Source organism: Polymorphospora sp. NPDC051019 (assembly GCF_040683055.1).
Lineage (GTDB): Bacteria > Actinomycetota > Actinomycetes > Mycobacteriales > Micromonosporaceae > Polymorphospora > Polymorphospora lycopeni.
The window spans coordinates 115,343-172,771 of record NZ_JBFBCH010000011.1 but is presented as its reverse complement, the minus strand read 5'-3'; the positions used below and the strand labels follow the sequence as shown (position 1 = coordinate 172,771).

Here is a 57,429-nt window from a genome sequence, read left to right as displayed (position 1 = left end):
GCGGCGAGTACGGCCTCACGGCGCGGCCGGGGACGGCCACGGGACGGCCCGGCAGCCCGGTCGGGCGCCACCCGCGCGCAACGTAGTTGCAACGTCGGCGAAACTAGCGTGACCGGCATCACCGCCGCCCCGCACCCGGGCGGCTGACGCCGGGAGGGCACACCATGACCCTTTACGCAGCGCCGGGCACCGAAGGTGCGCTCGCGTCGTATCAGACCCGCTACGACCACTGGATCGGCGGCGAGTACGTCAAGCCGGCCCGCGGCCAGTACTTCGAGAACGTCACCCCGGTCACCGGCCGCCCCTTCACCGAGATCGCCCGCGGCACCGCCGAGGACGTCGAGTTGGCGCTGGACGCGGCGCACGGCGCCGCCGACGCGTGGGGTCGTACCCCGGTCGCCGAACGCGCCAACATCCTCAACCGGATCGCCGACCGGATGGAGGCCAACCTCGAACTGCTCGCCGTCGCCGAGACCTGGGAGAACGGCAAGCCGGTACGGGAGTGCCTGGCGGCCGACATCCCGCTCGCGATCGACCACTTCCGGTATTTCGCGGGGGCGATCCGCGCCCAGGAGGGTTCGCTCGGCGAACTCGACGACGACACCGTGGCGTACCACTTCCACGAGCCGCTCGGCGTGGTCGGCCAGATCATCCCGTGGAACTTCCCGCTGCTGATGGCGACCTGGAAGCTGGCCCCGGCACTGGCCGCCGGCAACGCGGTCGTACTCAAGCCGGCCGAGCAGACCCCGGCCTCGATCCACCTGTGGCTGAGCCTGGTCGCCGACCTGCTGCCGCCGGGCGTGGTCAACATCGTCAACGGTTTCGGCGTCGAGGCCGGCAAGCCGCTGGCGAGCAGCCCGCGGGTGGCCAAGGTCGCGTTCACCGGCGAGACCACCACCGGGCGGCTGATCATGCAGTACGCCAGCGAGAACATCAAGCCGGTCACGCTGGAACTCGGCGGCAAGAGCCCGAACATCTTCTTCGACGACGTCAGCTCCGCCAACGACGCCTTCCTCGACAAGGCGCTCGAGGGGTTCACCATGTTCGCCCTCAACCAGGGCGAGGTCTGCACCTGCCCGTCACGCGCCCTGATCCAGCAGGGCCACTACGCCGACTTCCTGGCCGCCGCCGTCGAGCGGACCAGGGCGGTGAAGCAGGGCAACCCGCTGGACACCGACACCATGATTGGGGCGCAGGCGTCCAACGACCAACTGGAGAAGATCCTGTCCTACCTGGACATCGGACGGCAGGAGGGGGCCAAGGTGCTGACCGGCGGCGCCCGCGCCGATCTCGGCGGCGACCTCGCCGGCGGCTACTACGTGCAGCCGACCATCTTCGAGGGCGACAACGCGATGCGGATCTTCCAGGAGGAGATCTTCGGGCCGGTCGTCTCGGTGACCTCGTTCAGCGACTTCGCCGACGCCATCAAGATCGCCAACGACACCCTGTACGGCCTCGGCGCCGGCGTGTGGACCCGGGACATGAACACCGCGTACCGGGCCGGGCGCGCCATCCAGGCCGGCCGGGTGTGGACCAACTGCTACCACGCGTACCCGGCGCACGCCGCGTTCGGCGGATACAAGCAGTCCGGCATCGGCCGGGAGAACCACAAGATGATGCTGGAGCACTACCAGCAGACCAAGAACCTGCTGGTCAGCTACTCCCCCGACAAGCTCGGCTTCTTCTGATGGACAGCGCCCCGGACGCCCGCCCCGACACCGGGGCGGACATCGAGCGGGTCGCGGTGACCCCCGCGGCGGCCGACCTCATCCGGTCGCTGCGGGCGGCACACGGGCCGCTGATGTTCCACCAGTCCGGCGGGTGCTGCGACGGCAGCGCGCCGATGTGCTACCCGGCCGGCGAGTTCCGGACCGGCGGGTCGGACGTGCTGCTCCAGTCGCTGGAGATCGACGGGGTGCCCGAACCGGTGCCGTTCTGGATGTCGGTGTCGCAGTACGAACGCTGGCGGCACACCCACCTGACCGTCGACGTCGTGCCGGGAAGGGGCAGCGGCTTCTCCCTGGAGGCGCCGGAGGGGGTGCGTTTCCTGATCCGCTCCCGCCTGCTGACCTGAGCCGTACGGCCCGGTCCGTGGTCCACGACCGCGGGCCGGGCCGGTGCGTCAGCGCGCTGCCCGGCCGCCGAGCAGGACCCGGGCGGCGAGGTCGGGGCGCATCAGCAACCGGGGCGGCGCGATCAGGTTGAGCACCCGGGCGAACGCCTCGGTCAGGGTCGCGTCGCGGCGGGCGGCCGCCTGGAGCCGGCGCAGGTAGGCGTTCACGAACCGGATCGTGCGGGTGCGCTCCCCCGGTACGCCCGGATGCGCCAGGTCCGAGCCGGTCACGATCTCCCACGGTACGTCGATGATCGGCGCGACGGCCCGGAAGAACGCCGGGGCCGTGACGCCGTCCGCCGCCATCCGCAGCAGGGTGGCGGCCTCCATCGCGGAGACGCTCATCCCCTGCGCGTACTGGGGATTGAAGCTGCAGATCGCGTCGCCGATCACGAGCAGGCCGGCCGGGAAGCGGTCCAGGCGCTCGTAGCGGCGACGGACGCTGGCCGGGAACCGGAAGGTCGCCGGGTCGTCGAGCGGCTCGGCCGCCCCGAGGATCCCGTCGAACTCCGGTGCCCGCAGGGTCCGCGCGAAGGCGAGGAACCCGTCGAGGTCGGCGGGTGCGGCGTCGCCGAGGATGCCGAAGACGGTGGCGACGGCCCGGCCCTGCTCGACGACCTGGAGGACGCCGCCGCGCGGGTTCGTCACCGACGGCGCCACGATGACGGTGTGGTTGCCGCCGAGGCCGTCCGGCGCCATCTTGAACCTGCGGGTCGTGTAGCTGAGGTTGATCTCGAGCCGCTCCTCCGGCGGTGCCGCGTAGCCCATTTCGGTGAGCCAGCGCGGGGTGCGCGAGCCGCGTCCGGTCGCGTCGACCACCAGGTCGGCGGGAACGATTTCCTCGCCGGACCCGCCGGACCGCCGGTGGATGCGCGCCCCGGTGACCGCCCCGTCCGCCGAGTCGAGTCCGGCGACGTCACAGCCGTCGAGCACCTTCAGGTTCGCGGTGTCGAGCACCCGGGTCCGGACGTAGCTCTCCAGGTAGGGCCGGCTCACCGCCAGGCCGAGTTCGCCGATGGTGCCCTGCCGCAGTGGATGCCCGTCGGCGTAGAGCCGGATGCCGCCGCACATGTCGCCGGCCGGCACGCCCGCCTCGACGAGGTCGGCGGTGGCACCGGGCAGCAGTGCCTCGATCGCCCGCAGCCCGCCGACGAGCAGACCGTGCGCGTGCCGCCCGTGCGGTACGCCGGTCCGCGGTGTGGTCGAGGTGCCGGCCGGCAGCGGGTCCCGCTCGACGAGCACCACCTCGCGGTAGCTGCCGGCGAGTGCGCGGGCGGCGAGCAGGCCGGCCACGCTCCCGCCGAGTACGACGGCACGGTCCTTTGTGGCCATCCCACCCTCCCCAAGGTCAAGTGGACCGTAGGGCGGGCTCCCGGCACGGTCAACGAGCCCTGTGCGCCGATGCGGCATTCGGCGTGCTGTGTGCGTTGTGGCGCCCGTCGTGGGAATGGGCGCCGCCCGGCGGCTCGCCGGGCGGCGCGGTATCCGGGCTAGGCCCAGGGTGCGGTCGGGTACCAGGGGATGATCTCGCGCCGGGCGAGCAGGCGGACGTCCCAGTAGAGGAAGGTGAAGGCGCCGGCGACGATGAACGCGACGGCGGTGATGACGGTGAGGCGGCGCGGGTTGGCGGCCAGCCACCGCTGGAGCCGGTTGCCGGTGAAGTTGGCGATGATCAGGAAGAGGATCGCCATCACCAGGATGTTGCCGATCGACTGGAGGCTGAACGCGGCGGCGCCGTAGAGCGGATTTCCGCTTTCGGCGGCGTCGCGGAACATCTGCCGGAAGAGCGGGAACGGCCGGCCGATCAGGAACGCGCCGATCAGGATGCCCATGAAGACCATCGGGGCGTTCGGGAATCGCTTGGAGATCTTGGCGAACGGGTCGCGGACCAGCCCCAGCGACGCCAATCCGAGATACAACATGACCAGGCCGATGATGCCGTAGACGACCATCGACTGGATGCTGCGCGGGGAAAGGCTGCCGGGCTGGTTGGCCGCCTGCGAGAACTGTGGCATCGAGGTGCCGACGAGCCCGACGATCACGCCGTACACCGATGACACGGCGAGCATTCCGACCGACACCCAGCCGAGCGGCTTGAGGGTGTGCACGATGCGGCTCCACCGACTGCCGCCACTGCCCAACAACGGGGCCATCGCACCGAAGGTGGCGATGTTACAGGCGGTGAACGTGCCGGCCAGCCCGGAAACAAAGGCGAAAAGAATCCCGGCGGCGATGCCGGCGATCGGGGTTTCCTTGGCGTCGTGGCCGAGCAGGCTGTTGGCGACGTTGTCACCGATGGTGGAGTCGACGAAGTGGGCCGACCAGACCACCGTCAGCAGGAAGCCGGCCAGCACACTGAGGCCGATGATCAATCCGCGTCGGCGCGGGAAATGACCGTTGACGAATGGTGACGTCGCTTTCGGCTCGGACGCGGCGTCGACGGATGGCGCGGAGATCGTTTCCGGTGCGGCGCGCAGCAGTTCACCAGGGGGCGGTTTGACCACGGATTTCTCCTGACCTGGATCGCAGGAAGAGGGATTGGTGGCCAGATGATAGGCAGAGAAAGGCAGGCAAAAGCCGACCGTTGATTGATTTCTGTCAACCTAAGATGCCGCGTTGATCAATTCAATTGATCTCGCCGCGGTCACCCGCTGGATGACGGCGGCGACCTACCGCACGTCGAGGGCGGCCCGCTCCGGCTGGTGGGGCACCGACCCGGCCGGCCCGGACAGCTTGCGCCACAGGAACTCGTACGTCAGCGCCGACATGAACGCCGCCTGCTCGTTGTCGGCCGCGCCGCCGTGCCCGCCCTCGATGTTCTCGTAGTACGACACGTCGTAGCCGAACTCGGCCAGCCGGGCCGCCATCTTGCGGGCGTGACCGGGGTGCACCCGGTCGTCGCGGGTCGAGGTGGTCAGCAGCACCGGCGGGTACGGCTGCCCGGGGCGCACGTTCTGGTAGGGCGAGTATTCGCGCAGGAACGCCCAGTCGTCGGGGTTTTCGGGGTCGCCGTACTCGGCCACCCAGGACGCGCCCGCCAGCAGCAGGTGGTAGCGGCGCATGTCGAGCAGCGGCACCTGCACGACGATCGCGCCGAACAGTTCCGGGTAACGGGTCAGCATGACGCCCATGAGCAGGCCGCCGTTGCTGCCGCCCTTGGTGCCGAGCCGGGCCGGCTCGGTGATGCCACGGGTCACGAGGTCGGTGGCGACGGCGGCGAAGTCCTCGTACGCCCGCGGCCGGCGCTCACGCAGCGCGGCGTGGTGCCACCGCGGACCGTACTCGCCGCCGCCGCGGATGTTGGCGACCACGTACGTGCCGCCCCGGGCCAGCCAGCCCCGGCCGGCGACCGCGTCGTATGCGGGCGTACGGGCGATCTCGAATCCGCCGTACCCGGTCAGCAGGGTGGGTCCGGGCGACGCGTCCGGGTCGCCGACCACGAAGTAGGGGACCCGGGTGCCGTCGGCGGAGGTGGCGAAGAACTGCCGGACGGTCAGCCCGTCGGTGTCGAAGTACGCCGGTTCCCGCTTGACCGGTTCGACGGCGCCGCCGACCGTGCCGACGCGCAGCGTGTCGGGTTGCAGGAACCCCTCCGACGTCGTCACGTAGTAGTCGTCGTGGTCGGGCTCGGTGTCCAGGATTCCACTGTGGTCCATCGCCGGGCCGCCGGGCAGCGGCTCCCGCCGCCAGCCGTCCGGGCCGGGCGTCAGCACCAGCAGTTCGGTCCGTACGTCGCGCAGCACCACCAGGAGCAGGTGGTTGCGGGTCCACGCGTATTCGCTGACCGACGTTCGCGCGTCCGGCACGAAGAGCACCGTAAGGTCCCGCCCACCGGCAAGGAACTCGTCGAACGTGGTGACCAGCAGCGCACCCGCCGGATGCGTCACGTCGCCGACGGTCCAGTCCGAGCGCGGCCGGACCAGCAGCCATTCCCGGTGCACGTCCCAGTCGGCGTCGTCGGGCACGTCGACCCGGCGCAGCGTCCCGTCGGCGGCCAGGAGATGGCTCTCGCTGCGGAAGAAGTCGATACGGCGGCTGACGAAGTCGCGTACGAACCCCGGCGTCGGGTCGTGACTGGCGTGCACCGCCACGTCCTCGACCCTTCCCTCGAAGACGGTCAGCGCCTGCGCCAGCGGGGTGCCCCGGCGCCACCGCCGGACGACCCGGGGATAGCCGGACGCGGTGAGTGAGCCGGGCCCGAGGTCGGTGCCGACGTAGATGTGGTCGACGTCGATCCAGCCGACGTCCGTCTTCGCCTCGGGCAGGGTGAACCCGTCGGCGACGAAGGCCAGGTCGACCAGGTCGAATTCGCGTACGACGGTGGCGTCCGCGCCGCCCCGGGACAGGCTGACCAGGCAGCGGCGGTGGTCGGGGCGCAGCACGGCCGCCCCGGCCCAGACCCAGTTCTCGCCCTCGTCGGCGGCGAGCGTGTCGATGTCGAGCAGGACCTGCCAGTCCGGTTCGGGCCGGCGGTAGTCGTCGAGGGTGGTCCGCCGCCACAGGCCGCGGGGGTGGGCGGCGTCCCGCCAGAAGTTGTAGACGTGGTCGCCGCGGCGGGTGACGTAGGGGATGCGGTCGTCGGCGTCGAGCACCTGCCGGATCTCGGCCTTCAGGTCGTCGAACGTGCCGCCGGTGGCGAGCCGCGCGACGGCCTCGGCGTTGCGCTCACGCACCCAGGTGCCGGCGTCGGCGCCGTCGACGTCTTCGAGCCACAGGTATTCGTCACCCATCCGGGCAATGATTCCCGACGCCCGCGCCGGACGGAAGCCGGGATACCCGGATCAACGACGGCGGCCGACCGCCATGAACCAAGATCACGCATTCTTGACAAACCTCGCAGGACGATCGGAGGAGCCGCACATGTCCAGAACGATCCTCGATGTCGATGACGAACTGTTGGCAGTGGCTGCCAGGATCTTCGGCACCACGACCAAGACGGCCACCGTCAACGCTGCCCTCCGGGCCGCGGTCGACCGAGAGAAGCGTCGGCGGTTCGCCGACTGGCTGAAGGACGGTGGCCTACCCGATCTGACCGGCTGTCTCTCCTCCACTACGACGGCGACTTCGACATGATCGCCGCGCTGACCGGACGCTCCTATGGTGCGTCAACCGGCCGCCGCCCCGTGCCCTTCGTGACGTGGCGGTGCGTGGTGATCGTTAGTTGTTCCGCCGTTGTCCGAACGGCGTGTCGAACTGCTGGGCAGCAGATGATCACAGGTGCCCCGACGGTTTGCCGACCGCATGGGTGGCCCCCGGCACGGCCGACCGACCGGCGGCTGCGGACTGACCGACGGGTCAGGAGTCGAAGCCCAGGCCCAGGCGGTCGAGGGTGCGCAGCCAGGCGTCGCGGCGGCCCTCGTTCGCGTCGGCGCGGGCCATCGAGCGGCGGGTCAACTGGATCACGGCGGAACGCAGCGGCTCGGGCGGGAACGGGACCGGCCGGTCGCGGACGAGGGCGAGCCGGGTCAGTTCGGTGTCGGCGCCGGCGAGCAGGTCGAGCATGACCTGGGCACCGAAGCGGGTGGCACCGACGCCGAGGCCGGTGAATCCGGCGCTGTAGGCGAGGCGGCCGTCGTACGCGGTGCCGTGGAAGGCACAGAACCGGGTGCAGGTGTCGATGACGCCGCCCCAGGTGTGGCTGAACCGTACGCCGTCGAGCTGCGCGAAGGTGGCCCGGAAGTGTTCGGCCAGCCGGACGAAGGTGGCGGCCCGGTGTTCCAGCGCGGGCGTCATCCGGCCACCGGCGTGGTAGACGGCGTCGTATCCGCCGAACAGGATGCGGTCGTCGGCGGTGCGCCGGTAGTAGTGGAACTGGTTGGCGGCGTCGGAGATGCCCTGCCGGTTGTGCCAGCCGACGGCGGCGAGTTGGGCCGGGGTCAACGGCTCGGTCATCAGCGCGTAGTCGTAGACCGGCACGAGGTAGTGCCGTAGCCGGCGCAGCAGCGGCGGGAAGGCGTTGGTGGCCAGCGCCACCCGGTCGGCGCGCAGCCGCCCGTGCGGCGTACGCAGGCAGAGCGCGGCCCGGTCGCGGTGCAGGCCGGTGACCCGGGTGTGTTCGTGGACGCGTACGCCGAGGTCGAGGCAGACCCGGCGCAGTCCCCAGGCGAGCCGGGCCGGGTCGAGCATCGCGACCCCGTCGGTGTCCCAGAACCCGCCGAGGTAGGTGGGCGAGTCGACCTCGGCGCGCAGCGCGTCGCGGTCGAGCAAAATGCCGGGGTGACCGAGCCGGGCGGCGAGGGCGGCGTCGTCGGCGATCCCGGCGAGCTGGTACGGCTCGACGGCGACGGTGAGTTCGCCGGTGCGCCGGAAGTCGCAGTCGATGCCGTACCGGTCGACGGTCGCCCCGATGTCGTCGAGGTTGGCGCGGCCGAGCCGTTCGAGGGTGACGATCTCGTCGGGGAAGAGGGCGGCGCCGTTCGCGGAGCCGTGGGTCAGCGAGGCGGCGCAGAATCCGCCGTTGCGTCCGGAGGCGGCCCAGCCGCAGGTGCCGGCCTCCAGGACGACGACGTCGCGGCCGGGGTCGGCCTGTTTGGCGAGCAGGGCGGTCCACAGGCCGCTGTAGCCGCCGCCGACGACGGCCAGGTCGGCGCTGTCGGTGCCGGTCAGGGGTGGCAGCGGGTCGGGGCGTTCCGGCCGGTCGAGCCAGTAGGGCCGGTGGACGGCGTCGGCGAGGGCGCGCCGGGCGGCGGCCGTCACCGGGCACCGCCGGGCCGGGGTCGCCGGCGCGGTACGGCGGTGCCGAGCACGAAGAGCACGGCGATCGCGAACATGGCGGTGCCGACGACGTTGACCTGGGGCGGGATGCCGCGCTGGGCGGCGCCCCAGACGTACATCGGAAAGGTGACGGTGCTGCCGGAGTTGAAGTTGGTGATGATGAAGTCGTCGAACGACAGCGAGAAGGCCAGCAGCGCGGCGGCCACGATGCCGGGCGCGGCGAGCGGCAGCGTGATCCGGCGGAAGGTCTGCCACGGGCCGGCGTAGAGGTCCATCGCCGCCTCCTCCAGTCGGCTGTCCATTCCGGACAGTCGGGCTTTGACGGTGACCACGACGAACGATACGCAGAACATCACGTGGGCGACGACGACGGTCCAGAAGCCGAGCGGCACCCGGCCGGCGACGAAGAGCGTCAGCAGCGACGAGCCGAGGACCACCTCTGGGGTCGCCATCGGCAGCAGCACCAGCAGGCTGACCGCCGGCCGGGCGCGGAACCGGTGCCGGGCCAGGGCGAACGCCATCAGGGTGCCGAGCACGGTCGCGCCCAGCGTGGCGACCAGCCCGATCTGGGCGCTGCGCCACACGGCCGCGCACAGTTCGGCGTTGGCACACGGGTTCGCCCAGTTGTCGACGGTGAACTCGTGGAAGTCGTACGACAGCCGCGACGAGGGCCGGTTGAACGACAGCGCGGCGACGACGCCGACCGGCAGCAGCAGGTAGCCGAGCACCATCAGCCCGACGGCGGTCACCCAGTGGGCGGCGAGCCACCGCGCCGGCCGGTTCACCACACCTCCCCGGCCCGGCCCCGGCGCAGGCCGGCGACGACGAGCGCGAGCACCATCGCCATCAGCAGGAACGACAGCGCGGCGGCCTGCGGATAGTCGAGCCGGACCAGGAACGCCGAGTCGATCGCGTTGCCGACCAGGTATTCGTTGGGGCTGCCGAGCAGCCGGGCGTTGACGTAGTCGCCGCTGGCCGGGATGAAGAAGAGCAGGATGCCGGCGGTCAGGCCGGGTGCCGACAGCGGCAGGGTGACGGTGACGAAGGTCCGCAGCCGGCCGGCGTAGAGGTCGCGGGCCGCCTCCAGCAGCCGCCCGTCGAGCCGTTCGAGGCTGGCGTACAGCGGCAGCACCAGGAACGGCAGGAAGTTGTACGTCAGGCCGAGCACGACCGCGACCGGGGTGGCCAGCAGCCGGCCGTCCGGCTCCAGCAGGTGCAGGTCGCGCAGCACGCCGACCAGCCAGCCGTTGTCCGACAGGATCGTCTTCCAGGCCAGGGTGCGGACCAGGAAGCTGGTGAACATCGGGGCGACCACGCAGACCAGGAGCAGGTTCTTCCAGCGGCCGGCCCGGCGGGCCATCGCGTACGCCAGCGGATAGCCGAGCAGCAGGGCGATCGCGGTGGCGATGCCGGCGTAGAGCAGCGACCGGCCGAAGTGGCCGCCGTACGCCCGCAGGGCCGCCGGGTAGTTGCCGAACGACCAGGTCATGTCGTAGCCGTCGGCGACCGAGCCGGCCGGGTCGTAGAGGCTGGTCGCGGCGAGTTGGCCGGCGGGCGCGACGAAGAACAGCGCCAGCCACAGCCCGCCGGGCAGGACCAGCAGGTACGGCAGCAGCCGCCGGCTCGTCTTCACGGGTGGGTGCCGGCCGGCCCGGGTCCGGTGTCGCCGGGCACCAGGAAGGCGTGGGCGGGGTTCCAGTGCGCCACCACGGCGGCCCCGGTTCCGGCCCCGACGGCCGGGTCACCGGTCCCGTACGCGGCGAACGCCGTCAGTTCGGCGCCCCACGGGGTGCGTACCAGGTGGCGGGTGCCGAGCCCGACGTACGACGAGTCGGTGACCACGCCGGTGACGTGCTGGTGGCCGGCCGGGACGTCGGCGCCGGCGGGGGCCAGGTGCAGCCGTTCGGGGCGTACGCCGAGCAGGACCGGGCCGGCGGTGGACCGGGACCGGCCGGCGGGCACCGAGAACCGCGAGCCGTACGCCTCGACCAGCACCTCGCCGCCGGCCCGGCCGGTCACGCGGCCGGCGAGGAGGTTGGCCTGGCCGAGGAAGTTGGCCACGAACGCGGTGGCCGGCAGTTCGTAGAGGTCGGCCGGGGCACCGAGCTGCTCGACCCGGCCGGCGTTGAGCACCGCGACCGTGTCGGCCAACGTCATCGCCTCCTCCTGGTCGTGGGTGACGTGCACGAAGGTGGCGCCGACGCCGGTCTGGATGCGTTTGAGCTCGATCTGCATCTGCCGGCGCAGCTTCAGGTCGAGTGCGCTGAGCGGCTCGTCGAGCAGCAGCACGCGGGGTTCGTTGACCAGCGCCCGGGCGAGCGCGACCCGCTGCTGCTGCCCGCCGGAGAGTTCGGCGGGCCGGCGCCGCTCGAACCCGTCGAGCCGGACCATCGCGAGCATCCGCGCGACCCGGCCGGCCACGTCGGCCATCCCCCGGCGACGCGGGCCGAACGCGATGTTGTCGAAGACGTCCAGGTGCGGAAAGAGCGCGTAGCTCTGGAACACGGTGTTGACCGGCCGCTGGTACGGCCGCAGGTCGGTGACATCGCGGCCGGCGAGGAACACCCGGCCGGCGGTGGGCTGTTCGAGACCGGCGACGATGCGCAGTGTGGTGCTCTTGCCGCAGCCGGACGGCCCGAGCAGCGCGAAGAACGATCCCTGCGCGACGGTCAGGTCGAGGGCGTCGACGGCGGCGACGGCGCCGAACCGCTTGGTGACGCCGACCAGTCGCAGCTCGCCGGCAGGCTCCTTTTCGGCCATCCGGTCACGCCCCGATGACCTGCTGGAACTTCGTTTCGTACGCCCGCTCCTGCTCGTCGGTGAGGGCCATGAACACCTTCGTACCGGCCAGCGTCGCGTCGTCGGGGAAGATCAGCGGGTGGTCGGCGAGCGTCGGGTCGATCCGCTCCATCTCGGCCCGCGCGCCCTCGACGGGGCAGATGTAGTTGACGTACGCGGCGAGCTGGGCGGCGACGGCGGGCTCGTAGTAGTGGTTGATCAGCTCTTCGGCGTTGGCCTTGTGGGTGGCCCGGTTGGGCACCTGGAGGTTGTCGGAGTAGAGCATCGCGCCGGATTCGGGGGCGACGAAGCGGATCCGGTCGTCGGTGGCCGCGAGCTGGATGATGTCACCGGACCAGCCGATGCAGGCGGCGATGTCGCCGCGGGCCAGTTCGGGTGCGTAGTCGTTGCCGGTGAACCGGCGGATCTGGCCGTCGGCGACCGCCCGGCGCAGCCGCTCCAGCGCGTCGTCGAACTGCGCGTCGGTGAAGTCGGCCGGGTCGTGTCCGGCCGACTGGAGCAGCAGTCCCATCGTGTCGCGCATCTCGGTCAGCGCGGTCACCCGGCCCTTCAGGTCGGGCCGGGTGAGCAGTTCGTCGACGGTCCGCACCTCGCCGGTCACGGCGCCGTTGTAGGCGAGCCCGGCGAGTCCGGACTGCCACGGTACGGCGAGTTCGCCGGTGGGGTCGAAGGGCCGGTCACGCAGCGAGGCGAGCAGGTTGCGCTCGACGTTGGGCAGCCGGGAGCGGTCGAGTTTCTGCACCCAGCCGAGCCGGATCAGGCGGGCCGACATCCAGTCGGTGAGCACGATGAGGTCGCGGTCGATGGGCTGGCAGGCGGCGAGCTGGGCCTGCACCTTGCCGAAGAACTCGTTGTTGTCGTTGATGTCCTCGGTGTAGGTGACCCGGATGCCGGTCCGGTCGACGAACGCGTCGAGGGTGGGCCGCCGGCCGGGGTCGGTGTCGTCGACGTCGAGGTACTGGATCCAGTTGGAGAAGTGCAGCCACCGTTCGGTGTCCGACAGGTCGTCGCTGGCGCAGCTCTCCCCGGTCTGCCGCGCTCCCTCGGTGCCGCAGCCGGCGACCCCGCCCGCGACGGCCAGCACGCCGGCGCCGAACGCACCGCGCATGATGGAGCGGCGGGACAGGCGGTGCGCGGACAGCAGTGCGGCGACCGCGGGCGCCGGCGGGGAGGGGAAGCTGTTGTGCATGGTGACGGCTCCTGCGGCGGTCGGATCCGGTGGTGGATCCAGGCGGTCGTCGATGGGGTGTCGCCGACTACTGATCTTGGCATGCAATAGGGTATGACACAAGGGATTTCGTTGCATATCTTGGTTTTTGCCACGAAATACACCTTCGACACTTGACACCGGGTGGGCACGCACTCGCGCCCCACGGCAGACAGGGGGAACGGATGGTCGCGCGACAACTTGACGACCGCCGCACCACCGGGAACGGACGACGGGTCGCGGCCCGCGAAAGTACCGACAACGCGCCCGTCGACGAGGTGGCGAGACAGATCATCGAACAACTACAGGAGGACGGCCGGCGGGCGTACGCCACGATCGGCAGGGCGGTCGGGCTCTCCGAGGCGGCCGTACGCCAGCGGGTGCAGCGGCTGCTCGACGCCGGGGTGATCCAGATCGTGGCGGTGACCGACCCGCTACGCCTCGGCTTCCCCCGCCAGGCGATGGTCGGCCTGCGCACCTCAGGCGACCTGGAACGGGTGGCCGACCGGCTGGCCGAACTCGACGAGATCAGTCACGTGGCCATCACGGCCGGCTCGTTCGACCTGCTGGCCGAGGTGGTCTGCCGTGACGACGACCACCTGCTGGAGATCCTGCGACGGCTCCGGACGGCCGACGGCGTCGTGTCGACCGAGGCGTTCGTCTACCTGAAGCCACCCCATCCGCCGCGCTGACCGGGCAGCGGTCGCGCCGTCGGTGGGCTCAGTGGGTGGGCGGGATGACCCGCAGATGGCCGCGCCGGCCGACCTGCGGCCCCTGCCCGTCGTCGGGCTCTTCGGTGCGCTGCACCGGACGGGCCGCCTCGCGCACCGCCTCGGCCAGTGCGACCAGGTCGTCGGTGGTCGGCGGCGGCGGCTCGAACTCGCCCTCGTGCCGGACGACGTCCCAGCCCCGCGGGGCGGTCAGACTGCGGGCGTGCTGCTCGCACAGGTCGTAGGTGTGCGGCTCGGCGAAGGCGGCGAGCGGCCCGACCACCGCCGTCGACTCGGTGTAGACATAGGTCAGCGTGGCGACGGCCTGTCGGGGGCAGCCGTTGCGGGAGCAACGCCGTGGTGACCTCACGGCGGGCACGTTATCTCTCTTACCGGGTTTCCCGCTCCTGTTACCGCCGCGACACGCCGATGATCCGTAGATCACGATCTGACGACGCGCCACGGCCGGCGCCGTCCGCCGTTCGGCCGGGCGGTCGCGGGACTACCCTGGCGACGTGAACATGGGGATGGGGGGCGGTCCGGCGTGCCGGCCGGACCAGGACAGGACCGACCGCCGGAGGGTGGGCCGGCACGACCGGGCGGCACCACACCGGGTACGGGTCGCCGGCGCCGGACCCGCGTACGGCGGGGGGCCGAGGTGACCGTCCCGCAGCACCGGCGCCCCGGTCCGGGCCGCCGTTCCCGGCGCGACCGGCACGGGCGCGGCCTGCGCGGGCGACTCGTGCCCGCGACCGTGCCGCTGTCGCGGACCAAGGCCGAGATCTTCGACGACCTGGTGCTCGACACGGTGGAGACCCTGGAGCGCCGCTTCGCCAAGGAACTGGCCGGCGTCGAGTTCGCCGTCGAGGACGTGCCGCCGGACCTCAACGTCTACGACTCCGACGTGCTGGAGGACGGCGAGGTGCCGCTCGCCCGGCTGCTTCCGGGCCGGCCCGGCCGGCAGGAGGTGCCGCCGCGGATCGTGCTCTACCGGCGGCCGCTGGAGTTCCGCGCGATGGACCGGGAGGACCTCGCCGACCTGGTGCACGACGTGATCATCGAGCAGGTCGCCAACCTGCTCGGCGTCGATCCGGACGAGTTGGCCTGAGCGGCCCCGGCGGGGCGCTCCGTCGTGCCGGGGCCGCCGGATCGGGCCGGCGGCGGGTGGCCGGACCGGGCGGCCCCCACCGCCCGGCCGTCAGCCGGTGTTTCGTGGTCCGCTGGGCGGACCGGAACGGATCAGGCGACCCGACGCTTGAGCTTGCGCCGTTCGCGCTCGGACAGGCCGCCCCAGATGCCGAACCGTTCGTCGTGGCCCAGCGCGAACTCCAGGCATTCGGTCTGGACCTCGCAGCGCGAGCAGATGCGCTTCGCCTCGCGGGTGGATCCGCCCTTCTCAGGGAAGAACGCCTCGGGGTCGGTCTGCGAGCACAGCGCCCGCTCCTGCCACTCCGGCGCATCTCCGAGCAGGTCGGCTACTTCTAGCCGGCCGTCCATGCATGCCTCCTTATCGCGCGCCAGCAGCGGTGCCGGCGCAACCCCCCACGCGGAAGGCGTGTCTATTGCCCCGAACGGTGGCTTTTCATGCCCTCCGTTCGGACAACCCCAACCGAAATTACACGCGTGTAATGCGTGCGTCGTCAAGCCGAACCTGATAAATGGGGTCGCTTTTTCGCCGTGTCCTGACGGCCCCTCCGAGCCGCCTCGCTGCCCTATCGATCCAGCCCCCGGACGGGTAACGCCCGTATCGGCGAGTCGCCCGGAGAAATCGGCGTGCCGCGTTGATTGTGGCCGTAACCAGGCGGTTCCGCACGACGAATGGCAATATCGACGACGGGCAGCCCGTCACGCCGCCCGGCTTCGCGGCCGGGCCGCTCTGAGCTGCCCGATCGACCCGCCACCCGGTGGCGCCGGCGGCCGGCGACCGAGCCGCGCGGCCCGCCGGCCGGGCCGGCTCAGCGGGTCCGGCCGTACGCCGTGGTGCGCTCGCGCGCCGGCCGGCCGGCCGCCTCGGCCATCGCGTGCAGTTGTGCGACCGTACGAGCCGAACCGTTGTCGGATCCCGCCATGCGGGAAATTGTCTCCTCCATCAGGGTGCCGCCGAGATCGTTGCAACCGCCCCGGAGCATCGCGACCGTGCCCTCGTCGCCGAGTTTCACCCACGAACACTGGATGTTGTCGATCCGGCCGTGCAACAGCAGTCGGGCCATCGCGTGGACGATCCGGTTCTCCCGCCAGGTCGGGCCGGGCCGGGCGATTCCGGCCAGATAGATCGGCGCGTTGGTGTGCACGAACGGCAACGCCACGAATTCGGTGAACCCGCCGGTGCGGTCCTGGACCCCGGCCAGCACCCGGAAGTGCCCGAGCCACTGCCGGGGGTGATCGACGTGGCCGTACATCATGGTCGAACTGGACCGGATGCCGAGCTGGTGCGCGGTCGTGACGACCTCGACCCAGGTGGCGGCCGGCAGCTTGCCCTTGGTGAGCACCCAGCGCACCTCGTCGTCGAGGATCTCGGCGGCGGTGCCCGGAATGGTGTCCAGACCGGCTTCCCGCAGCATCGTCAGCCAGTCCCGGATGGACAGTCCGCCCTTGGCGGCGGCGGTGACGATCTCCATCGGCGAGAACGCGTGCACGTGCATCCCCGGCACCCGGGCCTTGACCGCCCGCACGATGTCCGCGTACGTGGTGACCGGCAGCTTCGGGTCGATGCCGCCCTGCATGCAGACCTCGGTCGCGCCCGCCCGCCACGCCTCCTCGGCCCGGTCGGCGACCTGCTCGACGGAGAGCCGGAACGCGTCGGCGTCACGTTCCCGCTGGGCGAAGGCACAGAACCGGCAGCCGACGTAACAGACGTTGGTGAAGTTGATGTTGCGGTTGACGATGTAGGTGACGTCGTCGCCGACGGCGTCCCGGCGTACGTCGTCCGCGATCCGGCACACCTCGTCGAGTGCCGCGCCCTCGGCGCCGAAGAGCGCCATGGCCGCCGCCTCGTTCGCCGGTTCGAGCAGGGCCGCCGGGTCGTCGGCGGCCAGCTTCAGTCCAGCGAGCAGGTCGGCCGGGGTACGCGCCGGAGCACCACCCGGCGTCACCTGGGCTGCGACCTCGGTCCAGTCGCCGTACACGCTGTCGAAGTCACCGCGCCGGTCGCCGGTGCGACCGGTGGTGTCGATCGTCGCGTGCAGGTCGGTGCGACCGCCGGGGACGAACGAGTCCTCCGGCTCCTGCCACGGCCGGCCGACCGGACGGGCCTCCTCGTCCGCCAGGCCGGTCGCCGGCTCGGCCAGCGCCGCCACGTGCGGCCCCAGGCGCGGGTCGAGCCAGGGGTCGCCCCGCCGCAGGTATTCGGGGTAGATGGTGAGCCGCTCGCGCAGCGTGAAGCCGGCGGCAGCGCTGTGCTTGGCCAGCTCGTCGATCTGCGGCCAGGGCCGCTCCGGGTTGACGTGGTCCGGGGTCACCGGCGACACCCCGCCCCAGTCGTCGATGCCGGCCCGCAGCAGCAGCTCGTATTCGCCGGCGATCAGGTTGGGCGGGGCCTGGATCCGGGCCTTCGGGCCGAGCAGGACCCGGGCGACCGCCACGGTGGCGGCCAGGTCGTGCAGTTCGGCGTCCGGCATGCCGCGCATCGCCGTGTCCGGCTTGGCGCGGAAGTTCTGCACGATGACTTCCTGGATGTGGCCGTACTCGCGGGCCGCCCGGCGGATCGCGAAGATCGAATCGATCCGCTCGGCCCGGTTCTCCCCGATGCCGATCAGGATGCCGGTGGTGAACGGCACCGCCACCCGGCCGGCGTCGTCGAGCACCCGCAGCCGGACCGCGGGCTCCTTGTCGGGCGAGCCGTAGTGCGGGCCGCCGGGCTCCGCCCACAGCCGGGTCGCGGTCGTCTCCAGCATCATGCCCATGCTCGGCGCCACCGGCTTGAGCCGCTGCAACTCGGCCCACGAGAGCACGCCGGGGTTGAGGTGCGGCAGCAGGCCGGTCTCCTCCAGCACCGCGATCGCGCAGGCGCGTACGTAGTCCAGCGTCGAGTCGTAGCCGCGCTCGTCGAGCCACCGCCGCGCCGCCGGCCAGCGCTCCTCCGGCCGGTCGCCGAGCGTGAACAGCGCCTCCTTGCAGCCCTGGGCGGCGCCGTCGCGGGCGATCGCCAGCACCTCGTCCCGGTCGAGGAAGGCCGCCGGCAGCCGGTGCGGAACGGTCGCGAACGTGCAGTAGTGGCACCGGTCCCGGCAGAGCCGGGTGAGCGGGATGAACACCTTTCTGGAGTACGTCACCACACCCGGCCGGCCGGCCTCGCGCAGTCCGGCGTCGCGGATGCCCGAGGCGATCGCGAGCAGCCGGTCAAGGTGCTCACCGCGCGCGGCGAGCAGATCGGCGGCCTCAGCCGGGTCGAGGGCCTGCCCGTCGGCGGCCCGCCGGAGCGCGCGGCGCAGGCTGGCCTCGGTCGGTCGGGGGTCGGTGCTGTCAACCACGTGTGCAGCCTAGGCCGTGCCACCTGCCGCGGTCGGTGGTAGCGGTCACACACGCCGCGAGGACGCCCCCGGCGGGAGCGCCCTCGCGGTCACCTGGGCCGTCGGCCCCGTGGGTCAGGGCTGGTAACGCTGCGTCGGCTCGTCGCCCACCGCGGCGGCCGGCGGTGGCGAACCGGCCGACGGCTGCTGGCTGGCCGGATTGATCAGTTGGGTGCGCTGGCTCAGGTCGTCCTCGCCGGTGGCGACCGCCTGGGTCGACTCGGCACCGGCGTCCCCCTTGGTCAGGCTGGGTCCGGCCGGCTGGCCGGGCACCGCCGGGGCGGACGGCGGCGCCGAGGTCGGCGCGTACGGCGACGGCGCGGCCGGGGGTGCCGGCATCGTGTACGGCCCGGCGACGACCTGCGTCGGGTCCTCGCCCGGCGGGGCGGGCGCCGGGGTGAATCCGGCCGGCCCGGCCGGCGGCGCGGACGCCGGCGGTCCCGAGGCGGGTGGCGCCGACGCGGGCGGGGCCGAGGCCGGCGCGGGCGGGGCGGAGGCGGGCCCGGCCGGGAACGCGCCCGACTGGGCACCGGTCTGGTCCTGCGGTGCCCACTGCTGGCCGTACGCCCCCGGCGGGTAGGCGGCCGGCTGCTGCCCGGTCGGCTGGCCGTAGCCCGGCTGCGGCGGGTAGCCGGGCTGCGCCGGGTAGCCCGGCTGGGCTGGGTAACCGGGCTGCTGGCCCTGCGGGTAGCCCGGCTGCTGACCGTACTGCGGCGGGTAACCGCCCTGCTGCGGGTAGCCGGGCTGGCCGTACAGGCCGGGCTGCGGCTTGGGCTTGGCGACGTAGAACAGCTTCTGCCACACCTTGAACACCACCAGCGCGGCCACGGCGAGCAGCGCCAGGTAGGCGAAGCGGGCGAGCAGGCCGGTCAGCACGTCCCGGAACCGGCCGTCGATGAAGCCGCCGGCCAGGAAGGAGAACAGGGTGACGACCCCGAACAGCGCCGAGGCGGCGTATTCGGCCAGGGCGCCGATCGTGATCAGCTTGGCCCGGCCGGTGACCGGCTCGATGTGGGTCACCAGCAGCACCGCCAGCAGCGGCAGGACGATCTGCTCCAGCCCGGCGAAGTCGAAGAACGTGCTGCCGGCCCGGGTGGCGAAGCTGCTGCTGGTGGAGTAGGGCACCAACAGGTTGATGAGGCCGACGAAGAGCAGGATGGCGTTCGCGCCGAGAAGCACCGCCGCGACGAGTTCGCGCAGTGGCTTGGTTATCTGGCTGGCCGGCGCCTTTTCTGCGGGCGCGGGCTCGGGTTGGCTGCTCAAGGGCTCCCCCTGATGCGGTGACGGAAGGCTGCGCACGTGAGCCTAGTCGCACAACCCACGCGGTGAACGGGTACGCGGGTGAGCGAGGATGGGCTGCATGCACATCGTGGTTCTCGCCGGAGGCATCGGCGGTGCCCGTTTCCTGGCCGGCGTACGCGCCCATGCCAGGACGACCGGCGCCGATGTGACCGCCATCGTCAACGTCGCCGACGACGTCGTGCTGCACGGCCTGCGGATCTCGCCCGACCTCGACAGCGTCATGTACACCCTCGGCGGCGGCGCCGATCCCGAGCGGGGCTGGGGCCGGGCCGGAGAAACCTGGGCGATCAAGGGCGAGCTGGCGGCGTACGGCGCCGAGCCGACCTGGTTCGGCCTGGGTGACAAGGACGTCGCCACCCATCTGGTCCGGACCACGATGCTCAACGCGGGGTATCCACTGTCGGCGGTGACCGAGGCTTTGTGCGCGCGCTGGCAGCCCGGCGTACGGCTGCTGCCGGCCACCGACGACCGGCTGGAGACGCACGTGGTCGTCGCCGACGGCACCGGCCAGCGGGCGATCCACTTCCAGGAGTGGTGGATCCGTCACCGGGGCGACATCCCGACCCGCCGTTTCGTCTTCGTCGGCGCCGACGTGGCCAAGCCGGCGGCCGGGGTACTCGACGCACTGTCCACGGCGGACGTCGTGCTGGTGGCGCCGAGCAACCCGGTGGTCAGCATCGCGCCGATCCTCGCGGTGTCGGCGCTGCGCGAGGCGCTCACCGCCGGGACGGCGCCGGTGGTCGGCGTCTCCCCCGTGATCGGCGGGGCGCCGGTGCGGGGCATGGCCGACCGGTGCCTGGCGGTGCTGGGGGTCGAGTGCACGGCGGCGGGTGTCGGCGGTCTGCTCGGCGCGCGCAGCGCGGGCGGCGTGCTCGACGGCTGGCTGGTCGACAGCACCGACGCCGGCACGGAGGTGCCCGGGGTGACGGTCGGTGCCGCCCCCCTTTGGATGACGGACGAGGCGGCGACCGCCGCGATGGTACGAGCCGCGCTGGAGCTGGCATGAAACTCGAGATCCTGCCGGTGCTCGGCCTCGGCGACATCACACCCGGTGACGACCTCGCGGCGTTGATCGCCCGGGCCGCGCCCTGGCTGCGCGACGGTGACGTACTCGTCGTCACCAGCAAGATCATTTCTAAGGCCGAGGGGCGGCTGGTCGACGTACCGGTCGACGGGCCGGAGCGCGAGACGGCGCGCGAGGAGGTGCTGACCGCCGAGACCGCCCGGGTCGTGGCCCGGCGCGGTCCGACCCGGATCGTGCAGACCCACCACGGGTTCGTGATGGCCGCCGCCGGCATCGACGCGTCCAATGTGGATGCCAGCCGGCTCGTGCTGCTGCCGAAGGACCCCGACGCCTCCGCCCGGTCGCTGCGCGCCGCGCTGCGCGAGCGGCACGACGTCGACGTCGCCGTGGTCGTCTCCGACACGATGGGCCGGCCGTGGCGCAACGGGCTGACCGACGTCGCCCTCGGTGCCGCCGGCATCGGCCCGATCCGCGACCACCGCGGCGAGACCGACCCGTACGGCAACGAACTGCAACTGACCCAGATGGCCGTGGTCGACGAGCTGGCCGGTGCCGGCGAACTCGTCAAGGGCAAGTGCGACCAGGTGCCGGTCGCGGTCGTGCGCGGCTACCTGCGTACCCCTGAGGCGGCCGACGGCCCCGGCGCCGCCGCGCTGGTCCGCGACGCCGAACTCGACCTGTTCTCGCTCGGCACGGCCGAGGCCCGGGCGGCGGGGCTGCGGGCCGCGGCGACGCTCCCCGACGGCCCGGCGGCGGTGGCGCCGGGCGACCCGGCCGCGCCGGTCGACCGGGCGGCGGTGGACCGGGCGGTCGCGGTGGTCGCCGGGGTGGTGGCGCCCGGAACCGAGTTCCGGGTCGCGGCGGCGACCGCCGAGATCACCGCCGGCGCCGGGTGGCCGGCGGCGGCGGGCACGGTCGTGACCGGTCACCTGCCGGCGGGCCCGGACGCGACGGCCGTGCTGCGACTCGGCGCCGATCTGCACCGGCTGCGTGCGGCGCTCGCCGCCGAGGGGGTTGCGTCGACCCTGCTCGTGCCGCCGGCCCCGACGGCCGACGGCGGCCTCGCCCTGCTCGCCCTGTGACCCCCGTCGGCGACCGCTGAAGATCGCCGTGATCAGGGGCCGCGTACGTCGGCACGTCGACGACACGCGCGACGCGGTCCCTGATCACGCGGATCTTTCAGTGGCCGTTCAGGACGGCCCGGCCGAGCGGGGTGAGGGTGTGCAGGACGGTGTTGCGGTCGCGGTGGCTGACCAGCAGGCCGGCCTCGCGCAGCACGCTCGCGTGCTGGCTCGCCGCGGCCGGTGAGATGCCCAGCCGGCGGGCCACCTCACCGGTCGAGCAGCCGTCGTGCACCGCCGCCAGCACCGCCGCCCGGGTGTGTCCGAGCAGGGCGCCCAACGCCCCCCGTCCGTCCGGCCGCCCGGGGACCGTACCGCCCTCGCCGGAACCGGGCAGGATCCCGCCGAGACGGTCGACCGGATAGACCAGGACCGGCGGCAGGTCGGGGTCGAGCAACCCCACCGGGGTACGGGCGCAGAAGAACGACGGCACCAGCAGCAGTCCCCTGCCGTTGAGGTGCAGGTCGCGGTCGGCGGGATAGTCGGGCACCTCCAGCACCCCGCCGCCCCAGCGCATCGTCGGCCGGTAGCTGGCCAGCAGCCCCTCCGCCCCGCCGTCGAGCAGGGCCCGGGCCCGGCGGGCGCGGTCGGCCTCGACGGCGGTCTGGACCCGGGCCCGGTATGGCGTGACGGCCAGCCCGTCGTAGCGCCGCATCGTGGCGATCAGGTGGTGCAGGGCGTCGGTGTCGCCACCGGCCACGCCGGCCGCACCGGGCGGCAGTTCGCCCTCGGCGGCGAGCCGGTTCAGGTCCCGGTCGAGCTGGGCGACGGGAGTCGAGCGGATCGCGTCGAGGCCGGCCTCGATCCCGCCCACACTCGCGTACGGGGTGAGGAAGTCGGGGAAGTAACCACGCGGCGGGTTGAGCGCGAACAGCAACTGGAACGTGCCCCGCGCCTCCTGGCGCAGGACCCGGGCGACCTCGCCGCGCCACCCGGCGACGACCGGGTCGCGGGTCCGGGTCTGGAACAGGTGGACGCTCAGGATCAGCTCCCAGAGCGGGTCGGCGGCGGGCGCGACCCGGGTCCGGGCGATGTCGTCGCCGGAGAAGTGGATCCGCAGCACGGGCACGCTCCCACCGGGTGCCCGACCTCGGGGGCGGCGGGCATCGGCTCGCACTCTACCGAGTGCCTATGACCTGCGTCTTTCGGCTCAGACTGAAAGACCTCGACGGTCCGGCGGCCCGGCCGTCATGCTCTTGACCTGGGCCGGGGAGGGTGCGAGCCGCCCGGACGTCCACCACGAGGGTCTGCGGCCCTTGCTCCGCAGAGGTGGCGTCCGGGCGCACGTCCATGTCCGCACCCGAAAGCCCGGCCGGCGGTTTCCCGGCCGAGCCCGGCCGCCGCCTCAGACAAACCTCTCGTCGCCGCGCTGCTTCAGCGTGTCGACAAGCTTCTTCACATCCTGGGCCCGGTCCCGTGGGCAGATCATGAGGGCGTCGGGGGTGTCGACCACGACCAGGTCGCGTACGCCCAGCGCGGCCACGAGGCGGCCGGACTGCGGCACGACCACGAGCCCCTCGGTCTCGTGCAGCAGCACGACCGGCTTCGTCTCGGTGGATTCGCCGGCCACGACCACGTTGCCCGCCGCGTCGCCGGGAATAACCTCACCCAGGGTGTGGAAGTCGCCGACGTCGTTCCAGCCGAAGTCGCCCGGTACGGTGCCGACCCGGCCGGCCGCCGCGGCACCCTCCATGACGGCGTAGTCGACCGAGATCTTCGGCAGCGTCGGCCACACCTCGTGGAGCACCTCTTCGCGCTCGCGGCTGTGCCAGACCCGGGCGATGCGGGTCAGGCCGGTGTGCAGCTCAGGCTGCTGGCGGGCGAGTTCGGCGAGGAAGACGTCGGTGCGCCAGACGAACATGCTGGCGTTCCACAGGTGGTGGCCGGAGCGAAGATAGGTCTCGGCCACGGCGGCGGGCGGCTTCTCCTTGAACTCCTCGACCCGGTGCACCGGGCCGTCGCCGATCGGATCGCCGAACTGTAGGTAGCCGTAGCCGGTCTCGGCCCGCGTCGGCTTGATGCCGATCGTCATCAGCAGGCCCTGCTGCGCGCCGGTGATCGCCCGGCGCACCGTCTCGACCCAGCGCTGCGGATCGCCGATCAGGTGGTCGGCGGCGAACGAGCCCATCAGGGCGTCCGGTTCACGCTCGGCGACGACGGCGGCCGCCAGCGCGATCGCCGCGCAGGAGTCACGCGGCGTCGGCTCGACGAGAATGTTCTCCTCCGGAACCTCGACCAGTTGCCGGGCGACGGCGGCCACGTGCGCGGCGCCGGTGACCACGATGGTGTGGTCGGGCGTGGTCAGCGGGCCGAGCCGTTCGACCGTCGCCTGTAGCAGGGACGACGACGTGCCGGTCAGCGGGTGGAGGAACTTGGGATGACCGGCGCGGGACAACGGCCAGAGGCGGGTGCCGCTGCCGCCTGCCGGGATCACGGCGAAGAACATCAGGACATCATGCCGAACGGCTACCTTTCTCACGCATACCGGGGTTCACCCTGCGTGATGGAGTGTCGTCCGGCGGTCTGTCGTCCCCTCGCGACGGTGCGGGTCAGCCCGTACGCCCCCGGGACGCCCGGCTCCAGGCGGCGACGTGCACCTCCGCACTGGACTGCCAGGTGAATTCCTTGGCGCGGTCGAAGCCGGCCTTGGCCAGGGTCAGCCGGCGCGACTCGTCGTCGAGCAGCGCCGCGAGGTCGATCGCGATCTGGTCCGGGTCCTCGCTGGTGTACGCGACCGCGTCACCGCCGACCTCGGGCAGCGAGAGCCGCGGCGTGGTCAGTACGGGCGCGGCGCAGGCCATCGCCTCCAGGATCGGCAGGCCGAACCCCTCCCCGTACGACGGGTAGGCGGCGACGAGCGCACCGCCGAGGAAGCCGGGCAGGTCGGCGTAGCGCAGGTAGCCGGGACGCAGCAGGCGCAGGTGGCCGGGTACGTCGGCGGCGGCCCGGTCGATGTCGTCGTCGTGCCCCTGGCCACCGGCGACGACGAGGGCGGGCGGGTTGGGCAGGTCGTGCACGGCCCGTACCCAGCCACGGATCAGGTTGGGCACGTTCTTGCGGGGCTCCTTGGCACCGAGGAAGGCGACGTAGCCCGAGCCACCGAGCCCGAGCCGGGCCCGGACCCGCGCCTTCTCCTCCTCGGTCGGGGCGTGGAACGCGGCGTGGTCGACGCCGTGGTAGGCGACGTCGATGCGGGTGGGGTCGGCGTCGAGCAGCCGGATCAACTCGTCGCGGGTCGCCTTGCTGGGCACGATCACCCGGTCGGCGCGGCGCAGCGAGGTCTTGATCGCGCTGCGGAAGAAGGTCCGCCGCGATTTGTCGTAGTGCTCGGGCTCGGTGAAGAAGGTCGCGTCGTGCACGGTCACCGTGACCGGACAACCCGCCCGCAGCGGACAGGTGTAGAACGGCGAGTGCAGCACGTCGGCGCCGACCTGCTGGGCGAGCAGGGGCAGCCCGGTCTGCTCCCAGGCGAGCCGCGCGGGCCGGTGCGCGACGGCGGCCGGGGCGGCGATCACCTCGGCCGCGGGCAGCATCCGGCGGTAGCGCTCGTGGTCGGTGCGCAGGCTCACCACGACCAGTTCGACCGCTGGTCCGCCCGCCTGCCCGAGGGCGCCGAGCAGCCCGTCCACGTATCTCCCGACGCCGCCACGGTCGGCGGGGACGCTGGTGGCGTCGACTAGAACGCGGGGCGGGCGACCGGCGGTCACTGGGCAACTCCTCGACTGTGCGTTGGCCTGTATGGGGCATCTCGCCACTTCGGCACATCTCATGCCGGTACGGCGCTGCCAGGTGCCGAACCGTGTGGCATACGACACTCGCGCACCAGCCTACGCCGCGCCCGCGCGGACCCGACGACGGCAACGCGATCGAGGATGGCCTTTCCCAACCTGTTAACTTGCGGGCCACCGCCGGGCCTGCCACCGTCGGCACGACCACGATGGGTATCGTCGCCCGCGATGAACGACGACATTGCCGGCCGGTTCGCCGCGACCGTCGCGGCCGACCCCACCCGCCCGCTGCTGACCTGGTACGACGACGCGACCGGCGACCGCACCGAACTGTCCGGCGCCACGCTGGCGAACTGGGTGGCCAAGACCGCCAACCTGCTCGTCGACTCGGCCGGACTGGCCCCGGGGGACACCGCCGCCGCACTGCTCCCGCCCCACTGGCAGACCGCCGCGGTGCTGCTCGGCTGCTGGTCCGCCGGCGCGTCGGTGGCATTCGACGGGCCCGCCCCGGTCGACGTGCTCTTCGCCGCCGCGGACCGGGTCGACGAGGCGGCCGCCTGGCCGTCCGGTGACCGCTTCGCGCTGTCGCTGGCCCCGATGGCGATGCCGCTGCGCGAGGTGCCGGCCGGCTGGGTCGACTACGTGGTCGAGGTACGGGCCCACGGCGACCACTTCACGCCGTACCCACGGCGGGACGGGCAGGGCGCGGACCTGGCGGTGCGGGCGGTGGCCAGGGCGGCGGAACTGGGGTTGTCGGCCGGCGACCGGGTGCTCTTCGACGCCGCCCGGCACCCCGAGCCGCTGGACTGGCTGCTCGCCCCGCTGGTGGCCGGCGCCAGCACCGTCCTGTGCGGCCGGCTGGACCCGGACCGGCTGCCCGGCCGGGTCGCCGCCGAACGGGTCACGGTCACGCTGGCCTGACCCGCGGCGACCGGCGCCGCCGCCGGTCCTCAGGTCACAGCTCGGCCGGGACGACCTCGCGCAGCGAACCGTCCTCGGCACACACGAAGAAGCCGGCCCGGTCACCGAGCCACGGCCGGTCCAGGACCTCCTCGGCGCTGAGCACCTTGTCCTGGAGATCCAGGATCACGTACGCGCTGCCGCCCGGGCCGCCGTCGCGCCAGCCGGGCTCGTAGAGGCGGTCGACGAGTTGGTCCCGCCGACGCGGGCAGAGCACCCCGCCGGCCACCCACTCGCCGGGCACCCGGTACCAGAAGGTCCGGGTGACCCGCGCGTGCGGGCTGAACGAATGGTGGCCACCGACACGCGTGCCGAGCGTGTCAGTGATGGTCAGCCGCAGGTAGATGCCCACGAAGATGAAGACGCACGGTCCCGTCGGCACGTTGCCACACGACCGGTTGGTCTCCGTCGGCCGATGGGTCAGCCGGCGTTCCGCTCCTTGGCGAACCGTTCGAAGGCGGTCAACGACTCCGGATTCGCCAGGGCCCCCTTCGCCGCCGCCGACTCGACCGGGGTGCCGGTGAGGATCTTCTTGACCGGCACCTCCAGCTTCTTCGCCGACAGGGTGCGCGGCACCGCGCCCACCTGGTGGATCTCGTCCGGCACGTGCCGCGGCGACAGCGCCGTACGCAGCTCCCGGCAGATCCGGCGGCGCAGCTCGTCGTCCAGCTCACGACCGCCCTGGAGCACCACGAACAGCAGCAGTTCGCCCGCGCCGCCCTCGTCGTCCTCCAGGTGCACGACCACCGAGTCGGCGACCTCGTCGAGCCCCTCCACCACCGAATAGAACTCGGCGGTGCCCAGGCGTACCCCGCCCCGGTTGAGGGTCGCGTCGGAGCGACCGGTGATGACGCAGGTGCCCCGCTCGCTGACGGTGATCCAGTCACCGTGCCGCCACACGCCCGGATAGACGTCGAAGTACGCCTCGCGGTAGCGCCGCCCGTCGGTGTCGCCCCAGAACCCGACCGGCATGCTCGGCATCGGGGCGGTGATCACCAGTTCGCCCAGTTCGCCGACGACCGGGGTGCCGTCGGCCGAGCGGGCCTCGACCTTCGCGCCCAGGCAGCGGCAGGCGATCTCACCGGCGTGCACCGGCAGCAGCGCGACCCCGCCGACGAAGCCGGTGCAGACGTCGGTGCCGCCGGACAGCGACTGGAGTTGCAGGTCGGGGTTGACCGTCTCGTAGACCCAGCGGAACCCCTCGGCCGGCAGCGGCGCCCCGGTCGAGCCGAGGCCGCGCAGCGCCCGCAGGTCGGCGACCTCCGACGGCACCAGCCCGGCCTTGCGGCAGGCCAGCAGGAAGGGCGCGGAGGTGCCGAAGTAGGTGGTGCCGGTCTCCTCGGCGAGCCGCCACAGCGCGTCGAGCCCGGGGTGGGCCGGATTGCCGTCGAACAGCACGATGGCCGCACCGACCGCCGGACCACTGACCAGGAAGTTCCACATCATCCAGCCGGTGGTGGAGAACCAGAGGAACCGGTCTCCCGGGCCGAGGTCGTGGTGCAGGGCGAGCATCTTCAGGTGCTCGAGCAGGATGCCGCCGTGTCCGTGCACGATCGGCTTGGGCAGCCCGGTGGTGCCCGACGAGTACAGCACGTAGAGCGGGTGGTCGAACGGCACAGCCTCGAAGGCCAGCGGCTCGTCGGTGTCGGCGGCAAGGTCCGACCAGGTCAGCGTCCCGTCGCCGGTCGCGGCCGGGTCCAGATACCCCAGCAACACCGTGTGTACGACCGACGGCAGCGCCGCCCGGATCGCGGCGACCTCGGCCCGCCGGTCGATGGGCTTCTCGCCGTAGCGGTAGCCGTCGACGGCCACCAGCACCGTCGGCTCGATCTGCTGCCACCGGTCGGTGACGCTGCGGGTGCCGAACTCCGGCGCGCACGACGAGAAGATTGCGCCGAGGCTCGCGGTGGCGAGCATCAGCACGAAGGTCTCCGGGATGTTCGGCGCGTACGCCGCGACCCGGTCGCCGGGGCCGACCCCCAGCCGGCGCAGGCCGGCGCGGACCCGCCGTACCCGCTCGCGCAGTTGCGCGGCGGTCAGGGTGACCGGTGCCCTGGTCTGGCTGTGTGCCACAACCACCGGGGCGTCGTCGGCGAGGCCCGGCATCCGCAGCACGTGTTCGGCGTAGTTCAGGGTGGCGCCGGGGAACCAGCGGGTGCCGGGCATCGCGGGATCCTCGATGGTGGCGGTCGGCGCGGTGTGCGCGATCACCTCGAAGTAGTCCCAGATCGACCGCCAGAAGGCGTCGAGGTCGGTGACCGACCAGCGCCACAGCTCGTCGTAGTCGGCGAAGTCGAGGCCGCGTCGCTCCCCGAGCCACCTCAGGTAGTCGCCGATACGTGTGTGTTCGCGCACATCGGCCCGCGGCGTCCAGAGGATCTCGCCCTGCACCGTCGCCCTCCTCCCCGGCCGGCACGGCGGTGTGCCGACCCGTGCCGACATCCTGCCCTACCCCGGACGGTCATTGTCTGGCCGTCGGGCGGGCGGCGACGCGTGGGCGCTCCACACAGTTGGCCGCCGACCATGTCGGCGGCGGCCATGATCAGGGGTCGCGACGCCGGTCCGCGCCGGCCGCCGCCGGGCGTGGGCCCCGTTCCCGCGGCGGCCAACTCTGCTCGGGTACGGTCCGCGTGCCGGCCGGGCGGCCGGCGACGGTGACCATGCGCTGCTCGCCGGTGCCCGCGGCGCCGCGGTCCGGGTCGACGGCGACCGGCGCGGTGCGGATCGGCGGGCCGGCGGCCGAGGTGGCGCCGGCCGGGGCCCGGTCGGTCGGCCCGCGCAGGTCGGCGAACGACTTCTTGAGCAGCCGGCGCAGCAGCGGCATCAGGGGGCGTTCGACGAGGCGGTACACCAGCCACGCGACGACCAGCGTGCCGGCCGTCGTCGCGCCGAGCAGCACCCACTGGTCGACGCTGTCCCGCCACTGCACGATCGCCATCAGGCCGAGCTTGTGCGTCAGGTAGAGCGGATACGTCAACGCCCCGGCGAGCGTCAGCCAGCGCCACCGGACGGCGGGCAGCCAGCCGAGCCCGATCGCGGCCACGACCAGGAAGAACGCCGTGATCAGAGCGGCCACCACCGGCCACGACAGCCCCTGGCCGGCGAAGCCGCCCATCGCGTTGATCTGCTCGGTGATGTCGTACTGCGCCCGGAGCAGGGACACCCCGACGATGCCCCACAGGAGCAGGTTCTGCCCGAACCGGGTCATCAGGTAGATGGCGACACCACCGATGAAGTAGCTGGAGTAGCGGGGGTTGAGGAAGAGGTTGACGACCGGGTTGTCGGCATACAGGGCGAAGACCGAGGCGACCGTCCACAGCAGGCAGAACGCCACCACCCGGCGGTAGGTCAGGCCACGCCACACGACGAGCGCGAAGAGCAGGTAGAAGCAGAGTTCGATCCAGAGCGTCCAGTAGACGCCGTCGACCCGCGGCGCCCGTACGGCGTCCTGGAGCATGGTCAGGTTGAGCAGCGCGGCCCGGATCGACGGGACCGGCTCCGGCGACTCGAACAGGCGCAGCGCGACGGTGGTGACGATCACCGCCAGCCAGTACGCCGGGTAGAGCCGGCTGGCCCGGGAGACGAAGAAGTCGCCGAGCGACCTGCCCCAGGCGCTCATGCAGATGACGAAGCCGCTGATCACGAAGAACAGTTCGACGCCGAGCCAGCCGTACGAGGCGATCAGGTGCAGCACCGGGAAGAGGGGACGCGGGTCCTCTCCCCAGGCGTCACGGCCGGTCGCCACGAAGTGGAAGAGAACCACCATGAGGGCGGCAACGAACCGCAGGCCGTCCAGGCTGGCGAGACGACCCTTTTGTCCATCATTGGCGAGGTACGTTGGGGAGGGACTGGACACCTGGCGACCCTAACCGATCGGTATATGTCCGTACTCTTCAGGTTATTTACACTAGTCGATCGCGGGTGATTCCGCCCCTCGACAGCGCCGTCACCTGGTCCTCCGGGTGGCACGCGGCGGATACGGTGCGTGAATGCGACATATCCTGAGCCTGCTCGCCGGGGCGGTTGCCGCACCCCTGGCCTGGGTGCTCGTCGCGCTCGGGCAGGGCGGTTCCAGTCGTACCGTCTCGGCCTGGTTCGAGGCGGACCGGTTCAACGGGGCCGACCTCGTCCAACCGGCGGTCTACCTGGGCGCCGGCGGGATCGTCCTCGGCCTGGTCGCCACGTTGCGGATCTCACCGCTCGGGCCACTCCTCGCCGGCCTGTTGCTGCTCTTCCCGTACGCGGCGCTGTTCGCCGACCCGTTCGCGGTGCGCGACGCCGTACCCGCCGGCTGGCGACTCTTCGGCGACCCGGTCGACCTGCGCCAGCCGCTCGAGAACGGCACGCTCTTCTTCCTCGGCGGCCTGCTCGTGATGGCGACGTTCAGCGCGAAGCGGTGGCGGCGCTGGCCGCGGCCGGTGGTGCTGCCCCCGCCGCCGGCCGGCTATCCGCCGCCCGGCTACGGCGAGCGGAGCCACGACGACCCGACGCTCGACTGGCCGACCGGGCCGCCCGACCAGGAGGCCCGGCCGCCGAGCCTCGGTTACCCGTACGACCCGCCACCACCCCCTCCGGCCCCCCACTCGGGCTCGCCGTAGGGCCAGGTCAGAGCCCCGATCGCCGGCCCGGCGGGGGCCGCGCGGATGATCAACGGCCTTGCCCGACCGGAGTACGGTGCCGATGGCGGCAACCCGTAGGAGGTCGGATGCGCCACATCGGATCGCTGGCCCTGGCCCTGCTCGTCACCCCCCTCACCTGGGTGCTGACCGCGATCGGGCTGACCGCGTACGCCCGGGCCGGAGCGGGCCCCGGGCCGGAGGTGTTCCTCGGTCTCCTCGCCCTGCTCGGTGCCGGTGGACTGCTCGCGCTGCTGCTGCTCCCCCGGTCCTCTCCGGCCGGGCCGATCCTGGCCGGGCTGCTGCTGCTCGCGATGACCGCCTGGGCCACCGTCGACCTCCCGGCGCTACGCCGCGTGCTGCCGGACGACCTGTTCGGCCTCGACCTCACGCTGGCGTCACCGGCCGGCGGCCTCGCGGCGGTGCTGGCCGTACCGCTGCTCGCCACCGGGCTCAGCCCACGCCGCTGGCGCGGCCAGGATCGGGTGCCGGCGGTTTCCGCCCCGCCACCGCCCGGGTCGTACGCCCCGCCGCACCCGGCGCCCGGCGACGCGACCGTCCACCTGGCGCCGAGCCCCACCTCGGGTGTCCCCGGGTTCGCGCCGCGGAGCGGGCCGGCCGCCGGATCCACCCCATCACCCGCCGGGTTCCCGTCACCGCCCGCCAGGTTCGCACCGGCCGCCGGAAACGCCGGACGGTCGGCCCCGGCCGGCACCGAGCCGGCGCCCGCAGTACCCACCCCGGCCAACGCCGCACCCACTTCCGGGGTGCCGGCCCCGGCCGGGCTCCCGCCGCTCCGGCCGGCGGGGCGCGAACTGGACACCGACGCCACCGCCCGCCTGTCGCCGCCGGCGGTCCCGGCATTCGTGGCGCCCGATCAGCCAACCTCCGACCTGCGGAAACCGGCGCAGCCGGACGCCGAGGCCACCATGGCGCTGGGCACGCCGTCGCCCGAGCCGGACACCGCCGCCGTCGCGGTCCCGTTCCGTGCGCCCGCGTCCGCCGCCGACGGCGAGGCCACCACGGTCCTCCACCCGCCCGGCGACGAGCACCCCACGGTCGCCACGCCGACGACCGGCGAACCCGCTCCTGCCCGGCCGGCCATGGCCGACGAGGTCACCGAACGGATCGGGGCCACCGGACGCATCGACGAGGTGACGGAGCGGATCGACGAGGTGACCGCCCGGCTGCGCGACACACCGCCGCCACCGGCGGCGTACCCGCCGCCCGGCCATTCGACGCCGACCGCGCCGCCGGTCGATCCGGACGTGACCCGGCGCCTGTGACGAACCTCCGCCGGCCGGACGGACCAAGCCGGCCGGACGAACCTGAGCCGGCCGGACCGGCGCCGGCCGGTCAGCCCTGGAGCAGCTGCCGCGCCATCACGATCCGCTGCACCTGGTTGGTGCCCTCGTAGATCTGAGTGATCTTCGCGTCGCGCATCATGCGCTCCAGCGGGTAGTCCCGGGTGTAGCCGTACCCGCCGAGCAGTTGCACCGCATCGGTGGTGATCTCCATGGCGGCGTCCGAGGCAAAGCACTTCGCGGCCGCGCCGAAGTACGTCAGGTCGGCATCGCCGCGCTCGGACCGGCCGGCGGCGGCGTACGTGAGCTGGCGGGCCGCCTCCAGCTTCATGCCCATGTCGGCGAGCATGAACTGGATGCCCTGGAAGTCGGCGATCGGCTTGCCGAACTGGTGGCGCTCCTTGACGTAGCCCTTGGCGTAGTCGAGCGCGCCCTGGGCGATGCCGACGGCCTGGGCCGCGATGGTGACCCGGGTGTGGTCGAGGGTCTGCATGGCGGTGGCGAAGCCGGTGCCGGGCGCGCCGATCATGCGGTCGGCGGGGATGCGTACGTTGTCGAGGTAGACCTCGCGGGTCGGTGAGCCCTTGATCCCCAGCTTCTTCTCCGGTGCACCGAAGCTGACTCCCGGGTCGGACTTGGCGACCACGAACGCGGAAATGCCCCGGGAACGGGCGGCCGGATCGGTCACCGCGAAGACCGTGTAGTACTCGGAGACCCCGGCGTTGGTGATCCACCGTTTCACGCCGTTCAGGACGTAGTGTTCTCCGTCACGCTCGGCCCGGGTCGACATCGAGGCGGCGTCACTGCCCGCGTCCGGCTCGGACAGGCAGTACGAGAACATCGCCTCGCCGCTGGCGACCGGCGTCAGGAAGCGCCGCTTGAGGTCTTCGGAGCCGGCCAGCAGCAGCGGCATGGTGCCCAGCTTGTTGACCGCCGGGATCAGCGAGGACGACGCGCAGGCCCGGGCGACCTCCTCGATCACGATGGCGGTGGCCAGCGCGTCGGCGCCGGCGCCGCCGTACTCGACCGGGATGTGCGGGGCGTGGAAGTCGGCGGCGCGCAGGGCGTCGTACGACCCGGTCGGAAACTCGCCGGTCTCGTCGGCGTGCGCGGCGTTCGGGGCCACCTTGGCATCGCAGACCGCACGGACGGCCGCCCGGATGTCGGAGTGCTCTTCCGGAAGCCGGTATGCGTCGAACAGCGCCTCTGTCGTCATTCTGGCCCTCCCCTTGGCCCCCGCGGAACGTATCTGTAGCGTCCTGCTCACGTGTGGGCTGCCACGCGCATGTGAGGATACCGACCATGCTCACGGCAACCCCTACCGCCGCGTAGGCTGAGCCACTATGGTCGCCTGCGCCACCTCGCGGCCGACGCCGGTTCACGCGGGTCCCGAGGCTGGATCGCGCGGACGAGACAGCCATTGAGACATACAACACAAGATGTCCGAGACAGCGCCGATTGGGCGCCCCCGACTGCGACGCAACAAGCGCCGCCCTGTGCGAGCGGAGAATCCACGCGTGACGATCCCGTACCCGAGTAGCCAGCCCATGCCGGCCATCCCCGCGGTCTCCCCACCGTCCGGCGCACCGCGCCCGCGGCTGACCTTCCTTGGCACCGGTTACCTGGGTGCGACCTACGCCATCTGCTTCGCGGAGCTGGGCTACGAGGTGATCGGCTTCGACGTCGACGAGGCCAAGATCGCCAAGCTGGCCGCCGGTTCGGTGCCGTTCCACGAGCCCGGCCTGGACGAGCTGCTGCGCCGCAACCTGGCCGCCGGCCGGCTGCGGTTCAGCACCTCCTACCAGGAGACGGCCGAGTTCGGCGACGTCCACTTCATCTGCGTCGGGACCCCGCAGCGGGCCGACGGGATGGGCGCCGACCTGTCTTACGTCGAGACCGCCGTCACCGGCCTCGCGCCGCACCTGTCCCGCAAGGCGCTGATCGTCGGCAAGTCCACCGTCCCGGTCGGCACCGCCGAGTGGGTCGAGCAGCTCGTCGGCAAACACTCCCCCGCCGACCTCGGCATCGAGGTGGCCTGGAGCCCCGAGTTCCTGCAGGAGGGCTTCGCCGTCGAGGACGTGCTGCGGCCCAACCGCATCGTCGTCGGCGTGAAGAGCGAGTGGGCCAACGGCATGCTCTACGCCGCGCACAAGGGCGTCTTCGACCTCGCCGCCACCGAGGACCGCGAGGTCCCGCTGGTGGTCACCGACTTCGCCACCGCCGAACTGGTCAAGGTCGCGGCCAACGCGTTCCTGGCCACCAAGATCTCGTTCATCAACGCGATGGCCGAGGTGTGCGAGGTCGCCGGCGGCGATGTGACCCAACTCTCCCGGGCGATCGGTTACGACCCGCGAATCGGCAACCGTTTCCTCCAGGCCGGCCTCGGCTTCGGCGGCGCCTGCCTGCCCAAGGACATCCGGGCCTTCCAGGCCCGCGCCCAGGAGCTGGGTGCCGGGGAGGCGCTGCGCTTCCTGCACGAGGTCGACCTGATCAACCTGCGGCGCCGCACCCGGGTGCTGACGCTCGCCGCCGAACTGCTCGACCGGCGCGTCGGCCCGGCCGGACCGGACCTGTCCGGCACCCGGATCGCCGTGCTCGGCGCCACCTTCAAGCCGAACACCGACGACGTACGCGACGCGCCGTCGCTGGCCGTCGCCGCGATGCTCGCGAAGGCCGGCGCCGACGTGCACCTCTACGACCCGGAGGGCAACGAGAACGCCCGCCGGACGCTGCCGGATCTCAGCTACGAGACCTCGATGAACGCCGCCGTGCAGGACTCCGACCTGGTCTGCGTCCTCACCGAGTGGGCCGACTTCCGCAACGCCGACCCGGTCGCGCTCGGCGAGATCGTCGGCGGCCGCCGGGTGATCGACGGCCGGAACTGCCTCGACTCCACGCTCTGGACCGGTGCCGGTTGGGATTACCGGGGCATGGGTCGCCCCTGATCGACGTTTCGAAACCGTGGCGCCGGCCGTGGCCCCGTGTGGGGCCGTGGCCGGCGTTTTCGTTCGCCGGGCGGCGAGCGCCGATCGAGAAGATGCGCGGACACGCCCGTAAGGACTGTTCAACCCTGACCCGGGTTGGGCATGCTTCGTGGGTGGAGAGTCCACAGTGCAGCGCGGTGCCGGGGTGACAGGGCCTGGCCGACCGTGGCCGACGGTCATGAACGCGTGACCGGAGGCGACGGTACGGCCGGGGGCGCGGTCCGGTGGCCGTGCCGGCGGTCTGCGCGGCGGGATCGTCCCGGCGGCGACGTGAGGCGAGGAGGTGCCAGTGACCACATACCGGTGCCCCTCGTGCGGTCGGCAGATCGAACCTGCCCCCGAGTGCCCGCACTGCGGTGAGGCGCAGGGAACGTGGGCCGATGATCTGGCCCGCATCGAGCGGTCGATCGCCGAGATGAAGGCCCGCGACGTGGCGATCGCCAAGGAGCAGAAGCAGATCGCCTCGAAGCTTCAGGCGGCCGTCTTCCAGCGGGACATCCTCGCGCACGCCAACGACAAGCGGGCCAAGGGCGCGACCAAGCCACGCCGGGTGCTGCGTCGCCGGCCCGGGCAGCGCCCACCGACCGCCGACGCCGGCCCGCCACCGCCGTGGCGCATCCCACGGCAGACCGGTGGCGGCGACCGGGACCGGCCTCCACCGCCGCCACCGGACGACGCGCCCCGGGTCGCCGATCTCGACGACCCCGAAGCACGTCCCGAGGCGTCGCAGCGCGAGGTGCAGAACATCCTGCTCGGTCTCGGCGCGCTGCTGCTCGGGGTGGCCGCGGTGGTTTTCGCCGTCGTGGCGATCAGCACGCTCGACACGCTGAGCCGAATGACCATCCTGGTCGCCGCCACCGGGCTGCTGCTGCTCGCGGCGCCGCTGATGGCCCGCCGGGCGCTGACCTCGACCGCCGAGACGCTCGCCGGCGTCGGCCTCCTGCTGGTGCCGCTGACCGGCTACGCGCTGTGGACCGCCGAGTCGGTACGCACCGGTGTGCTGTCCGGGGCCGTGTTCGGCGCGCTGACGTTCGCGGTCGCCGCCGGCATCGCGGCCGCGTACACCTCGGCGACCGGGCTGACCGTGCCCCGCTGGGCGACCGTGCTCGCCGTGCAACCGATCATCCCGCTGCTGGCGTACGACTGGATTCTCGGACCGGCCGGCTGGGCGATCACCCTGAGCGCGGTGGCCGCCCTCGACCTCTACCTCGTCCGACTGTTCGCCCAGCCGGGCCGGCTGGTGCTGCCGCCGTGGCTGGGCCGCCGCCCCGGGCCGGTGGCCGACACCGGGACGGGAGCGGCACCCGCCAGCGCCGAACCCGGCACCGACCGGCCGGAAAGCGCACCGGAAGAGGCCGACGCGGTCGTCACCGCCGAGCCGCCGGGCACCGCGAAACGCCGTGCCCGGGATCCGTTCGGCACCTTGGACGCCGACGACACCGGGCAGGCGTTCGCCGACGTCGACGAAGAGCCCGCGAAACCCCGGCCCGCGGAGCCCGTCGCCGCGGCCGCCCCCGCGACGTTCTGGCTACGTGAGCTGACCTGGGTGCTGCACGGCCTGGCGATCGGTGCCGCGCTGGTCTACGCCGTCGCCGCGCTCGTCGACGCCGACACCGTGCCCGCCGCCGCCCGGGCCGGTGTCACGCTGGTGATCGCCGCCCTGGTCGGGCTGCTCGGCGCCTACACGCTGCGGCAGCCGCCGCTGCCGGATCTGGCCGCCGGCATCCTCACCCTCGCCGTCATCGGGGCCGCCGGCCGGGTGGCGGCTCTCGCCCTGCCCGGCCGCGCGCTGCTGGTCATCGCCGCCGTGATCACACTGACCGGGGTCGGCGTACGCTCCCTGCCCGCCTGGGCCCGGCGCGGGCCGCAGCTGGCCTCGGTCGCCGCTCTCGTCGTCATCGGCGTGGTGGTCGCGGGCAGCGCGATCCGGGCCGCCCTCGCCCCGATCCGGGCCGCGACCCCGGTCTGGGCGGCCGACCTCGTCGACTACCCCCACGTGCTGGCCGAGTCGGTCGCGGCGACCGGATGGCAGCTCGCCGCGACCGCGTTCCTGCTCACCGTCGCCGCCGTCCTGTCGCTGCCGGCGGAGGTGCGCCGGGAGTTCGCCGTCGCCGGCGTGGCCCTCACCGCGCTCGCCGCGCCCGCCTCGCTCGCCCTGCCGTGGTGGGCGGCGCCGTGGCCGCCGGTGCTGGCGGCGATCGGGATCGGCGCGGCCGGGCTGTGGACCGACAGCGACCGGGCCGCCCGGGTGCATCTCGTCGGCGCCGGCCTGGTCGGCTTCGCCGGCGCCGGTGCCGCGCTCGCCCGCCCCGGCCTGACCGCCGCCGCGCTCCTCGCGCTGACCGTCGGCGGTGTGCTCGTCGCCCTGCTGGCCGCCACCGACACGGTCGCCCCGGGCACGGGCGCCGACGTGGTCGGCCCCTGGGCGGCGGGTGGCGCCGCCTTCGCCGCGCCGGGTGCGGTGGCCGCGCTGGTGGCGGCCTCGATACCGGTCGACGCCAACCCGACCACGGGGGAGTTGCAGTCCGCCACCCTGCCGGTGCTCGCCGCGAGCTTCCTCGCCGTCTGCGCCACCCTCGGCTACGCCGCGGTCACCCAGGTCGCGAAGCGGCAGATCAGCCCGCCGCTCGCCCTCGGCAGCGGCCTCGGTGCCCTCGCGGTCGCCGCCGTCGCCTTCGGCGCACCCGGCGCGACGGTGACCGACGCGTGGGTGGCGGCACTGCTCGTCGTGGCCGCCGCCCTCCTCCTGCTCTCCCCGGCGATCGACGCCGGGCGCCGGGCGGACCGGCTCTTCGACGGGCCCGACTTCGCCGCCGCGGCGGCGACCGCCGCCCTGGTGGGCACCCTCGGCCGGATCGCCACGATCCTGCTGCCCGAGGCCGAACTGGTGGTCACCGCCGCGCTGATCCTGGTCGTCGCGTTCGCCGTACGGGCGATGCCGGTGGAGTGGCGGCGCGGCCCGATCCTCGGCGTCACCGTCAGCGGGGCCGTGATCGCCGTGATCGCCGGCTGGACCGCGGTCAGTGGCGGGCTGCGGGTACTGGCCACCCCGGGGGCGATCTGGGCCGGTGACCTCGACGCGTGGCCGGTCGCCGAGGCCGGCGGCACCGGTTGGCAGATGCCCGCCGCCCTGGTGCTGCTGGCCGGCGCCGCCGCGGTGGTGCTCCCCCGCCCGTGGTCGTACGACGTCGCGGGGGTCTGCGTCGCTCTCGCCACCATCGGCACCCCGGCCGCGTTCGGCATGCCGTGGTGGTCACCGATCGTGGTCGGCGGGCTGGTCGCCACCGGCTACGGCATCTTCGCCGTCGCCGCCGCCGATCCACGCGCCGGCCTCACCCGCGCCGCGGTCGCCGCGGCGGTCGCGTTGCACGCGGTCGGCGCGAGCCTCGTCCGGCCGTGGACGACGGCCGCCGCACTCGGGGTGATCGCCCTGGTCGGGACCGTCGTGGCGGTGCTCGCCCGGATGGTCGCCACGCTGCCGGACGACGACGGGCCGGTCGAGTTGCCCTCCGACGCCGACCCGATGCCGCCGCACCTGGCCACGATCGGCGGCGCCGCGACCGGGGGTGCCCTGCTGGCGCTGCCCGGCGCGCTCGCCGCCCTGGCCGCCGAGTTCAACTGGACGGAGGCGGTCGTACTCACCGCCGCGCTCGCCGGGTCGGCCCTGGGCGTGGCGATCCTCGCCCTGGTCAGCCGCGAGGTGCCGCGCTATTTGCCGTACGCGACCATCGGCATCGCGGGTGGCGCCACGGTGACCGCCGCGGTCTCCCTGCCGACCGACGCACCCACCGGCGTGTACGCCGCCGCGGCGGCGCTGCTGGCCGTCCTCGCCGAGTTGCTGCGCGCGGCGACCCCGCCACCCGGTTCCGGGGGCGAGCCGGTGCACCGGTGGACGGTCATGCTCGGCGGGGTGATGCGCCGGCTGCCGGACGCCCCGGTCACCCGGTGGTCGATCAGCCCGGTCCGGGGCGCGATCGTCATCGCCACGGTGCCGACCATCCTCGCGTTCGTCACGATCGCGCCGGCTCTGCTGGCCGCGCTGGTCCAGCCCTACCAGACCCTGTGGCAGATCTGGGAGGGTCCCCCGGCCGGCCCCGGCGCCGCGGTCGTCGAGCCCACGAACGTGCTCACCGCGCTCCTGCTCACCGTCGCGACGGCGCTGGCCGCGGTCGGGTTCAGCGGCGGGCGGCCGACCGAGGCGATCCCGGTCTCGCTGCCCGGCACCGCCCTCACCCTGCTGATCGCGCCGACCTCGCTCGGGCTCGGCTGGCCCAACGCCACCCTGGCCGCTCTCGCCGTGTTCGCGATCGCGATGCTCGGCCTCGCGCTGACCCCGCCACCGCCCGACACCGACCGGGCCCGCCCCGTACGCGTCGCCCGGGTGATCGTCTTCGTGATCGGGCTCGCCGGCGGTGGGGCCGGCCTGGCCGGCAGCCTGGCCACCGCCGACCTGACGCTGCTCGCCCTCGGTGGCGCGGTCGCCGTCGGGGCGGTCGCCGCGATCTTCGGGCGGTCGGCCCGGGCTCGCATCCTGGGCTGGGTGTTCGCCTCGGTCATGGCTCAACTCTTCGTCTTCACGATCGGTGTCGCGGCCGGCTTCGACCCCGCCTGGTCGGCGTTCGGCGTGCTGGGCGTCGGCGCGGTCCTGCTGCTCGTCGCGGCCCGGCTGCCACGACTGCGGCAGCCGGAGGCGACCCGCGAGGCGTCGACGGTGGAGTGGAGCGGGTATTCGGCGGCACTCATCGCGGCGGCGCTGGCATACGACTCCCCCCGCCACGTGGCGGCGTTGCTCGCCGCGTGGGGCGCGGTGCTCGGCGTGGCCGCGATCCGGTCGGGGCGGGGTCCGATGGAGCGCCGCATCCTGTTCTGGGCGGCGGTGGGCTGTGAGATCAGCGCCTGGTGGCTGCTCATGGGACTCGCCGACGTGGCGCTGCCGGAGGCCTACACACTGCCCTTCGCGGTGCTCGCGCTGCTGGTCGGGCTCATGGAGTTGCGCCAGCGCTCCGACCTGGGCAGTTGGGCGGCGTTCGGACCGGCCCTGGTGGCCGCGTTCCTGCCCAGTCTGGTGATCATGATCGCGACCGACACCAGCACCACACGGCGGGTGCTGCTTCTGTTCGGCGCGGTCGCCACCCTCATCGTCGGCTCGGTGACCCGCCGGCAGGCCCCGGTCGTCACCGGGGCGATCGCGACCGCCCTGGTGGCCCTGCACGCGCTGACCCTGGCCGGCGGCTGGTGGCTGCTGATCCCGACCGGCATCGTGCTGGTCGCACTCGGCGCCAGCAACGAGCGCCGGCGCCGCACCCAAGATCGGGTCCGGGGGGCGCTCTTCAGGATGAAATGATTGATTCGGATGGTCATCGGGCGTTGGTCGGTGGTTGCGCAGGCCACGTGCCGGGTTTGACCGGACGCTACGCAGGGCCACGTGGCGGGTTTTACCGGGCGTTAGGCAGGCCACGTGTGCAGGGGTTGGCCGGCGCTTGCCGTAGCACCGGCTCGGTGGCGTGAGTGGCGGGCGGCCTCAGGCGGTTGGTGCCGGCCGGGTGGTCAGAGTGGCGCGCAGGGCGGCGTCCTTCTCGGCGACCAGTGCCTCCAGGCCCGCCTGGAAGGCGACCATCCGGGCCCGCAGATCCGGGTCGGTGGCGGCGAGCATCCGTACGGCGAGCAGCCCCGCGTTACGCGCCCCGCCGATGGACACGGTGGCGACCGGCACGCCGGCCGGCATCTGGACGATGGACAGCAGCGAGTCCATGCCGTCGAGGTGCTTCAGCGGCACCGGCACCCCGATCACCGGCAGCGGCGTCACCGAGGCGACCATCCCGGGCAGGTGGGCGGCGCCACCGGCACCGGCGATGATCACCTTGAGGCCCCGGTCGGCGGCGGCGCGACCGTACTCGATCATCGCGACCGGAGTGCGGTGCGCGGACACGACCCCGACCTCGAAGCCGACCCCGAACTCGTCGAGCGCGTCGGCGGCCGCCTTCATCGTCGGCCAGTCCGAGTCACTGCCCATGATCAGGCCAACGGCGGTCATGCCTCGCTCCCCTCACGCAGCCAGCGCGCGGCGCGTGCCGCCCGGGCCCGTACGTCGGTCAGGTCCTCGCCGAGCACGGTCACGTGCCCGATCTTGCGGCCGGGTCGCACCTGCTTGCCGTAGAGGTGGACCTTGACGCCCGGATCGGCGGCGAACAGGTGGTGCAGCCGTTCGTCGATCGGCATCCCGCCATCGGGGCCACCGAGCACGTTGGCCATCACCACGACCGGCGCGGCCAGCGCGGTCTCGCCCATCGGATAGTCGAGGACGGCCCGCACGTGCTGCTCGAACTGCGACGTCCGGGCCCCCTCGATGGTCCAGTGCCCGGAGTTGTGCGGCCGCATCGCCAGCTCGTTGACCACCAGCCGGGCGGCGCCGTCCGGCCCGGTGGCCTCGAAGAGTTCGACGGCGAGCAGGCCGACGACGCCGAGCGAGGTGGCGATGTCGATCGCCAACTGCTGGGCGCTGAGAGCCAGGTCTTCGGGCAGGTCGGGGGCGGGCGCCAGCACCTCGACGCAGATGCCGTCGCGCTGCACCGTCTCGACGACCGGGTAGACGGCGACCTGGCCGAACGGCGACCGGGCCACCTGCACCGCCAGTTCCCGGCGCAGGTCGACCCGCTCCTCGGCGATCAGCTCGGTGCCGCTGGCAAACAACTCGGCGGCCTCGTCCGGGCCGGCCAGCAGCCACACGCCCCGGCCGTCGTACCCGCCCCGGGTCGCCTTCACGATCAGCGGCCAGCCGACCTCGGCGCCGAAGCCGGCGAGGTCGTCGGGCCCGGCCAGTGAACGCCAGCGGGGCACCGGCGCGCCGAGCTGCGCCAGCCGCTCGCGCATCGCCCGCTTGTCCTGGGCGTACAGCAGCGCGTCCGAGCCCGGATAGAGGCGTACGCCTTCGGCCTCCAGGGTCCGGATGTGTCCGGTGGGCACGTGTTCGTGGTCGAAGGTGACGACGTCGCAGCCCTTGGCGAAGGTGCGCAGCGCGGCGAGGTCGGTGTGGTCGCCGTACTGCACGTCGGCGGCGACGAGTGCGGCGCCGTCCTCGGGCGAGGTCGCGAGGACGCGCAGTGACTGGCCGAGGGCGATGGCGGCCTGGTGGGTCATACGGGCCAACTGGCCGCCGCCCACCATGCCGACGGTGGGCAGACCGGTGCGGGTATCCATAACGCGCGCAAGCCTATTACGCGCCACCGCCGGCCCCACCAGGGCCGTCACCGGATCAGGTCAGTTGGGCGACCAGGTCGGCGGCGTCGGTGACCGGGCGGTCGCAGACGAAGCCGCGGCAGACGTACGCGGTGGGTCGGCCGTCGACCCGTGGCCGGCTGGCGAGCAGTGGTACGCCCGACCGGTCCGGCTCCCCGGCGACGATCACCGCCCCGGGTGGGGCGTGCCGGTGGGCCGCCTCGACCAGCGGGTCGCCGGCGGGGTCGTCGGTGACGACGGCGATCTCGTACGGCCCCGACAGCAGCGCCTCGCCGACCGCGGCCGCGTAGCCGGTGAAGCGGGCGTGCCGGGCGACGATCGGCGCGATGGTCGCCAGCGCCGTCTCCGCCGCCTGCCGGTAGCGCGGCTCCCCGGTCAGCGCCGAGTACGTCACCAGCGCAGCGACCAGCGCCGACTGGCCGGACGGGGTGGCGTTGTCGGTCGGGTCGGCGGGCCGGGTGACCAGTTGTTCGGCGTCGTCGGCGGTGTCGTAGAACCCGCCGGCACCGGTGGCGAACCGGGCCAGCGCGGTGTCGAGCAGCTGCCCGGCCAGCGCCAACCACCGACCGTCGCCGGTGAGCTGGTGTACGGCGGCGAACGCCTCCGCCACGCAGCCGTGGTCTTCCAGCACCCCGGCCGGGTCGCCGACCACCCCGTCCCGGGAGACCCGGCGCAGCCGCCCGTCGACGACGTGCCGGTCGGCGAGCACCCCGGCGATCCGGACGGCGGCGTCGCCGGCGGCGGTGTCACCGGTCAGTACGGCGTATTCGGCGAGCGCGGTCACCGCGAGCCCGTTCCAGGAGGCGACCACCTTGTCGTCGCGGGCCGGCTGCGGTCGGGCCGCCCGGGCGGTGCGGAGCCGTTCCCGGACCCGCCGCCACCGGTCCCGTACGGCCGGGTCGGCGTCGTCGACGTCGCGGGCCAGCCGTAGCACGCTGGTGCCGTGTTCGAAGCTGCCGGTGGCGGTGACGGCGAACAGGTCGGCCGCCCACCGGCCGTCGTCGTCGCCGAGCACCTCGACGAGCTGGTCGGGTGTCCAGGCGTAGGTGGCGCCCTCCACCCCGTCGGTGTCGGCGTCCAGGGCGCTGGCCAGTCCACCGGCCGGCGTGGCGAGGTCACCGAGCAGGAATTCGGTGGTCTCGGCGGCGATCCGGCGGGCCATCGGGTCGCCGGTGAGTCGCCACAGCTGGGTGTAGACCCGCAGCAGCAGCGCGTTGTCGTAGAGCATCTTCTCGAAGTGCGGCACGGTCCAGTGCGCGTCGACCGAGTAGCGGGCGAACCCGCCGGCGAGCTGGTCGTAGATGCCGCCGCGGGCCATCGCCTCGGCGGTGTGCCGGACGAGTTCGAGGCTCTGCCGGTCGCCGGTGCGCTGGTGGTGGCGCAGCAGGAAGAGCAGGTTCATGTGCGGCGGGAACTTCGGGGCGCCGCCGAACCCGCCGTTGGTGCCGTCGTACTCCTTGGCGAGCTGGGTCGCGGCGGCGTCCAGCAGCTCGGCGGTGAGCGGCGCCGCCGGGCCGCCGACCGCCTGGGCCCCTCCGATCGCCTGGACCAGCGCGGCGCCCTGCTCGACCACCGCGTCACGCTGGTCCCGCCACGCGGTGGTCACCGATTCGAGCAGCCGTACGAAGTTGGCACGCGGGTAGTACGTGCCGCAGAAGAACGGGGTGCCGTCCGGCGTCGCGAAGACCGTCATCGGCCAGCCGCCCTGGCCGGTCATCGCCTGCGTGGCGGTCATGTAGACGGCGTCGACGTCGGGCCGCTCCTCCCGGTCGACCTTGATCGAGACGAAGTTGTCGTTCAGCAGCCGGCCGACCGCCTCGTCCTCGAACGATTCGTGCGCCATCACGTGACACCAGTGGCAGGCCGCGTAGCCGACCGAGATCAGCACGGGTACGTCGCGCCGCCGCGCCTCCTCGAACGCCTCGGCACACCACGGCCACCAGTCCACCGGGTTGTCGGCGTGCTGCTGCAAATACGGTGAGGTCGCGCCACCGAGCCGGTTCATGCGTCCAACCTCTCACACCGGCCCGCCCGACGCCCGCCTCCACCCCGACGACGCCCGCCTCCACCCCGACCACGGAGGTCCGGGGGTCGGCTAACGCTGCGTTCTATAGCGTTTTCGCTAGAACGCGGACATGACGATGAGGGCCAGCCCGAAGGCCGGCCCTCATCAGGTCTGTTCAGTTGGGCATCGCGGGGATCAGGCGGAGTAGCCGCGCGAGGCGATCCAGTCGGCCAGCGCGTCGGTGCTGATCCAGTACTCGCCCTTGTCCGACCACGAGTCACCGATCTTGACCTTGTCGCCGCCGTCGGCGTACCCGGTCACGGCGATGTAGTGGCCGCCCTCGTACGAGTGCCGGTCGCCGTCCACGTCCGCCGCGCTACCCGCGACGTTCGCCACCACGGCACGCTGGTCGTCAACCGCCCGCACCACGTCGGTCCGCAGCTGGTCGGTCTGCCCCTGGTCGGCCTGGGCACCGCTGATCTCCACGGTCCGGTAGTCCTTACCGGTCACGTCCTTCAGCACCCGGGTGGTCTCGACCGCGGAGTCGGTACCCGCCTCGGTCGTGCCCAGCTTGCGGGCCATCTCGTCCTGGCTGAAGTCCTTACCCTGCGCGGAGAGCGCCATCTTGGTCGCGGCCGGGGCACAGTAGTAGTAGGTCTCCTGGAACTCGTAGTCGAAGTCGAGTTCCTTGGCACTGGTGCGCTTGTCCTGGCTGACCGCCGCGACGGTGGTGGTCGGCTTGTCGGCGGTCGGGGTGGCCGCGTGGGCCATGGTGGCCGGGCCGGCGACCACGCCGCCTGCCATGGCCAGCCCGGCGACGCCGAGGGCGGCCTTGCGGATGACCGGAGCCTGGAAGACGGTGGGGATCCACTGCTTGATGGGGGTCATGTTGCACACCTCTCTCGTCCCGGGGGAAGGGATGGGGGGAAGATGCGGTCCGGCCGGGGGTTGGCAGGACCTGTGCGCGTCCGTGCTTGGTACCGGAGCGAACTCACATAACCGCGGGGACCCGGTCGGCATTCCGCCGGGCACCGATCCGCGGCGCGCTACCACGTCGAGCGGGGTACATAACCGCGGGCGCCCGGCCGGCATTCCGGCGGGGCTGACCCGGTCGCGGTTCGTGGTTCCGGGGTCGTGCGGGGAGACATAACCACGCGGGCCGGGCCGGCATTCCGGCCGCCGCCACCCGGCGGGTCTTGCGAACACGTCCGGTCGGTGCTACCGGCTCGCGTGGATGGCATAACCACCCCGGCCCGCCCGCCATTCCGCCACGGCACCCCGGGGGCCACCCAAATATCGGACATCCAGCACATCAGGCGCAATACGTCACGTAACCCGCCGCACTCTTTCGCGACATCGCAGCCATTCCGCCCGGTCAGGCGGAAACTACGAGACGCCGTCCACCCGCAGCGGCAGGATCTGCGCCTGCGCCGAGTCGGACATGTTGCGCAACACCGCCACGATCTTGTCTGCGGGCATCGGCCTGAAGAAGTGGTAGCCCTGCGCCGAGGTGCAGCCCAGCGCGGCGAGCGCGGTCCGCTGGTCGGCCGTCTCCACCCCCTCGGCGACGACCCGCAGGCCCAGTTCGTGGGCCAACTCGACGGTGGTCCGGACAATCGCCGCGGCTTCCGGCGAATCGACCATACCGATCACAAAGGACCGGTCGACCTTGAGTTCGTGTACGGCGATCCGGGCCAGGAAGCTGAGCGACGAGAAACCGGTGCCGAAGTCGTCGACCGCAAGCTGAACGCCCAACGCCCGCAGGTCGGCCAGCACGTCGTCGATCACGTCGAGTTCGCTCATCACGACCGTCTCGGTGATCTCGAGGACGAGACGGTGGGCCGGCACCTGGTGGCGGCGCAGCGACTCGCCGACCTCGGCGGGCAAGCGCTGGTCGAGCAGGCTGCGGGCCGACAGGTTGACCGAGATCGGTACGTCGAGGCCGGCGCGGGCCCACTCGGCCGCGACCGTGAGCGCCCGGTCGACGACGTACCGGGTGAACGGGGCGAGCAGGTCGCTGCCCTCGACGGCCCGTACGAAGTCGCCGGGGCCGAGCGTGCCCCGCCGCGGGTGGTGCCAGCGGATGAGGGCCTCGACGCCGGTCGGCTCGCCGGTGACCAGGTCGACCGCGGGTTGCAGGTGCAGCACGAGCTGGTTGTCGACGGCGAGCGCCTCGCGCAGCTCGGCCAGCAGGGCGAGCTGGTCGGTGCTGGCCGCGTCCCGGCCGCTGTCGTACGAGGCGATGTTGCTGCCGCCGTTCTTGGCCTGGTACATGGCGATGTCGGCCCGGCGCAGCAGCTCGGTCATGTCGGCGGCACCGGCACCGGCGACGACCACGCCGACGGACGCCTCCACCGACATCTTGACCCCGGCGACCTCGACCGGCACGGCGAGCCGCTCGACGATGTCCCGGGCCCGGCGCATCGCCGCCGGCAGGCTGGAGCCACTGCCCGCGGTGTCGGCGCGTACGGGCACGGCGGTGACCAGGAGGGCGAACTCGTCGCCGCCGAGCCGGCCGAGCAGTTCGCCGGGTCGCATGCTGGCCTTGAGGCGGCCGGCGGTCACCTGGAGCAGTTCGTCACCGGCCGCGTGCCCGAGCGTGTCGTTGACCTCTTTGAAGTTGTTGATGTCGAGCAGCAGCAGGGCGACCGGATGCTCGTGGGTGAGCCGGTGCAGCGCGACGTCGCCCTTGCTGAGCATGGCCGCCCGGTTCACCAGCTTGGTGAGCGGGTCGTGCACCGCCTCGTATGCCGACCGGGAGGTCAGGATGCGCAGCTCGCGGTGGATGATCGCGTCGTGCAGCGCGGTGGCCAGCGCCGCACCGAAGATCGACAACGCGGCCTCTTCGCGGTGTCCCGGGGTGGCCGCGCGGGAGAACCTGACCCGCAGGTCGCCGACCCTCGTGCCGCCCGCGGTCAGCTCGACGTTGTGCAGTTGGTCGTCGGCGTGGGGGCGGGTGTCGGCCGGAATGGCCCGTACGGCGAGTTCGCCGTCGGAAGCCAGCCGGTAACGCCGCCGGCTGCCGTCGGCCCGGGTGACGTCGAGTTCGACGCGTTCGGCCCGGAACACCCGGTTGGCGGACTCGAGCGCGGCGCTGACGACGGCCCGTTCGTCGAGCCGGTTGAGGCCGCCGACGGCGGTGGCGAGGGTGCTCCACGCCTCCCGTTCGTCGTCGGCCCGGAACCGGTGCAGGTAGGTCTGTTGCAGCAGCCAGAGCGCCGGCGGCACCAGCAGCAGCCAGCGGGGATCACTGTCGATCATGACGATCGCGGCCAGGCCGACGAGGACGTTGCCGGCGAACATCAGCAGTTTCCCGCGCAGGATGCGCAGCAGCAGCGGTCCGGCCGGCCGCCGGTAGCGGATCACCATGGTGACGGTGGCGAGTGCCGTCGTGGTCGCCAGGTAGGTCGCCGCCCCGAGAAGCAGTGCACCAGCCAGCGTCGGCGACAGCGGTGCCCCGAGCGGCGGGGCGAGCGCCTGGGTGACGGCGGCGGCGACTCCGACCGCCGTGGTCAGCGACGCGACGCAGTGCAGCACCTCGAGCACGCCGCGACGGCCGTCGAGGGCCGCCAGGATGCTCCAGGCGACCCCGGCGCCGACGAGGGTGGCGGCGGGCAGCCAACCGGCGGGCACCAGGTGCAGCCCGACGATCAGGGCGGCTTCGCCCCAGGTGACGCTGACACCGCCGGAGCCGACCCGCAGCCGCAGCCGGGCCAACTGGCCGGCGGCGAAGACCACGGCCACGATTCCCAGCCTGGCCAGCAGGTCGGACGTTCCACCCGGGCTGCCGCCCGCGAAGATGGGGCCGAGCACCACGGCGGTGATCGCGAGGGTCAGGACCGCGCCGGTCAGCGGGACGATCCTGCGCAGACCGGACGGCGCGGATGATGGGGCGGGCCACGCCTGGCCCGACGTCACGGACCGCCTCCGTCTGCCGGCCGCCGGCACGGCGGGGCCGCCACCGCCCCGGACGACGACCGCGCGGCGGATCGGATGCTCATCGGCGCCCCCCTTCCGCGCGCGGCATCGGGAGTGTTGGTCCCCCCGGCGGAAGGCTAAGCCAAAGCGCAAGGGTGCAACAGGGGGCGTCGTGCCCTTTTGCCCGAACCGTGGTCGTGGACGTGGCCACCGCCCAGATGGTGGACACCCGCGACCGTTTCGGAGGGAACTCTATCGACGGGTTTGCTGTTGCGTCGAATCCGTCGGCTCACCGGTCGTCTCGGTCGGCCGGACCCCGGCATCGACCGCCACGGCCCCGGCGTCGACCGCCGTGGGCCGCGCGTCCGCGCCGGGGGCCGGGAACTGCTCGGGCAGCCGGCGCAGGCGGCTGTTCATGTTGCGGATCAGCAGCACCGTCGCGATCGCGAGCAGGATGATGAGAAAGAGCCCCATGGGGCCGGCGAGGCCCCCGCTACGGGTGTTGCCGAAGTTGTTCTGGGCCAGCACCTGGGCCGCGGTCAACATGACGGTTCCTCCATCGCGACGTACGCCCGAGCGCACAACGGATCCTGCGCCGGGACCGGGCGCGCCTCCCGCGACCGGTCCGACGTTGTACGTGTGTGCCGTCCACCGTACGCCTGGCCCTGCTCAGCGTGCGTGGATGGTCTCCCGGATACCGGCGAAGAGGTCGGACTCCGGCACCGGGCTGTCGACCATCGAGCGGACCAGTTCGAAGTCCTCGGTCGGCCACGCCTTGCGCTGCACCTCCAGCGGCACGTGGAACCAGAAGCCGTCGGGGTCGACCTGGGTGGCGTGGGCCCGCAGCGCGTCGTCGCGTACCGGGAAGTAGTCGGCGCACTCGATCCGGGTGGTGACCCGGGGCCCCTTGTCCCCCCGGTCCTCCCACTTCTCCAGCCACTCGGCGTACGGCGACTCCAGGCCGGCGGCGAGCATCGCCTCGTGCAGCGCGACCACCCGGGCCTTGGAGAAGCCCATGCAGTAGTAGAGCTTGAGCGGCTGCCACGGGTCGCCCAGATCGGGGAAGCGGTCCGGGTCACCGGCCGCCTCGAACGCGGCGACGCTGATCTTGTGGCACATGATGTGGTCGGGGTGCGGGTAGCCGCCGTCCTCGTCGTAGGTGGTGACGACGTGTGGACGGAACTCGCGCATCAGCCGCACCAGCGGGCCTGCGGCGACCTGCACGTCCTGTAGGCCGAAGCAGCCCTCGGGCAGCGGCGGCAGCGGGTCGCCCTCCGGCAGCCCGGAGTCGACGAAGCCGAGCCAGGCCTGCTCGACGCCGAGGATCGCCCGGGCGGCGTCCATCTCGGCGCGGCGGATCTCGGCGATGTTCTCCCACACGTCCGGCCGGTCGAGCTTGGGGTTGAGCACGCTGCCCCGTTCGCCGCCGGTGCAGGTCACGACCAGCACCTCGACGCCCTCGGCCACGTATTTCGCCATCGTGGCCGCACCCTTGCTCGACTCGTCGTCGGGGTGGGCGTGCACGGCCATGAGGCGCAGTTGCTCTGCCAACGGGACTCCCTAGTCCGTACCCTCGCCGGGCCGGCGTGGCCCGGCACGACACAACTTTTGCAATCGTCGCACCTGTTGCAAGTCAGATCCGCCGCACCCGGTTGACAGCACCCGGCGCATCGGGCCGACGGCGCCCTGCGATGATGGACCTGTCCAGGTAATCCGATGCCACCGACAAGAACGCGGGAGAGCCGACCCGGTGACCGAGACGCGAGCCACAACGCAGCCCGGCGCGTCGATGTTCCCGCCCGGCCGCTACGGGCGGCGGCGGGAGGCCCGCCGGACCCGCCCGTGGGTCGTCGGTGCGCTGGTGGCAGTCCTGGTAATCGTCGGCCTCGGGCTGAGCGTCCGGCTCTACCGGATGTGGGGCGACCCGACCTACGACGCGAAGGTGATCACCTACACCGAGATCACCGACAGCCAGATCCTCGTCGACTTCCAGGTCACCGTGCCCGAGGGCGGCTCGGCGGTCTGCGTACTGCGGGCCCGGTCGCGCGACGGCGCCGAGGTGGCCCGCGAAGAGGTACGCGTCGACGCACCGGCCGGCGAGAAGCACCCCGTCGTACGGCACCGGCTGGCCACCTCGGCCCGGCCGATGATCGGCGAGGTCATGCGCTGCCGCGCCGCTGACTGACAGCAGTCAGGAAATCACTCACCGCTGCGCGGTGTGTTTCGCTGGTAAGTTGGTACTTCTACCTTCACACCGAGCACCCGAACACCTGTCCAGTTACCACGCTGTTCCCAAGCCCACCGAGGAGATCGTCTGTGTCCACGACCGACCGCGAGGCGCCCGCCACCTGGCTGTCCCAGGACGCGTACGACCGCCTGCAAGCCGAGCTCAACGAGCTGATCGCCGCCCGACCGGTGATCGCCGCGGAGATCAACGCCCGTCGCGAAGAGGGTGACCTGCGCGAGAACGGCGGCTACCACGCCGCCCGTGAAGAGCAGGGCAAGCAGGAGGGTCGGATTCGCTACCTGCAGGAACTGCTCCGCACAGCGCAGGTCGGCGAGGCACCGGCCGCCGACAAGGTCGCACCCGGCACGGTCGTGACGATCTACTTCGACGAGGACAGCAGCGACACCGAGACCTTCCTGCTCGGTTCGCGGGAGATCTCGGCCACCACCGACCTGACCGTCTACAGCCCGGAGTCCGCCCTGGGCAAGGCGATCCTCGGCAGCGGTGCCGGCCAGACCGTCACCTACACCGCGCCGAGCGGCGCGGACATCAAGGTCACCGTCGTCAAGTTCGAGCCGTACGGCGGCTGACCACATGTCGGCGGCCGGTGGTCGTGGACTCCCGCGACCACCGGCCGGCCCGACCGGCCCGGCCGCTCAGGCCGGCGGTGCCGAGATCTCGACGGTGTAGCCGCTGCCCCGCAACGCGGCCACCAGGCGCTCGGAATGATCCGCGCCACGGGTCTCCACCGACAGCGCCACCTCCACCTCCCCCAGCCGCAGCAACGGGTTCTGCCGCAGATGCACGACGTCGACGACGTTCGCCCGCTGCTCGGCGATCTGCGACAGCAGCGACGCCAACTGCCCGGGCCGGTCCACACAGCGCACCGTGAAGCGCAGGAACCGGCCCGCCGCGGCCAGCCCGTGCTCGATGACCCGCAGCAGCAGCAGCGGATCGATGTTGCCGCCCGACAGGACCGCCACCACCGGCGACCCGACGGTCGCCGTACCGGCCAGCAGGGCCGCCACCCCGGCCGCGCCGGCCGGCTCGACCACCTGCTTGCCGCGCTCCAGCAGCATCAGCAGCGCCCGGGAGATGTCCTCCTCCGACACCGTCACGATGTCGTCGACCAGCTTGCTCACGTGCGCGAACGTCAGGTCACCCGGACGGCCGACCGCGATGCCGTCGGCGATCGTGGCGTAGTGCGACAACCGCACCGGCCCGCCCGCCAGGAGCGAGGGCGGGTACGCCGCCGCACCCCTGGCCTGCACCCCGACCACCCGCACGTCCGGGCGCAGCGCCTTGGCCGCGACCGCGATACCGGAGATCAGGCCGCCGCCACCGACCCCGGCCACGATCGTCTCGACCTCCGGGCACTGTTCCAGGATCTCCAGCGCCACCGTGCCCTGCCCGGCGATGACGTCGTGGTGGTCGAACGGGTGGATGAACACCGCCCCGGTGCGCTCCGCGAACTCCCGGGCCGCGACCAGCGACTCGTCGACGGTGTTGCCGACCAGTTCGATCCGGGCGCCGTACCCCTTGGTGGCGACGACCTTCGGCAGCGGCGCACCCACCGGCATGAACACTGTGGACGGGATGCCGAGCAGTCCGGCGGCCAGCGCGACCCCCTGGGCGTGGTTGCCGGCGCTGGCGGCCACCACACCACGGGCCCGCTCGTCCGGTGCCAGCCGGGCGATCCGGACGTAGGCGCCCCGCACCTTGTACGAGCCGGCCCGCTGTAGGTTCTCGCACTTGAGCCAGACCGGGCCGCCGAGGGCGGCGCTGAGCGGTCGCGACGGTTCGAGGGGGGTGGTCCGGGTCACCCCGGTAAGCAGTTCCCGCGCGGCCTCGACGTCGGCGAGTCCGACCAGCTCAGTCATGCCCTGATCGTCGCATCACCGGCCGGGACCGCAACCGCGGGCACCGTCCACGGCGAGCGGTCAGACCGTACGGGTGGGAACCTTCGGCCAGCCCGGCGCGTGCCGGGACCACGGGGCGGCCATCTCGAACTGACCGGCGACGGCGAGCAGCAGCAGTTCGCTGCCGGGTGGGCCGGTGAGCTGCACGGCGACCGGCAGCCCGTCCGGGCGCACTCCGACCGGCACCACCAGCGACGGCAGCCCGGCGATGTTCCACGGCGCGGCGAACGGGGCGTATCTGATGCTGGCCGTGAGGTTGGCCCGCCACGACCGGCCGGCCCAGCCGCCGGCCGCCGGCGGCGCACCGGCCAGTGCCGGGGTCAGCAGCACGTCGATCGAGTTGTCGGTGAAGAACCCGATCGACTTCTCCCGCCAGGCGGTGCGGTCGGCCTCGCGTACGTAGCCACGCCGCTGCGCCCACTCGCCCAGCGACGCGTGCCGGCGGGTACGCGGCTGCAGGGTGCGCGGGTCGAGGCCGCCGGCCCGGACGTCGCTGGCCGCCGCCGCCAGCCAGGTGGCGACACCGCGCAGGCCGATCGAGGTCGGATAGACCGGGTCGAGGGTGACGGTGTCGTGGCCGGCGTCCACGAGCAGCCGGACGGCGGTCGCGACCGCGTCCCGGTTGGGCTGGTCGGCGCGTACGCCCAGGACCGGCGACCGCAGCGACATCGCGACCCGCAGCCGGCGCGGCTCGACGAGCTTCTCCGGCCGGCGGCCGGCGAGGACCGCGAACCCGACGGCGGCGTCGGCGACCGTGGTGGCCAGGATGCCGTGCTCGGTCAGGCCGAACCAGTCCTCGGGGCCGAGCTGGCAGGGCACCACTCCCCGGCCGGGCTTCAGGCCGATCAGGCCGCAGCAGGCGGCCGGGATCCGGATCGAACCGAGCCCGTCGTTGGCGTGCGCGATCGGGACCATGCCGGCGGCGACGGCGGCCGCCGCGCCACCCGACGACCCGCCCGGGGTCCGGTCGGTGCGCCACGGGTTACGGGTCACCGAGGTGCCGTCGTCGGTGACCGCCCACAGGCCGAGTTCCGGCATCCGGGTCACCCCGAGCACCACCGCCCCGGCGCCACGCAGGCGGCGTACGACCTCGTGGTCGTCCTCGGCGACCGGACTGCGGGCCGCCGCGGACCCGTTCCAGGTCGGCAGGCCGGCCACCGCGGTGTTCTCCTTCACCGCGACCGGCACCCCGGCCAGCGGCAGGTTGGCCAGCTCCTCCTGCTCGTCGACCTTCTCCGCCTCGACGATCGCCTCGCCGCCGCGCACCGCGCGGAAGGCGGACACCACCGGATCGGCGGTGGCGACGTGGTCGAGGTGGTCGGCGACCACCTGCGTCGCGGACGCGTCGCCGCGACGGACCGCCCGCGCGATCTGTTTCGCGGTCGCACCTACCCAGGTCGGCACGATGTCCTGCACGGCCACCTCCCCATCGGCCTTGCAATTATGCGGCGGTGCGGCCGCCCCCGCCCGGCCGGGGCGGCAGCGCCCGGCCGGGGTCCCCGGCCGGGCGTCGGATCAGCCGAGCGCCTGCGCCAGGTCGGCGAGCAGATCGTCGACCGTCTCGATGCCGACCGACAGTCGCACGAGATCGGCGGGAACCTCAAGGGGCGACCCGGCCGCACTCGCGTGCGTCATCCGACCCGGGTGCTCGATCAGGGACTCGACCCCGCCGAGCGACTCGGCGAGCACGAAGACCTTGGTCCGGTTGCAGATCTCGACGGCGTGCGCCTCGCCGCCGGTCGCCCGGAACGACACCATCCCGCCGAAGCGGCGCATCTGCTTGGCCGCCGTCTCGTGCCCGGGGTGGTCGGGCAGGCCCGGGTACAGCACCTGCGCCACCGCCTTGTGCCGGGTCAGGAACTCGGCGACCCGCTCGGCGTTGTCGCAGTGCCGGTCCATCCGTACGCCGAGGGTCTTGACCCCGCGCAGGGTGAGCCAGGCGTCGAACGGGCCGTTGATCGCGCCCATCGCGTTCTGGTGGTAGGCCAGTTCGGCGCCGAGTTCGGCGTCGGCGGTGACCAGGGCGCCACCGACCACGTCGGAGTGTCCGCCGACGTATTTGGTGGTGGAGTGCACGACGACGTCGGCGCCGAGGACGAGCGGCTGTTGCAGGTAGGGCGAGGCGAAGGTGTTGTCGACCACGAGCCGGGCCCCCGCGTCGTGGGCCACCGTCGCGAGGGCGGCGATGTCGGCGATGCCGAGCAGTGGATTGGTCGGGGTCTCCAGCCAGACCAGCTTCGTCCGCCCCGGCTCGATCGCGGCCCGGACGGCGTCGACGTCGGACACCTTCGCGGCCGTCCAGCTCACCCCCCACCGCTGCGCCACCCGGGCGAAGAGCCGGTAGGTGCCGCCGTACGCGTCGTCGGGGATCACCACGTGGTCGCCGGGCTGGCAGACGGTGCGCAGGAGGGTGTCCTCGGCCGCCAGCCCGCTGGCGAACGCGAGGGCGGTGTGCCCGGCCTCCAGCGCCGCCAGGCACTGCTGCAACGCGTCGCGGGTCGGGTTGCCGGACCGGCTGTATTCGTAGCCCTCGCGCGGCGCGCCGACGCCGTCCTGCGCGTAGGTGCTGGTCTGGAAGATGGGGGGCACCACCGCCCCGGTGCGGGGCTCCGGCTTCTGGCCGGCATGGATGGCGAGGGTCTCAAAGCCGTACGTCATGGATGCGAGGCTAGTCTCATCGGGTGTCGGGGTGCGTCTTCTGTCGAATCGTGGCGGGATCGGTGCCGTCGTTCCAGGTCGTCGGGGAACCCTCCGGCGTGGCGTTCCTCGACTCCCGCCCGGTCTTCCGCGGGCACGTGCTGGTGGTGCCCAGACCGCACCTCGAGACGTTGACCGACCTGCCCGAGGCGGACCTGGCCGGCTACTTCGGACTGGTCCGCCGGGTCGCGGCGGCCGTCGAGTCGGGTCTCGACGCCGGCGGCACCTTCGTGGCGATGAACAACCGGGTGTCGCAGTCCGTCCCCCATCTGCACACCCACGTCGTACCCCGTACGAAGGGCGACGGGCTGCGCGGCTTCTTCTGGCCCCGGACCCGCTACGACGACGACGGGCAGGCCGCGACGTACGCCGCCCGGATCGGCGCCGCGGTTGCCCCGCCGACCAGGGGGTAAGTGCCGGGTAAGGACCGGCCCGGCGTCGGCGTTGCAATCCGGTGAGAGGTACGAAAGGAGTCGACCGTGTTCCTACGGCGTATGAAGCACGAGCTGCCGACCCCGGATCAGGCCCTGCCCGGCCGGGCGATCGCGATGCCGGTCTCGGACCGGCACGAGGTGCTCGGCACCCCGTTGCAGGGTCCCTGGCCGGAGGGCGCCCGGATGGCGGTCTTTGGAATGGGCTGTTTCTGGGGCGCCGAACGACTGTTCTGGACCCTTCCGGGGGTCATCACGACCTCGGCCGGCTATGCGGGCGGGATCACCCCCAACCCGACGTACGAGGAGGTCTGCTCCGGTATGACCGGGCACAACGAGGTCGTGCAGGTCGTGTACGACCCGGCCCGGATCGACTACGAGCAGTTGCTGAAGGTCTTCTGGGAGAACCACGACCCGACCCAGGGCATGCGCCAGGGCAACGACGTGGGCACCCAGTACCGGTCGGCGATCTACACCACCAACGACGAGCAGCTCCGGATCGCCCAGGCGTCCCGGGAGGCGTTCGCCCCGGTGGTGGCGGCGGCCGGCCGTGGCGAGATCACCACGGAGATCCAGCCACTCGGCGACTACTACTTCGCCGAGGACTACCACCAGCAGTACCTGGCGCCCACCAAGAACCCCAACGGTTACTGCAACCACGGACCGACCGGGATGACCTGCCCGATCGGGGTGGCGAAGACCGGCGGCTGATCAGTCGGTCGCCTTGGGGTGGGATGGACTTGCCGCAACGACCCAGACGATGCGGCGTTCCGGATCAGGGCAGTACCAGATGCGGCCCCCTGCCGTCACCTCGTACTGCCATTGCTCAAGGTATTTGCCACCAATGTCGCGATGCGCCAGCGGCCCGCGGAGACGATGCTGCCGGGCCGGGTTTACCGGCTCGGCAGGTCGCTCCGTCATCACGATCCACGCTTCCCACGTGTTCGACTTGGACGTCTGGCACAGGCTTTCCCAGCCCTTCGCGGCCTCGGAAGTGGCGAACCTCGCCTCCCATCCGCCCGGTTTACCCGGTGGCGCCACTCGGTCGCCGCGTTTAGCGCCCATCCGACTCGTCCTCCACCGGGACCGGAACTGGACCGAAGTCGTCGCCCAGCGGACCGCTCAGCTGGCGTAGCAGTTCGGGATCGGTGTGGACCATCGCCGTCGCACTCCATCCCCGGAGCATCTCGGCCAGAACGGACCACTGCCCCAGCTCCGCAGAGATCCGCGCAGCCTTGACGAACTCGGTGACGAACTGCGCCACCGCGTCGGCGGGCAGCAGGTCAACCCAGGGGAACTCTTCCTTCAGCGCCTCAGCGGCAATCTCCACGGGTACATGCGCCAAGAGATTGCGCAACGCCCGCATTGTTGCGATGGCGCCCTCACCCGACGTAGCAACTCTGTCTGCCCTGGTCAGCAACAGGTCGGCGCCGTCACGACGGCGAACCCTGACATCACCGGCATCGGCTAGCGCCGCCACGCCCTTGGGATCACGTTGGAGTTCGCTCCACTGCACTTCCTTGACACCCACGAGCCAATTCTGAACTTTTTCAGAAGTCAGCGCAACCCGCCCACACACCCCGAGCAACAGGTCACACATCACAAGCCCTGCCCCGAACGGGATGAGCTGCCCGATCGGGGTGGCGAAGACCGGCGCCTGACGCCGACGTGCGCGGAGCGCACCGGAGCACAGGCGACGCGATGCGGTACGCCCCGAAGCCCCGGACCAGGCCGGCCACCGGCCCCGGTCCGGGGCTTCGGCGTATCCGGACCAGAATCTAGCTAGTTTCCTGTACAGTTAGCTGCATGACGATCCTTCACGAACCGCACGAACTGAGCGTGACCGAGGCCGCTCAACGAGGTGTCGCCGGCCTGGTCGCCGATGCCGAGGGCGGTTCCGATGTCG

Annotated in this window: 49 protein-coding genes (2 of these 49 only partly in view); 18 read left to right on the top strand and 31 right to left on the bottom strand. The window is 72.6% G+C overall.

Features of this window, described 5'->3' with window-relative positions:
- The 3 genes from AB0M79_RS20835 to AB0M79_RS20825 form a co-directional block, all read left to right on the top strand.
- Positions 1–86 carry the 3' end of a GAF domain-containing protein gene (locus tag AB0M79_RS20835; protein WP_364216011.1) on the top strand. The gene continues 1,252 nt to the left of window position 1, outside the view, so 86 of the gene's 1,338 nt are visible here — the last part of the coding sequence; its start codon lies beyond the left edge, outside the window; it ends in the stop codon at positions 84–86.
- Positions 87–164: 78 nt separating this feature from the next.
- Complete coding sequence (adh, locus tag AB0M79_RS20830; RefSeq protein ID WP_364216008.1) at positions 165–1,688, top strand: aldehyde dehydrogenase; 1,524 nt, start codon at positions 165–167, stop codon at positions 1,686–1,688.
- Complete coding sequence (locus AB0M79_RS20825) at positions 1,688–2,074, top strand: DUF779 domain-containing protein (RefSeq protein WP_364216005.1); 387 nt, start codon at positions 1,688–1,690, stop codon at positions 2,072–2,074. The genes adh and AB0M79_RS20825 overlap by 1 nt, the downstream gene beginning before the upstream one ends.
- Positions 2,075–2,122: 48 nt before the next feature.
- On the opposite strand, the gene AB0M79_RS20820 is transcribed toward AB0M79_RS20825, so the two are convergent.
- The 3 genes from AB0M79_RS20820 to AB0M79_RS20810 all read right to left on the bottom strand — a co-directional run bounded on the left by AB0M79_RS20820 (position 2,123) and on the right by AB0M79_RS20810 (position 6,843).
- Positions 2,123–3,445, bottom strand: a complete 1,323-nt coding sequence (locus AB0M79_RS20820; RefSeq protein WP_364216002.1) for an FAD-dependent oxidoreductase — start codon at positions 3,443–3,445, stop codon at positions 2,123–2,125.
- 158 nt (positions 3,446–3,603) lie between these two features.
- Entirely contained in the window at positions 3,604–4,617 is a 1,014-nt protein-coding gene (locus AB0M79_RS20815) for a hypothetical protein (RefSeq protein WP_364215999.1), read from the bottom strand.
- Between the two features lie 165 nt (positions 4,618–4,782).
- The gene (locus AB0M79_RS20810; RefSeq protein ID WP_364215996.1) at positions 4,783–6,843 is read right to left on the bottom strand and encodes a prolyl oligopeptidase family serine peptidase; all 2,061 of its coding nucleotides are present in this window, start codon (positions 6,841–6,843) and stop codon (positions 4,783–4,785) included.
- Between the two features lie 130 nt (positions 6,844–6,973).
- On the opposite strand from AB0M79_RS20810, the gene AB0M79_RS20805 reads away from it, so the two are divergent.
- Positions 6,974–7,186, top strand: coding sequence for a type II toxin-antitoxin system VapB family antitoxin (locus AB0M79_RS20805; RefSeq protein ID WP_364215993.1), 213 nt, complete (start codon positions 6,974–6,976; stop codon positions 7,184–7,186).
- Positions 7,187–7,408: 222 nt separating this feature from the next.
- On the opposite strand, the gene AB0M79_RS20800 is transcribed toward AB0M79_RS20805, so the two are convergent.
- The 5 genes from AB0M79_RS20800 to AB0M79_RS20780 are packed head-to-tail and all read right to left on the bottom strand — an operon-like array spanning position 7,409 to position 12,815.
- On the bottom strand, positions 7,409–8,809 hold the full coding sequence (locus AB0M79_RS20800) for an FAD-dependent oxidoreductase (RefSeq protein ID WP_364215990.1): 1,401 nt from the start codon (positions 8,807–8,809) through the stop codon (positions 7,409–7,411).
- Complete coding sequence (locus tag AB0M79_RS20795; RefSeq protein WP_364215987.1) at positions 8,806–9,612, bottom strand: ABC transporter permease; 807 nt, start codon at positions 9,610–9,612, stop codon at positions 8,806–8,808. Before AB0M79_RS20795 ends, AB0M79_RS20800 begins: the two co-directional genes overlap by 4 nt.
- On the bottom strand, positions 9,609–10,460 hold the full coding sequence (locus tag AB0M79_RS20790; protein WP_364215984.1) for an ABC transporter permease: 852 nt from the start codon (positions 10,458–10,460) through the stop codon (positions 9,609–9,611). The genes AB0M79_RS20795 and AB0M79_RS20790 overlap by 4 nt, the downstream gene beginning before the upstream one ends.
- Entirely contained in the window at positions 10,457–11,587 is a 1,131-nt protein-coding gene (locus tag AB0M79_RS20785; protein ID WP_364215981.1) for an ABC transporter ATP-binding protein, read from the bottom strand. The genes AB0M79_RS20790 and AB0M79_RS20785 overlap by 4 nt, the downstream gene beginning before the upstream one ends.
- A 4-nt stretch (positions 11,588–11,591) precedes the next feature.
- Entirely contained in the window at positions 11,592–12,815 is a 1,224-nt protein-coding gene (locus AB0M79_RS20780) for a spermidine/putrescine ABC transporter substrate-binding protein (RefSeq protein ID WP_364215978.1), read from the bottom strand.
- A gap of 203 nt (positions 12,816–13,018) precedes the next feature.
- On the opposite strand from AB0M79_RS20780, the gene AB0M79_RS20775 reads away from it, so the two are divergent.
- On the top strand, positions 13,019–13,525 hold the full coding sequence (locus AB0M79_RS20775; protein WP_364215975.1) for an Lrp/AsnC family transcriptional regulator: 507 nt from the start codon (positions 13,019–13,021) through the stop codon (positions 13,523–13,525).
- Positions 13,526–13,553: 28 nt separating this feature from the next.
- On the opposite strand, the gene AB0M79_RS20770 is transcribed toward AB0M79_RS20775, so the two are convergent.
- Positions 13,554–13,913 (bottom strand): DUF3499 domain-containing protein, encoded by a 360-nt coding sequence (locus AB0M79_RS20770; RefSeq protein ID WP_357533791.1) that lies wholly within the window; start codon positions 13,911–13,913, stop codon positions 13,554–13,556.
- A gap of 288 nt (positions 13,914–14,201) precedes the next feature.
- Between AB0M79_RS20770 and AB0M79_RS20765 the strand changes: the two genes are divergently transcribed.
- Positions 14,202–14,651, top strand: coding sequence for a metallopeptidase family protein (locus AB0M79_RS20765; RefSeq protein WP_357533793.1), 450 nt, complete (start codon positions 14,202–14,204; stop codon positions 14,649–14,651).
- Between the two features lie 131 nt (positions 14,652–14,782).
- Here the strand turns inward: AB0M79_RS20765 and AB0M79_RS20760 are convergent, their stop codons facing one another.
- From AB0M79_RS20760 to AB0M79_RS20750, 3 genes are all read right to left on the bottom strand, one after another.
- Positions 14,783–15,040, bottom strand: coding sequence for a WhiB family transcriptional regulator (locus tag AB0M79_RS20760; protein ID WP_212822629.1), 258 nt, complete (start codon positions 15,038–15,040; stop codon positions 14,783–14,785).
- 458 nt (positions 15,041–15,498) lie between these two features.
- Positions 15,499–18,012, bottom strand: coding sequence for a bifunctional FO biosynthesis protein CofGH (locus tag AB0M79_RS20755; RefSeq protein WP_364215971.1), 2,514 nt, complete (start codon positions 18,010–18,012; stop codon positions 15,499–15,501).
- Positions 18,013–18,126: 114 nt separating this feature from the next.
- Positions 18,127–19,314, bottom strand: a complete 1,188-nt coding sequence (locus AB0M79_RS20750) for a hypothetical protein (RefSeq protein WP_364215968.1) — start codon at positions 19,312–19,314, stop codon at positions 18,127–18,129.
- A 97-nt stretch (positions 19,315–19,411) separates the two neighbouring features.
- Here AB0M79_RS20750 and cofD point away from each other — a divergent pair, with 97 nt between their 5' ends.
- Together cofD and AB0M79_RS20740 are read left to right on the top strand one after the other, a co-directional pair.
- Positions 19,412–20,359 carry a 2-phospho-L-lactate transferase gene (cofD, locus tag AB0M79_RS20745; protein ID WP_364215965.1) on the top strand — a complete coding sequence of 316 codons (948 nt, stop codon included), beginning with the start codon at positions 19,412–19,414 and terminating at the stop codon, positions 20,357–20,359.
- Positions 20,356–21,459, top strand: a complete 1,104-nt coding sequence (locus tag AB0M79_RS20740; protein ID WP_364215962.1) for a coenzyme F420-0:L-glutamate ligase — start codon at positions 20,356–20,358, stop codon at positions 21,457–21,459. The genes cofD and AB0M79_RS20740 overlap by 4 nt, the downstream gene beginning before the upstream one ends.
- Positions 21,460–21,556: 97 nt before the next feature.
- Here AB0M79_RS20740 and AB0M79_RS20735 read toward each other — a convergent pair whose 3' ends face one another.
- The 3 genes from AB0M79_RS20735 to AB0M79_RS20725 form a co-directional block, all read right to left on the bottom strand.
- Positions 21,557–22,567, bottom strand: a complete 1,011-nt coding sequence (locus AB0M79_RS20735) for a winged helix-turn-helix domain-containing protein (RefSeq protein ID WP_364215959.1) — start codon at positions 22,565–22,567, stop codon at positions 21,557–21,559.
- A 276-nt stretch (positions 22,568–22,843) separates the two neighbouring features.
- Positions 22,844–23,944: a mannose-1-phosphate guanylyltransferase gene (locus AB0M79_RS20730; RefSeq protein ID WP_364215956.1), complete on the bottom strand. Its 1,101-nt coding sequence runs from the start codon at positions 23,942–23,944 to the stop codon at positions 22,844–22,846.
- Positions 23,945–24,047: 103 nt separating this feature from the next.
- Positions 24,048–25,205, bottom strand: a complete 1,158-nt coding sequence (locus tag AB0M79_RS20725) for a glycosyltransferase family 1 protein (protein WP_364215953.1) — start codon at positions 25,203–25,205, stop codon at positions 24,048–24,050.
- A gap of 249 nt (positions 25,206–25,454) precedes the next feature.
- Between AB0M79_RS20725 and AB0M79_RS20720 the strand changes: the two genes are divergently transcribed.
- On the top strand, positions 25,455–26,147 hold the full coding sequence (locus tag AB0M79_RS20720) for a TIGR03089 family protein (RefSeq protein ID WP_364215950.1): 693 nt from the start codon (positions 25,455–25,457) through the stop codon (positions 26,145–26,147).
- A gap of 34 nt (positions 26,148–26,181) precedes the next feature.
- Here AB0M79_RS20720 and AB0M79_RS20715 read toward each other — a convergent pair whose 3' ends face one another.
- The 3 genes from AB0M79_RS20715 to AB0M79_RS20705 form a co-directional block, all read right to left on the bottom strand.
- The gene (locus AB0M79_RS20715) at positions 26,182–26,568 is read right to left on the bottom strand and encodes a hypothetical protein (protein ID WP_364215947.1); all 387 of its coding nucleotides are present in this window, start codon (positions 26,566–26,568) and stop codon (positions 26,182–26,184) included.
- Between the two features lie 38 nt (positions 26,569–26,606).
- The gene (locus AB0M79_RS20710; protein ID WP_364215944.1) at positions 26,607–28,577 is read right to left on the bottom strand and encodes an acetoacetate--CoA ligase; all 1,971 of its coding nucleotides are present in this window, start codon (positions 28,575–28,577) and stop codon (positions 26,607–26,609) included.
- A 151-nt stretch (positions 28,578–28,728) separates the two neighbouring features.
- Entirely contained in the window at positions 28,729–30,042 is a 1,314-nt protein-coding gene (locus tag AB0M79_RS20705) for an acyltransferase (RefSeq protein ID WP_364215941.1), read from the bottom strand.
- A gap of 133 nt (positions 30,043–30,175) precedes the next feature.
- On the opposite strand from AB0M79_RS20705, the gene AB0M79_RS20700 reads away from it, so the two are divergent.
- Both AB0M79_RS20700 and AB0M79_RS20695 read left to right on the top strand, forming a co-directional pair.
- Complete coding sequence (locus tag AB0M79_RS20700) at positions 30,176–30,784, top strand: hypothetical protein (protein ID WP_364215939.1); 609 nt, start codon at positions 30,176–30,178, stop codon at positions 30,782–30,784.
- A 107-nt stretch (positions 30,785–30,891) separates the two neighbouring features.
- Positions 30,892–32,088 carry a hypothetical protein gene (locus tag AB0M79_RS20695; protein ID WP_364215937.1) on the top strand — a complete coding sequence of 399 codons (1,197 nt, stop codon included), beginning with the start codon at positions 30,892–30,894 and terminating at the stop codon, positions 32,086–32,088.
- A 70-nt stretch (positions 32,089–32,158) separates the two neighbouring features.
- Here the strand turns inward: AB0M79_RS20695 and AB0M79_RS20690 are convergent, their stop codons facing one another.
- Entirely contained in the window at positions 32,159–33,322 is a 1,164-nt protein-coding gene (locus AB0M79_RS20690) for an acyl-CoA dehydrogenase family protein (protein ID WP_364215934.1), read from the bottom strand.
- Between the two features lie 301 nt (positions 33,323–33,623).
- On the opposite strand from AB0M79_RS20690, the gene AB0M79_RS20685 reads away from it, so the two are divergent.
- Together AB0M79_RS20685 and AB0M79_RS20680 are read left to right on the top strand one after the other, a co-directional pair.
- Positions 33,624–35,051, top strand: coding sequence for a UDP-glucose/GDP-mannose dehydrogenase family protein (locus AB0M79_RS20685; RefSeq protein ID WP_364215931.1), 1,428 nt, complete (start codon positions 33,624–33,626; stop codon positions 35,049–35,051).
- Positions 35,052–35,379: 328 nt separating this feature from the next.
- Positions 35,380–40,434 (top strand): zinc ribbon domain-containing protein, encoded by a 5,055-nt coding sequence (locus AB0M79_RS20680; protein ID WP_364215928.1) that lies wholly within the window; start codon positions 35,380–35,382, stop codon positions 40,432–40,434.
- A 177-nt stretch (positions 40,435–40,611) separates the two neighbouring features.
- On the opposite strand, the gene purE is transcribed toward AB0M79_RS20680, so the two are convergent.
- From purE to mca, 7 genes are all read right to left on the bottom strand, one after another.
- Positions 40,612–41,124 carry a 5-(carboxyamino)imidazole ribonucleotide mutase gene (gene purE / locus AB0M79_RS20675; protein ID WP_364215925.1) on the bottom strand — a complete coding sequence of 171 codons (513 nt, stop codon included), beginning with the start codon at positions 41,122–41,124 and terminating at the stop codon, positions 40,612–40,614.
- Positions 41,121–42,287: a 5-(carboxyamino)imidazole ribonucleotide synthase gene (locus tag AB0M79_RS20670; RefSeq protein WP_364215922.1), complete on the bottom strand. Its 1,167-nt coding sequence runs from the start codon at positions 42,285–42,287 to the stop codon at positions 41,121–41,123. Before AB0M79_RS20670 ends, purE begins: the two co-directional genes overlap by 4 nt.
- 55 nt (positions 42,288–42,342) lie before the next feature.
- Positions 42,343–44,331, bottom strand: a complete 1,989-nt coding sequence (locus tag AB0M79_RS20665) for a thioredoxin domain-containing protein (RefSeq protein ID WP_364215919.1) — start codon at positions 44,329–44,331, stop codon at positions 42,343–42,345.
- 195 nt (positions 44,332–44,526) lie between these two features.
- Positions 44,527–45,219 carry a C39 family peptidase gene (locus AB0M79_RS20660; protein ID WP_357533825.1) on the bottom strand — a complete coding sequence of 231 codons (693 nt, stop codon included), beginning with the start codon at positions 45,217–45,219 and terminating at the stop codon, positions 44,527–44,529.
- A 498-nt stretch (positions 45,220–45,717) separates the two neighbouring features.
- Positions 45,718–48,249, bottom strand: a complete 2,532-nt coding sequence (locus tag AB0M79_RS20655; RefSeq protein ID WP_364215915.1) for an EAL domain-containing protein — start codon at positions 48,247–48,249, stop codon at positions 45,718–45,720.
- A gap of 252 nt (positions 48,250–48,501) precedes the next feature.
- The gene (locus AB0M79_RS20650) at positions 48,502–48,795 is read right to left on the bottom strand and encodes a hypothetical protein (protein ID WP_364215912.1); all 294 of its coding nucleotides are present in this window, start codon (positions 48,793–48,795) and stop codon (positions 48,502–48,504) included.
- 123 nt (positions 48,796–48,918) lie between these two features.
- Positions 48,919–49,800: a mycothiol conjugate amidase Mca gene (mca, locus tag AB0M79_RS20645; protein WP_364215909.1), complete on the bottom strand. Its 882-nt coding sequence runs from the start codon at positions 49,798–49,800 to the stop codon at positions 48,919–48,921.
- Positions 49,801–49,999: 199 nt separating this feature from the next.
- On the opposite strand from mca, the gene AB0M79_RS20640 reads away from it, so the two are divergent.
- Positions 50,000–50,434, top strand: a complete 435-nt coding sequence (locus AB0M79_RS20640) for a DUF4307 domain-containing protein (RefSeq protein ID WP_364215906.1) — start codon at positions 50,000–50,002, stop codon at positions 50,432–50,434.
- 131 nt (positions 50,435–50,565) lie between these two features.
- Complete coding sequence (greA, locus tag AB0M79_RS20635; RefSeq protein WP_357533832.1) at positions 50,566–51,066, top strand: transcription elongation factor GreA; 501 nt, start codon at positions 50,566–50,568, stop codon at positions 51,064–51,066.
- 66 nt (positions 51,067–51,132) lie between these two features.
- On the opposite strand, the gene ilvA is transcribed toward greA, so the two are convergent.
- From ilvA to AB0M79_RS20620, 3 genes are all read right to left on the bottom strand, one after another.
- Positions 51,133–52,356, bottom strand: a complete 1,224-nt coding sequence (gene ilvA / locus AB0M79_RS20630) for a threonine ammonia-lyase (protein ID WP_364215903.1) — start codon at positions 52,354–52,356, stop codon at positions 51,133–51,135.
- Between the two features lie 60 nt (positions 52,357–52,416).
- Positions 52,417–53,817: an amidase family protein gene (locus tag AB0M79_RS20625; RefSeq protein WP_364215900.1), complete on the bottom strand. Its 1,401-nt coding sequence runs from the start codon at positions 53,815–53,817 to the stop codon at positions 52,417–52,419.
- Between the two features lie 93 nt (positions 53,818–53,910).
- Entirely contained in the window at positions 53,911–55,053 is a 1,143-nt protein-coding gene (locus AB0M79_RS20620; protein ID WP_357533837.1) for a cystathionine gamma-synthase, read from the bottom strand.
- A 23-nt stretch (positions 55,054–55,076) separates the two neighbouring features.
- Here AB0M79_RS20620 and AB0M79_RS20615 point away from each other — a divergent pair, with 23 nt between their 5' ends.
- Entirely contained in the window at positions 55,077–55,505 is a 429-nt protein-coding gene (locus AB0M79_RS20615) for an HIT family protein (protein WP_357533839.1), read from the top strand.
- Positions 55,506–55,571: 66 nt separating this feature from the next.
- On the top strand, positions 55,572–56,234 hold the full coding sequence (msrA, locus tag AB0M79_RS20610; RefSeq protein ID WP_364215896.1) for a peptide-methionine (S)-S-oxide reductase MsrA: 663 nt from the start codon (positions 55,572–55,574) through the stop codon (positions 56,232–56,234).
- Here msrA and AB0M79_RS20605 read toward each other — a convergent pair whose 3' ends face one another.
- Complete coding sequence (locus tag AB0M79_RS20605; protein WP_364215893.1) at positions 56,235–56,588, bottom strand: hypothetical protein; 354 nt, start codon at positions 56,586–56,588, stop codon at positions 56,235–56,237. It lies immediately after the preceding gene.
- Positions 56,578–57,054 (bottom strand): hypothetical protein, encoded by a 477-nt coding sequence (locus AB0M79_RS20600; protein ID WP_364215890.1) that lies wholly within the window; start codon positions 57,052–57,054, stop codon positions 56,578–56,580. The genes AB0M79_RS20605 and AB0M79_RS20600 overlap by 11 nt, the downstream gene beginning before the upstream one ends.
- 275 nt (positions 57,055–57,329) lie before the next feature.
- Here AB0M79_RS20600 and AB0M79_RS20595 point away from each other — a divergent pair, with 275 nt between their 5' ends.
- Positions 57,330–57,429: the beginning of a hypothetical protein gene (locus tag AB0M79_RS20595; protein ID WP_364215887.1), read on the top strand. The gene runs 209 nt beyond the window's last position; the window shows 100 of its 309 coding nt (coding positions 1–100); it begins with the start codon at positions 57,330–57,332; its stop codon lies beyond the right edge, outside the window.

Excerpts from the sequence above, each read along its gene's own strand:
- adh (WP_364216008.1), top strand. The coding sequence starts at position 165 with ATGACCCTTTACGCAGCGCCGGGCACCGAAGGTGCGCTCGCGTCGTAT.
- AB0M79_RS20825 (WP_364216005.1), top strand. The coding sequence starts at position 1,688 with ATGGACAGCGCCCCGGACGCCCGCCCCGACACCGGGGCGGACATCGAG.
- AB0M79_RS20820 (WP_364216002.1), bottom strand. The coding sequence starts at position 3,445 with ATGGCCACAAAGGACCGTGCCGTCGTACTCGGCGGGAGCGTGGCCGGC.
- AB0M79_RS20810 (WP_364215996.1), bottom strand. The coding sequence starts at position 6,843 with ATGGGTGACGAATACCTGTGGCTCGAAGACGTCGACGGCGCCGACGCC.
- AB0M79_RS20805 (WP_364215993.1), top strand. The coding sequence starts at position 6,974 with ATGTCCAGAACGATCCTCGATGTCGATGACGAACTGTTGGCAGTGGCT.
- AB0M79_RS20785 (WP_364215981.1), bottom strand. The coding sequence starts at position 11,587 with ATGGCCGAAAAGGAGCCTGCCGGCGAGCTGCGACTGGTCGGCGTCACC.
- AB0M79_RS20780 (WP_364215978.1), bottom strand. The coding sequence starts at position 12,815 with ATGCACAACAGCTTCCCCTCCCCGCCGGCGCCCGCGGTCGCCGCACTG.
- AB0M79_RS20775 (WP_364215975.1), top strand. The coding sequence starts at position 13,019 with ATGGTCGCGCGACAACTTGACGACCGCCGCACCACCGGGAACGGACGA.
- AB0M79_RS20760 (WP_212822629.1), bottom strand. The coding sequence starts at position 15,040 with ATGGACGGCCGGCTAGAAGTAGCCGACCTGCTCGGAGATGCGCCGGAG.
- cofD (WP_364215965.1), top strand. The coding sequence starts at position 19,412 with ATGCACATCGTGGTTCTCGCCGGAGGCATCGGCGGTGCCCGTTTCCTG.
- AB0M79_RS20740 (WP_364215962.1), top strand. The coding sequence starts at position 20,356 with ATGAAACTCGAGATCCTGCCGGTGCTCGGCCTCGGCGACATCACACCC.
- AB0M79_RS20730 (WP_364215956.1), bottom strand. The coding sequence starts at position 23,944 with ATGTTCTTCGCCGTGATCCCGGCAGGCGGCAGCGGCACCCGCCTCTGG.
- AB0M79_RS20720 (WP_364215950.1), top strand. The coding sequence starts at position 25,455 with ATGAACGACGACATTGCCGGCCGGTTCGCCGCGACCGTCGCGGCCGAC.
- AB0M79_RS20700 (WP_364215939.1), top strand. The coding sequence starts at position 30,176 with ATGCGACATATCCTGAGCCTGCTCGCCGGGGCGGTTGCCGCACCCCTG.
- AB0M79_RS20695 (WP_364215937.1), top strand. The coding sequence starts at position 30,892 with ATGCGCCACATCGGATCGCTGGCCCTGGCCCTGCTCGTCACCCCCCTC.
- AB0M79_RS20690 (WP_364215934.1), bottom strand. The coding sequence starts at position 33,322 with ATGACGACAGAGGCGCTGTTCGACGCATACCGGCTTCCGGAAGAGCAC.
- purE (WP_364215925.1), bottom strand. The coding sequence starts at position 41,124 with ATGACCGCCGTTGGCCTGATCATGGGCAGTGACTCGGACTGGCCGACG.
- AB0M79_RS20670 (WP_364215922.1), bottom strand. The coding sequence starts at position 42,287 with ATGGATACCCGCACCGGTCTGCCCACCGTCGGCATGGTGGGCGGCGGC.
- AB0M79_RS20665 (WP_364215919.1), bottom strand. The coding sequence starts at position 44,331 with ATGAACCGGCTCGGTGGCGCGACCTCACCGTATTTGCAGCAGCACGCC.
- AB0M79_RS20660 (WP_357533825.1), bottom strand. The coding sequence starts at position 45,219 with ATGACCCCCATCAAGCAGTGGATCCCCACCGTCTTCCAGGCTCCGGTC.
- AB0M79_RS20650 (WP_364215912.1), bottom strand. The coding sequence starts at position 48,795 with ATGTTGACCGCGGCCCAGGTGCTGGCCCAGAACAACTTCGGCAACACC.
- ilvA (WP_364215903.1), bottom strand. The coding sequence starts at position 52,356 with ATGACTGAGCTGGTCGGACTCGCCGACGTCGAGGCCGCGCGGGAACTG.
- AB0M79_RS20620 (WP_357533837.1), bottom strand. The coding sequence starts at position 55,053 with ATGACGTACGGCTTTGAGACCCTCGCCATCCATGCCGGCCAGAAGCCG.
- AB0M79_RS20605 (WP_364215893.1), bottom strand. The coding sequence starts at position 56,588 with ATGGGCGCTAAACGCGGCGACCGAGTGGCGCCACCGGGTAAACCGGGC.